Consider the following 55933-nt stretch of genomic DNA (forward strand, 5'->3'; position numbering starts at 1 on the left):
GGCGCTGCGTCATCAGCAGAGAAACGAGATTATGAAGGAGTTTTTTATCTCTGTCAAATCGTGTCGCGCGCTGCTTGCTTGCCACCGACCTGCCAGATCCGCCGCGCAACCCGCACGCCGCGAACCCCTTCTCTTGATGAACCGCCTGCCGCATCCGCTCTTGCGTAACTGCCTGCCAAGCTTCCCATCTCACCCGACCCGTCCACCGCCACGCTGCTTGCGTTGCGTTGTTCGCGTCGAGAAAGAGACTATAGCACGGTTTTTCTCTCGGGTGCAAACGGCCCCCTGGGAGCGATGCAAAGACCGGGCAGCCTTTCGGGACACCGGTCCTTGCGCGCCGTGCCTCAGGCCGGCGCGTGGTCCAGCCCGATATCGAGCACGCCCACGCTGTGCGTGAGCCATCCTATGGAGATCAGGTCCACGCCAGTCTTTGCCACGGCAGGCGCGGTCTGCGGCGTGATGCGGCCCGATGCCTCGGTCACCGCCCGGCCGTCCACGCGCCGCACGGCCTCGGTCATGGTTTCCACGCTCATGTTGTCGAGCAGGATGGCATCCACTTTCAGTTCGAGCGCCTCGTCCAATTGTTCGAGCGTGTCGACCTCCAGCTCGATCTTCACGAGGTGGCCCACTCCCGCGCGCGCCCGCCGCACGGCCTGGGCGACACTGCCGGCGATCGCCACGTGGTTGTCCTTGATCAGGACCGCGTCGTCCAGGCCGAACCGATGATTGGAGCCGCCGCCCACCCGGACCGCGTACTTCTGTATGACGCGCAAGCCAGGCATGGTCTTGCGCGTGCACACCACGCGGGCCCGGGCATCGCCAATGGCGTCCACCACCGCTGCCGTCGAGGAAGCGATACCGCTCATATGGCACAGGAAATTGAGCGCCGTGCGTTCCGCCGTGAGCATGGCGCGCGAATTTCCCTCCACCATGGCAATGACGTCTCCCGGCCGGATGCGGCTGCCGTCCGGCTTGCGAACATCCACACGGATCTCCGGATCGATCAGCCGGAACGCCGCGCGCACCAGGTCCATGCCGGCGACGACGCCCGGCTGCCGCGCCACCAGCGCTGTCCTGCCCCGGTGCCCGGCCGGCACGATGGCGTTCGTGGTCAGGTCGCCCGCGCGGCCGAGGTCTTCCAGCAAGGTGGCCCGCACCAGCGGCTCGATCATGACTTGCGGGAGCGGCGCGATGTCCCACTCCTGACCCGGGATATTTATGCTCATTTTGAGTATTTTCCGTTGAAAAAAATGGCGGCTTTAGCCGTCCTCCTTATGCTAGATATGAGCATAAGGACTGTCAATAGTCCGGGAACCGCATTTCGGGACGGAATGGATGGCTAATTGCCGCGCGCGAGAGGCAGTTTGCTGCCGCTCAGGGCCCGTTCCAGCAGCACGTCGCCGCGGAAGCGGAACAGCTTGGCCGGCCGGCCCGGCGTCTCGGTGGACAGGGCCCCCGTTTCCTCTACCAATTGCTGCTGCTCGATGAAGCGGCGGAAATTCTGTTTGTGCAACGAGCGGCCGGCCAGCGCCTCGACGGCCTGCTGCAATTGCAGCAATGTGAATGCCGGCGGCATCAGCTCGAACACCACCGGCCGGTATTTGATCTTGGCGCGCAACCGGGCGATGCCGGTGGCGAGGATACGCCGGTGGTCGTGCCGCATGGGCTGCCCCAGTTGCGGCAGGCCGGCCCTGCCGGTACGGCGAATGGCCTCGTGCACCAGCCCCGCCTCGAACAGCAACTCGTAGCGCTGCAGGACCAGCTCTTCGTTCCAGGGGCGGTCGCCCAGGCCGAAGCAGACTTCGGCGCGTTGCTGGCGTACGCGCTTCTGGGCCTTGTCGGGCGCGGACTGGGTCCAGTCGCGCAGCGCCGCCGCGATGAGCTGGTCCAGTTCGGCGGACGGTGCGCGCCGGTCTTCCCACGGGAAATAGCGATACCAGCCGTGCCACGCGGCGTCCGCTCCCGACACCGGCCCCTGGCGGGTCAAGGCGAGATAGCTGATGGAGATTACCCGCTGCTCGGTGTTCTGCTCGGTGCGGTCGCGGTCGGCAAAGGTATAGAGCTGCTCGACGTAACCGAGCGGATGGTGGGTCTGTTCTTCGACCCAGGCACGCAGGCCCGCCTGCAGCGAGCGATGCCCCGACTCGAAAGGCCCGGACGGCAGCATGCGCCCGTCGTGGGTCGTCAGGACCAGCGGTTCGGCATCGGTGGCGGCCACGAGGACCGCGACCAGATCCGCCATCAAGGGATGTTGAACAGCTGCAGTCAAGGACGCGGGAAGCAAGGGATGGAAAAAAGCACCACGCGGATGAGCAGGATCAAATGATACATAGGACAGATGACGACGACATGCTCTCATATAAGAAGGAGGCGGAGGAACTCCGCGTTGCAGCCGTCCGGGAACGATACTTGCGACCGTCGACGCTTACACCCGCTGCCTCTCTCATCGCGGAGACGAAAATGACCATCGCATCCAAACCCCCTCCTGTCCGTCCCAACCTTCCGGAACCCGTCATGCTGCCACCGGCCAGCCAGCGCAACTTGCCGCTTTCCGCCCGAAGCGCTCCGAACCGGGCCGAAAGCCGTGGCAAAAGCGAACAGCCGGCTCTGAGTGCCCGCCGGCCCGCGCGCCGGGATTGAGCAGGATCGCTCCCGCCGCGGCAGCCGGCCGTTATTTCCTGCGCAAGTCGCTCCAGTCGGCCGACATGATGGACATGATGGCAGCCAGCCAGGTCACCATCATCGCCAGCCAACCGCTGTAGCTCGGATAGCCCCGGGACAGCACATAGATGCTGCAGCCGAGGGCCACCAGCACCAGCCACGGCGCGCGGCGGCGGTTGTAGCTGCGGCGCGTGTCGTCGGGCTGCCGCCGCGGGTCCATGAAAAGTCCCATTGCATCCTCCATCAAACAGCGCCGCATTGTAGAAGATCCGCGCAAGCCCCTGCGCGGGCAATCCGCCGTCGCGTCATGGGGCGGATGCCTGCCCTAGCGCGCGAGCAGCGACATCCCCAGCTGGGCCCGCCGCTGCAGCCACAGGCTGGGCCGATAGCGCATGTCGCCCGTCACGCGAACGATATTGCGCAGGATCTCGACAATACGGGCCGCGCCCAGCGCGTCGCCCAGGGCGAGGGGCCCCTTGGGATAGCCCAGGCCGAGCGTGACGGCGCGGTCGATGTCCTCCGGCGTCGCGATGCCCTGCTGGGCGATCTCGCATGCGATGTTGACGATGGTGGCGACGATGCGCTGCGCAACGAAACCGGGCGAATCCTGGATCATCGTGACCGGCGCGCCATCGGCAGCGAACTGGGCGGCAGCCGCATCGCGCCACCGGGGCTCGGTCAGCGGCGTCGCCATCAGGGTGCGCCGGCGGCCGGCGGGCAACCCGTGCAGCGTATCCACCGCGATGGTCCGCCGGGCGTCGACCCCCTGGTCGCACGCGGCGGTAGTGGCATCCTCGCCGCAAGGGGTCACCACGATCAAGGCGTCCTCGCCGGGCTGGGCGCCGTCCTGGACGCGCGCCCCCATGCCGAGCAGCAACTCGACGACGACCGCCCTGGCCTCGGGCCGCGCCGGCGACACCCAGACTTCCGGCAGCTCGGCCACCTTGGGCGGCGGCGTTTCGGGCTCTACCTGCTTCTTGCCGTCGACATAGGCATAAAACCCCTGCCCCGTCTTGCGTCCGAGCAGGCCGCCGGCCAGGCGCACCGAGGTCAAAGGCGAGGGGCGAAAGCGCGGCTCGTCGAAGAACTGCCGGTAGATCGACTCCATGACGGGATGGGAGACGTCCAGCCCGGTCAGGTCCATCAGCTCGAACGGCCCCATCCGGAAACCGGCCTGTTCCGTCATGATGGCGTCCACCTGGGCGCAGCTCGCCACGCCTTCCTGCAGGACGCGCAGCCCTTCGGTATTCAGGCCGCGACCGGCATGATTGACGATGAAGCCGGGCATGTCCTTGGCGCGTACCGGCGTATGGCCCATGCGGCGCGCCAGGTCCGCCAGCGCATCGCCGGCAGCCGGATCGCTGCGCAGGCCGTCGATGACCTCGACCACCTTCATCAGCGGAACGGGATTGAAGAAGTGGTAGCCCGCCACGCGCGACGGCCGCCCGCACGCGGAGGCGATCGCCGTAATGGACAGCGAGGAGGTGTTCGAGGCCAGGATGCAATCGGCGGCGACGATGTCCTCCAGTTGGCGGAAGAGGTTCTGCTTGACGTCGAGCCGCTCGACGATGGCCTCGATCACCAGGTCGCACTCGCGCAGTTGCGCCAGGTCTTCGCACAGCACCAGCGCCTCGAGCGCCGCACCGGCCTGGGAAGCCTCCAGCTTGCCCTTCTGCACCAACTTGTCCCAGGTCTGCTGCAACGTGTCGCGCGCCGAGGCGAGCGCGGCCTGCGCGGTGTCGTACAGGTACACGCGCAGCCCCGCCTGGGCGGCGATCTGCGCGATGCCGCGCCCCATGGCGCCCGCCCCGACGATGCCCACGTTGTTGATTTGCTTCATCTATGTCTCCCTTCCCGGCCGTCAGGCCGTATGCGCCTTGATGGTCTCGCGCGCGATGACGAGTTGCTGGATTTGCGACGTGCCCTCGTACAGCCTGAACAAGCGCACGTCGCGGTAGAAACGTTCGACAGCATACTCGGCGATGTAGCCCGAACCGCCGTGGATCTGCACGGCACGATCGGCCACCCGCCCCACCATTTCGGTGGCGAACAGCTTGCAGCACGACGCTTCCAGCGTGGTCGGCTCGCCTCGATCGCGCTTGCGCGCCGCGTCCAGCACCATGGTGCGGGCGGCGTAGGCTTCGGTCTGGCTGTCGGCGATCATGGCCTGGATGAGCTGGAAGTCGGCGATGGGCTGTCCGAACTGCTTGCGTTCCGTAGCATAGCGGACCGACTCGGCGATGAGGCGTTCGGCCATGCCTACGCAGACGGCGGCGATGTGCAAGCGGCCCTTGTCCAGCACCCGCATCGCAGTGCGAAAGCCGTTGCCCTCCTCGCCGCCCAGCAAGGCGCTGGCCGGCACCCGGCAATCGTCGAACACGATATCGCAAGTCAGCGAACCCGCCTGGCCCATCTTGCGGTCGGGCTTGCCGAGCGTGATGCCGGGCGTGCCCGCCTCTACCAGGAAGCACGAAATCGCGCCGGCGCCGCGCCCTTCGCCGGTACGCGCCATGACCGTGTAGAGGCCGGCGATGGGGGCGTTGGTAATGAAGCGCTTGGTGCCGTTGAGGACGTAGTGCTCGCCATCGCGCCGCGCCGAGGTGCGCAGCGACAGCGCGTCGGATCCGGCATCCGGCTCGGTCAGCGCGAAGGATCCGATCAGCTCGCCGCTGGCCAGCCTGGGCAGGTAGTTCTTGCGCTGCTCGTCCGTGCCCGCCAGCACGATGGCTTGCGAGCCTATGCCGATGTTCGTTCCCGCCAGGGAACGGAACGCCGGGGAGGTACGGCCCAGCTCCATCGCGATCAGCACCTCCTCTTCCATGTTCAGGCCCAGGCCGCCGTATTCGGGGGCGATGGACAGGCCGAACAGGCCCAGCGCGCGCATCTCCTCCCGCACCTGCGGCGGGATCATGCCGGTTTCGGCAACTTCGGCCTCCAGCGGAACGAGGCGCTCGGCAACGAAGGTGCGCGTGGCATCGATGAGCATTTGCAAAGTATCGGCGTCTAACGACATGGTTGTCCCCGTGAAGTGTCCGGCTTGATGCACAGGCCGGCGGATAGAAGTTCGAAGTAGTCGAGAGCGATCTGTTCGGCCGTGCTGCCGTGGCCGGGCTTGAACCAGCGCGCCATCCAGTTGAGCAGCGACAGCACGGCGCGGCCCGAGGTCGCCACCTGACCCGCACGGAACACGCCTTCCTTCGCCCCCTGCTCCAGGATCTGGCGCAAGAGCCGTTCGTAGGCGTCGCGCAAGCGCGCGGCATCGTCCCGGTAGCTCGGGCTCATGCCGCTGAATCCCACCAGCATGGCGACGAAGCTCCAATAATTGCGCTCGAGATACGCGGCGTGAACAGTCATGAATACCCGCAGTTTGTCCACGGCGGAGGTTTCCGCCTGTACCGCGGGAAAGACTTCTGCGATCAAGCCCTCCAGCGTACGCAGGATGATGGCGTCGTAGATGTCCTGCTTGGTTGCGAAATAGTGGTAGATGGCCGGTTTGGTCATCCCGATGGCGGCAGCGAGCTCATGAATGGAGCTGTTCTCATACCCGCTTTGCGCGAAGAGCTTGGAAGCCTCGAGCAAGATGCGCTCGCGCGCGTCGGCCACCACCGGCGGGCGTCCGGGGCGGCGCTTTTTGGGAGAGGATGCCGTCGTCATCATGGCTGGGCCCGCGCTATTTATTTACCGATCGTTCGGTAAATAATAACCGCAGCATGCGCCCATGCCAAGCCCGCGCTCCCGGTTCCGCCCCGCTCGCATGGCGGGACGGCAGGCGGCTCAATCCGAAGCCTTGGGCGCTGGCAGGAAATCCTCCAGCGTCATCCCCTTCTCTTTCAACAGTGCCTCGAGCACCGGCACGAGACGCCCGAGGCTTTCCTGGACCGTTTCGCGTACCGTGTCCACCACGACCTGCGTGCTGCGCTCGATTTCGACGTTCAGCCGGTCCCCGACCGTCTTCTCTTCAAAGGTGGTGACGCGACGCGTTTCGGGAATCAGCCAGACCTCGAACCAGCCCTCGGCCCGATTGACCTCGGAAACCGTCAGGCTGGCGCCATTGATGGCGATGTACCCCTTGGCAAAAACGTACTTGCGGAAAGGCTCGGGAATCGCGATGCGCAGGACACGGTTGGTGTCGGAGGAGCGGCTCTCCAGGATGGAAGTGGAAAAATCGATGTGACCGGACAGCGGGTGCCCTCCGATCTCGGCGCCATCCTTGGCCGCCCGCTCCACGTTGACCCGCGCGCCCACGCCATATTCCGACAAGGTGGTGACGTTCAGGCTCTGGAGGATGACGTCGAACGAAGCGACGGTGGGGCTGGCAATGCCGGTTACCGTCAGGCACACACCATCCACCGACACGCTGGCGCCAATGGCCAGGTCCTCGCAGAACCCCGGGGGAAATTCGAGCGTGAACGTGCGCAAGCCCTCACGGTCTTCAATGGCGATGATCTTGGCGGTGCCCTGGACGATTCCGGTAAACACGATATCCCTCTAGCGCTCGAGGACGGCGACCCCATCCTCGCGATTAATCACAGACGAGACTTTAACGCGCCGCCGCGCCGTCCACGAGTGGCCGCCCCGCGGGAGACGCCGTTCCCGATGCGGGGGCACCAAATGTGAACAACTATCCGTCAGGCATTTGCCGACATGGCCGGCGTACCTATGATGACGCCATGGTCCCAGAAGAGCCCCTCGCACCAGGGCTCAGGAGTGCGAAGATGAAATTACCCGCTCCGTTCACCGTCGATCAACTCATAGTATTCGGTCATGCGGCGGCCGCGTTGCTGTTCGCCGGCTTTGCGCTTTGCATCTGGAATCACGCGCGCTCGCGCCGCTACCTCCTACTGTACGCCCTGGCGTTCGGCCTGTATGCCGGCGCGGCATTGCTGGCAGCACCCCAGGCGCCTGTTTTTCCGCTGCGCCTCGCCGCGGCCACCCTCTACGTGGCAAGCGTGCTCGCGCTCACCCGGGGCATGTTGGCGCGCGGCGAGGCGCAAACCGACGCCGCGCCGCTGACCGCGCTCGGCATCGGCTTGTTTGCGCTCCTGGCCTATTTCGACCTCGTCGAACGAGACGCCGCGGCCCTTGCCTACACGCTGGGCATGGGCACCGGTTCGCTGTTGCTCCTGGCCTGGATGCGGTTGAGCGCGACGCGCCCTGCCGGCCTGGAAGACCGTATCGCCCATTGGGGCCTTTTGGTCCTTATCGCGGGACACCTGCTCGGGACCGCCCTGACCGCGCGGACGGCGGGAGGCGTATTCCCCGGCGCCGGCCTCGCCCAATCCCCCGACACGATGTTGGCATCACTGGGCATGCTGGTCTTGCTCGGCGGCACGCAGCTGGCCGCGGCATGGGCTGACGTGGTGACCTCGCTCAAGCGTGAACGGATCACCGACCCCCAGACGCTGTTGCTGAACCGCCGCAACTTCGAGGAGTCCGGCTATAGCGACGTACAGCGCGATGCGGCCCGGCCCTCGGCGCTCATCCTGCTCGACCTGGATCATTTCAAGCAGATCAACGACTCATACGGGCACATGGCCGGCGACGCCGCGCTGGCCGAGGTGGGACGCATCATTCGCCAGTGCGTCCGTCACGGCGACCTGGCCTGGCGCCTCGGGGGAGACGAGTTCGCGGTCTTGATGTCGGGCGCCTCCAGCACCAGCGCCGCCCAGGCTGCCGACCGGATGCGCATGCTTCTTGCGCAGACGCGGGTGATGACTCCCCGCGGCACGTTCACCCTGACGGCGAGCTTCGGCATCGCCCAGTCCCGCATGAAGGAACCGCTCTACGACCTGTTCGCCCGCGCCGACAGGAAGCTTTACGAAGCCAAACGGCAGGGAAAGAACCGGATCGCGGCGGAAAGCACACCGGAAAAAACCTGCAGCGCGCTCGCGGAGGACGAGCGATCCCCCGAAGCCCTCACCTTGTAACGCCCAGGCAAATATCGATTGTTCACCAAAACAAGAAAGTCATTTCAAGTTTTGGAGTATTTAAAGGGATTCTTGCGCACCTATCTTCAAAGCACGGCGGTTGACCCCCAATCGCCCCGTTTCAAACACTTTGGAGAGAATGCCATGAAGACCATTGCCTACACCGCGTTGATTTCGTCTTTCCTGCTGGGTGCCGTCGCGCATGCGGACCAGAACGAGATCGGGAACGACTTTCCGCCCCCGCCCATCTCCACGACGTACGAACTGACGCGCGATCAAGTCCGTGCCGAACTGGAGCAAGCCCGGGCCAATGGCGGAATCGTCTACGCCGACGACGGCTACCCCGAGCGGGTCATCCAGTCCTCGGGGGCGCCCGTCAGCCGCGCGCAAGTACTACGCGAACTCGAGGAATACCGCACCGCCCATCGCGTCGACGGCCCGCTCGAGTATCCCCACAACCTGTAAGACTATCGTGCGAGTTTCGTCGCCGCGGCCGATACGTCCCGCAACCGGGCCGGAAAGTGGCGGCGGCGCTCGCGCGCTTTGCCGCTAGCCGGCCCAACGCTCCGCAGGCGCCCCGAGCAATCTCGACAATTCGCGTCCCTTCTCCCGCAGCGCGCGGATCTGGGCGCTGCCTGGACTCGTGTCCAGCATCGACATCGGGGCCGTAATGGTCAACCCGTACGCCACCTCGCCGTGCGTGTTCCATATCGGCACGCTCACCGCAACATAGGTAGGCAAAGTACGCAGCTCGACCACCGAATATCCTCTATCGATCACCGCCCGGCGTATGCGCCCCAGCCTGGCCTGGGCCTCGGCCTGCGTCACGGCTAGGCCGTCGGTTTCCAGCTCCCGGACCAGGACCGGCAATACCGCCGATGCAGGCAGGTACGCCGCGAAGACATGGCCGGCAGCCGTGTGCAACATTTCTACCGGCCCGTTGCGCAGGTCGAAAATGCGCCCCCTCACCGCCGCTTGATTGATCAGGATGACGGGCCCGTTACTCCAAATGACCACGGCCACGCCCAGCCCGGTTTCTTCGGCCAACTCCACGGCCGCCACGCGGACTAGCTCGAAATGGTCGACATCTCGCGCTGCCGTCATGCCAAGCGCCGCCAGGCTGGGTCCCAGCCTGTACAAGCCTCGGCCATCGCTCTTGACCATCCCGGTTCGCACGAAGCTGACGAGATAGTTATGGGCTGCGCTAGGCGCCACACCGGCCCGGGCGGCGATGTCCTTCAGCGCCACCGCCCCGGGGCCCATCTGGATCGCCACCAGGATCCGGTAACCGATCTCGATGGACTGGATGCCGCGCGGGCCCGAGGCGGGCGGAGTGAGAATGCCTGCCTGATTGGATGCCATGAATTCAAGAACCGATAAGAGGCCGACACAGAAAACGCCCAGCGTATTGCATAGCCGGTTTGACAAGCCTTTGCGGGCCCACCTATCATCAATTAAACATTATCAAATGATTCAATTATATTGAATTCTGGAGACAAGGCATGCCGCCCAGCGCGAACACGTTCAAGGCCGCCATGCGCCGCATCCCGTCCGCCGTCGCCATCGCCAGCACCTCATATGACAGAGAACGCCGGGGGTTGACCGCCACGGCAGTGTGCAGCGTGAGCGCAGAGCCGCCGCAGTTACTCGCCTGCGTCAACAAGCAAGTCCGCGCCCATGGCCACATCTAGCTGGCGGGCGGTTTCGGCGTAAATGACTTGCGTCACGACCAGGCAAGCGTGGCCTAGGCCTTCGCTGCGCCCGCCGCCGCCCCTGAAGAGAGCGGCGCATTCAGTGCCGCCTGACCGCATCACGAACATTCGTCACGACCGCTGCCCCCGCGCGCGGCCATCACCCAGGGAAATGCATGAAATTCGCAGTGTTCGATCACATGGACCGCAGCACGGTCACGCTGGCCCAGCAATATGAAGATAGGCTCGCTCTGGTCGAGGCCTACGACCGCGCCGGGTTTTACGCCTATCACGTGGCGGAACACCATTCCACGCCTCTGGGCATCGCTCCGTCGCCGAGCGTGTACCTGTCGGCAGTCGCGCAGCGTACGCGCCGATTGCGCTTTGGGCCACTGGTCTATACCCTGGGCATGCATCACCCGCTGCGGGTCATGGAAGAAATCTGCATGCTCGACCAGATGAGCGGCGGCCGCCTGGAGGTAGGTTTCGGACGGGGAATATCGCCCTATGAACTTGGCTACTACGGCGTCGACCCGGCCCACGCACAGGGTATTTATCACGAGTCATTCCAGATCATCATGCAAGGGCTCACCCAGGCCACGGTGAACTTCCAGGGCAAGTATTTCGACCTACGGGACGTGCCGGTGGAAATGCAGTGCGTGCAGCGCCCCACCCCGCCCATCTGGTACGGCGCCGGCACGCCGGGCGCCACCCAATGGACGGCGGAAAATGCCGTCAACATCGTGTGCAATGGGATGCCGGCGCAGGTTCGTGCGATCACCGATCAATATCGGGTGCACTGGGAGGCACTGGGCCACCCACCCGAAACCATCCCTTACCTGGGCGTGAGCCGTCACATCGTCGTGGCCGACACCGATGGCGAAGCACTCGAAACTGCGCGGCGCGCCTATCAGCGTTGGTATGCACACCTCATGCACTTGTGGGTCAAACACGGTACCCGGCCCCAAACGCTCTCTTTCCCCGACAATTTCGACGATGCCCAACGTGCGGGCTTGGGCATTGCCGGGTCCCCCGAGACCGTGCGGCGATGGATAGCCGCCGCCGCGGAGGAAACGGGTGTCAATTACTTCGTCTGCCGCATGGCCTTCGGGGACCTGACCCGGGAAGAATCTCTACGATCCACCCAGCTCTTTGCCGAACACATTTTGCCTGCGCTGACCGAACCCGAACCCACCTCCACGCAAGCCTGACACCATGCCCACCCTCAGCTCACAAGACCGCGCCCTGCTCGAAGCGCCCCTGCCACCGCTGCAGCAAATCCGCCTGCCTACCGGCGAGCTCATCGAATACCGGGAAGCGGGCCGGGGCGACGACGCCATCGTCCTGCTGCACGGCATAGGCTCGAGTTCGGCTGGCTACCGTGCGCCGCTAGCCGGGCTCTCGGCCCGCTGGAAAGTCGTCGCCTGGAATGCGCCGGGCTTCGGCGGCAGCACGCCGCCTGCGGCCGCCTCGCCCAGGGTGGACGACTACGTGCAATCCCTTCATGCCTTGCTGGACGCGCTCCGCCTTGCGCCAGTGCACCTAGTAGGAAGCTCATGGGGCTCGCTGATCGCCAATGCGTATGCGGCGAGCCATCCGCAGCGGGTACGGTCCGTCGTACTGTCTGCGCCGACTCGCGGCTACAGCCATCTTGAGCCCGCCGAAAAAGCCGCGCGCATTGCCGCCCGGCTCGATCCGGCCGCACGCGCCGTTGCGCCCCAGACGCGTGCGGCGCGATTCCTCGGCCCAGATCCCGACGCGCTGGTGATCGAGCGTTTCTCCCAATTAGGAGAAGCCGTTCATCCTGACGGCCTGGCCCAAGCCACCCGCATGCTATTCGACTGCGACGGCATCGCCCTGGCGGCGTCGGTCAGCGCTCCCGCCTTAATCCTGGCCGGCACGCACGACACCGTCGCTCCGGTCTCCGAACATGCCGGGCCGCTCTGCGACGCCATGCAAGAAGCCGAACTGAAAACGCTGGACGGCTGCGGCCATATCCTCAAGCTCGAAGCACCGGCGCGCTTTAACCAACACCTTGCCGACTTCTTCCAACAAACTTAGAACGACACGGAGACTACCGATGAAACCGCGCCTGCTTCACTTGGCCTGGGCCTTCGCCATGGCCGTCAGCCCTGCCGCTATCGCCCAGTCCTGGCCCGAAAAGCCCGTGCGCATTATCCTGCCCGGCCCGCCCGGAAGCAGTCCCGACCGCATCACCCGGTTGCTGGCCGAGCAACTGAACAAGAAATGGAAACAACCCGTCGTCGTCGAAAACCGGCCGGGCGGGACGACCCGGATCGGCGCCGAAATCGTGGCGCGCGCGGCACCGGACGGCTACACGCTGCTCTCGACTTTCGTGTCGCACGGGATGGTGAAACTGCTTTACCCCGAAACGCCGTACGACCCCATCACCGACTTTGCACCGGTCGTGCAGCTCGTCGATACAGAAACGACGTTGGTAGTGCGCTCGGACTCCCCGTACAAAACGCTCCAAGAAATGATCGAGGGGGTGAAAAAACGAGGGCGGCCACTGGGGATCGGCAACTTCGGCACGGGCTCCAGCTTCCATTTCTATAGCCTCATCCTCGGCCAAGGCGCAGGCATCGACGTCTTGCCGGTTCCCTACAAGGGAGAAGCGCTGTCGCTCTCGGACATGATCGGCGGGCACGTGGAGGCGAGCTTCAACTCGGTGGGAACAGCCATTCCGCACATCCGAGAGGGCCGTGTCCGGGCGCTCGCCGTGCTGGCACCCAAGCGCTCGCGCGTATTGCCGGACGTGCCGACCTTCCTGGAGCTGGGCTTTCCGCGCCTGCGCGCGGGAGGCTGGTTCGGCGTCCTCGCCCCCGCGGGTACACCCAAGCCGGTCATCGACAAAATCCGGACGGACATCCAGTCCATCCTGCGCGAACCCGATGTCACCAAATGGCTGCGCGACCAGGGGTTGGAACCCACGTTCGAAAGCTCCGAAGCGTTCGGCGAATCGATGAAGCGCGAGGCCGTCGAATGGGAAAAACTGATCAAGGAATTTAAAATCTCGGTCAATTGACGACACGCTTGCCGACCGGCGGCGGGCCGCCTCACCCTCCCGCTGCCGGGGCGCTGCGAACCATCGGGGTAGCGCGCCGCGGCAAGCGCATCGACATCGCCGCCGCCGCAACGAGCAACGCACCTGCGGCACCGAACGAAATCCAGTGCGTCCCGAAGGTTTCGTAGCCCCAGCCACCCAGCCACGAACTGATCATGCCGCCGACTTGATGGCCCAGGTAGGTCAGCCCGTACAACACCCCGACTAGGCGCACGCCATATATGTCGGCGAGGATGGCCGACGACAGCGCAATGCTGCCCGCCCAGACGATCCCGCCGATGGTCGACGCTGCGTACAGTTCCCAATGCGCGCCGACCATCACCAATGCAAAAAATCCCAAGCCCCGCACGAGATAAATCGTGGCGAGCAGATCCCGCCGCGGCAGCACGTCGGCCAAGCGCCCCAACACCAGAGTACTGAACATGGCCACTGCGCCGATGAGCCCTATGCCCAGTGAGCTCGTCATCGCGTCGAAACCATGATCCATCAGCATGGGCACGCCGTGCGAACCAAGCAGATTCATGCTGAAGCCACAAGCGAACAATCCGATCGCCACCTGCCAGAACGGCGCCGTACGCACCGCGTCGGCGACCCGCAGGGCGGGCGCCGCCTGGGTGGCGTGCGATGCCGCCGCCGTGCGCGCCGCGACGTCTTCGGGGCGCAGGTCGGCATGGGCGGGTGCATTGTCGCGGAATACGAACAACGCAGCAGGCAAGGTAAACAACGCAAACGCCCCCGCGTACGCCACTAGGGCCGCGCGCCAGCCCAACCATGCGATCAGCGAAGTGAAAACCGGCGTCATCAGGGCGATGCCAGCCATCGACCCGGTGGAAAGGAAAAATAGCGCCATGCCGCGCTGGCGCGTGAACCAGCGGGTCAGTATGGGCGTGAGCGCGACCGGGCTGGTCAACCCCAACCCCAACGACTGCCCCACCCCGAAAGCCAGGAAAAACGCCAGAGGATCGCGCACCCAAACGGTCGCGAGGGTGGACAACACCACGACTGCCATCCCGAGCAGCAATACGAAACGCGTCCCGCGCGTGCCGACCAAATAGCCGGCGAGCGGCATGGCCAAGCCATAACAGAGCATGCCCACCGCCACGATCCCCGCCAACATGCTCCGGCTGAATCCGAGGTCGTCGATGATGGGTAGGAAAAAGGGCCCGATGCTCATGCGCATGCCGACCGTCAACAAAGTCATCACCGTCGCTGCAGCCACGATGGTCCAACCGAAATACCAATTGCCTATGCGACGCACGGCCAGATCCCCTCTCGTTCCGAAGTTCTTGTAGTTCCGGACGCGCATGGGTGGGCGCCCTTCGGCAAAGAATACCCGATCCTGCCGGCGCTCCCCGTCTCGGCAACCTCTGGCGCCCCGCCCGAAAAGGCCGTGCTGCCGAGGCCGATGATGGGCGCAGACGGAGCGAAGCCAGGGCGTGTCGCGAACACATTTGCTTTTTCAATAAACAGTATTTTCCCCATTGCATTGCGCTATTCGAACCGACTCCCTATCGTGCGGGGCACCCCTAGCAATCCACATCAGGAGACCCCGACAAGCCTTGACCCGAACGTTTTTTCGTATTCGTGCAACGCGTCCACATATGACTAGAGTAGACGGAGACCCCACATGCATCGCCCTTCCCCCAGCTTGACCCATCGCCGCCTTTGGGCGGCCGCCGCCGTTTTACTGGCCGCGCCCGTAGCGGCTCAGCAGGCCTACCCCAACCGCCCCGTCACCATGATCAGCTCATTCTCGGTCGGCAGCGGACCGGATACCGTGCTGCGCCTGGTTGCCGAAAAGCTGGGCGGCATGTGGGGCCAACGCGTCGTCGTCGAGAACAGGCCCGGCGGGGCAGGTTTCATCGCCATCGATGGTTTTCGCCGTGCTGCACCTGACGGCCATACGTTGCTGCAGCTCGACAGCGAACAGCTGGCCGCCCTGCCCTTGCTCTACAAACAGCGCAATTACGACCCCGACGCGATATTCGAATACACCGCCGGCCTTTTCAGAACCTTCTTCATGGTCTCGACCGCATCCGGCAGCCCGTGGCGCAGCGTCGCAGACCTGATCGCCGCGGCGCGCCGGGAACCGGGCTCGGTGACCTATGGATCGTGGGGCATAGGCAGCCCGGGCCACCTGGGCGGCGTGGCCCTGGAATCGGCCACCCAGGTCAAGATGTTGCACGTGCCTTATAAAGAAACACCCCAACTCTTCGCATCGGTCGGCAACGGGGACGTAGCCTGGAGCTTCGCAACCCTGGCATCGAGCCAGGGTGCCTACCAGGCAGGCAAGATACGATATCTCGCGGTGGCTGCGCCCAAGCGCATCTCACAGTTTCCTGACGTTCCCACAGTCTCCGAAAGCGGCGGCCCGGCAGGACTCGAAGTGAGCTCGTTCGCCGCCATACTCGCGCCCAAAGGCACGCCGCAAAGCATCGTTGACAAGATCAATGCCGACATCAACAAGGTGCTGGGCGACCCAGCGATCCAGGCGCGCTTTGCGACCTTCGCGTTCGAGCCTACCCCGTGGACACCCGCCGAAATCAAGAGCGAGGTCAAGAACAAGTTCGACGTGTACCGCCAGTCGATCGAGAAGGCGAACATCCGTCTCGACTGACGCATAGGAAAACGGGCCGCATCGCGGCCCGTTTCAACTCCCCTGACGTCAGCTCAGCTGTTCCCGCCAGATGTCCAGGCTTTGCTGCGCGGGACGATCCGAAAAGCTGAACAATACGACTTCGCTCTCGGCCCGCAACGAATACGGCATCCAGGAGGGACACACGAAAATGTCCTTGGGCCCGAATCTCAAGGTCTTTCCCGCAATCTCGCACACCCCGCGCCCCTCGCGCACGGCGTAGACCGTCGCATCGGTCGACCGGTACGGCCGGCCCTCGAAACCCGCCGGCAAGTACTGCAGGAACGTGCCCATGGTGGGCATGGGCCATCCTCCGGTAGCGGGATTGACGTACTGCATCTTGTGTCCCCAGCAAGGATGTGGTGCGCGCGTGCGGGAGAGTTTTTCCACGGCTTCCCGGCTTCGATCATAGGGAAACCACCACAAGGGCGACGTTTTCGTGGCCGGCCGGTACTCCACCGGCTTCATGGACACGCCGAACTCGGCCAGATTCACCGTCCCATCGGCGCTGGGGTCGGACCGCGGCGCCTCGTCGCCATCTTCGCGAAACTGCGCATCGAACAGCTCGACGATGGGAACGTCCAGGCCGTCGAGCCAGACGACGGGCGAATCCGACGGATTGCCATGCTCGTGGAAAGACCAGGAAGGCGTAATGATGAAATCGCCTTCCGACATCGAGATCCGCCGCCCGTCCACGGCGGTATAGGCGCCATGCCCGTGCATGATGAACCGCATTGCCGACTGGGAGTGACGGTGCGGCGGAGCGACTTCGCCGGGAAGGATCAGTTGCAACCCGGCGTACAGGCTGTGCGTGATCCGGGATTGCCCCCGCAGCCCCGGATTTTCCAGCACCAAGACGCGCCGCTCGGCTTCTTCGGCGCTAATCAGTTCGCCCGAGCGCTGGAGGAAAGGCCACATGGCGTCCCAGCTCCAGAGATGCGGCACGCACGGCGTGGCCGGCGTCTTCGGCACCAACGCGTGCAAGACCTCCCAGAGCGGCGTGCAACTGCTGCCATCGATCAATTCGTAGAAAGCCTGGCGCTGGCTCTTGGAAGCTTCATTCATTGCGGGATTTCCTTCCGGTCGTACATCCACGCCATGCTGTCGGCGGTCTGTTCAATCGTTCGCGACTTCAGGAATGCGTTGCGCAGGTCCCGCGTTGCCCCGGCCGCGTGATAAGCATGGCCATACAGGCGGGCCGTCAACTGCACGCGGGTCGTGCGCAAATAACGCGCCTGCTGGTATTCGAGGAAAGCCCGCGGCAAGTCGTCCGGCTGCGCTGCCACCCGCTTGGCGAGGCACACGGCGTCTTCCATCGCCATACATGCGCCCTGGGCCAAGTACTGCAGCATGGGATGCGCAGCATCGCCCAACAAAGTGGTGCGTCCTTGACTCCAATGGTTGACCGGCTCCCGGTCGCACAACACCCACATGCGCCACGACTCGATCTTGGCGAGCATGTTCAGGACGTGGGGATGCGCCCCCTGGAACCTCAAGTGCAGCTCTTCGGGATCGCCATAGGTATCCCACCCGTCTTCATAACGATCGCTATGGAAGACCGCCACCAAGTTGAACAGCTTGCCGCCGCGCAGCGGGTAATGCACCAAGTGGTACTTGGGCCCCATCCACAAGACCATGGCGTTCAGCCGGTTCTCGAGAGGCACGTCCTCAGTGCGGAGCACGGCGCGGTAGGCGATGTGGCCGGACACCCGGGGCTTGCCGTCTCCCACGATGGATTCTCGGACGGTCGACCAGAGCCCGTCGGCGCCGATCAAGCCGTCGCCCTCGTACGCCTCGCCGCTGGCCGTCGTCACGCGCACCGACCCACGGTTGTCCCCGAAGCCGACGATTTGCGTCGCGGCATGCAGGTGGACCCGGCCCGTCTCCCGGCAGGCGTCCAACAGGACGCGGTGCAGGTCCGCACGGTGAATCAGTCCGTACGGCTTGCCGAACCGCCGCGGGAAAAGCTCGCTCACTGGCAGGTGCACCACCCGCTCACCGGAAACGGCATCCATTGCGATGATGTCGTCGGGGAAGGCCGCAAGCTCATTGACTGCTTCGGTCACACCCAGCTCATCGAAGGTGTAAAACGCGTTCGGCCCCAGCTGTATGCCTGCGCCGATTTCCTTGAACTCGGCAGCCTGCTCGAATACGTGCACCTCGCGGCCCCGCTGAGAGAGCGCCAACGCCGACGCCAAACCGCCAATACCGCCGCCCACCACCAACAACGGCTGTCTGCTATTGCTCATGTCTCCTCCCTCCACTTATGCCGCACGGACCTGCACCCGCATGCCGCCCAGGCCGTCGACCGACACGTCGATGACGTCGCCCGGGTGCACCGGCCCGACACCCTCAGGCGTACCCGTGTAGATCAAGTCTCCGGGATGCAACGTATAGAACGACGATGCCATCTCGATCAATTCCGGTATGCCCAACACCAGGTCGCGGGTGTTGGCCTGCTGGCGAAGCTCGCCGTTCACCGTGAGGCGGAACCCCAGCTCGCCGGGCGAAGACACCGCGTCCGCAGTCGTCAGCCACGGCCCCAGCACGGAATAGGTATCGATGGACTTGCGGAAGCTGCGCTCCTCCGGCCCACGCGTGGTCATGTCGAGCCCGACGCAATAGCCAGCGACGTACTCGTACGCGCGAGCGGCCGGAATGTCCCGCCCTTTCTTTCCGATCACCACGACCACTTCGGCCTCGTGATCGTTACGGCGGTTCAGGTGCTTGAGCGCGACCCCCTCAGACTGGCCGACCAGGGAGCTCGTCGCCTTTAAGAACACGCCCACCCGCTGGATTTCGCCCACCTGGTTGCGGTGGTGGATCTCCGCATCCTCCCGGGCTTCGGCCAGGTGCTTCAGATAATTGACCGGCGCCGCAATGATTTTCCCTGGGCTTGCGACCGGCGCCAGCAAAGAGACCTCCTCCAGCGCGAGCGTCTTCGCGGCCGGCAACAGCTCCGTCGCCCTCGCCACAACCTCCTTCAAGTTCGCAATCAGCGGGTCAAAACACGGAAGCGGGTAGCGATATGCCGGAAGTACGTCCAAAGCTTCGGTCACGTCCTTGACCTGACCGCCTTGGACGATTCCCAGTCGGCCTTCGTTGAAACGGCACAATTGCATCGATGTCTCCCAGAGTGCGTGAAGTACGGGCACTTTAGGGTTGGCATGATATTGCGTCAATTATCAGTGCCATATATAGTCCATTAATAAATACAAATATTGGCCATGAGCAAACTAGACCTAAAAGACTTGGCGCTCCTGGACGAACTCGCGAAGACCGGGGCCGTATCCGCCACCGCCGTCGCACTAGGCCTGAGCCAACCCTCCGTCAGCATCCGCCTGGGGAGGCTGCGCCAGCACTTCCGCGACCCGCTGTTCGTGCGCACGTCCAACGGCATGCAACCCACGCCGCGCGCCGCCGCACTGGTTCCTGCCGTCCAGGCAGCACTCGCGTTATTCAACGGGACTGCAGGCCAAGAGCCGGAGTTCGACCCGGCCACGTCCGACCGGACGTTCAGGATCTGCATGACCAATACCGGTCAAATGGTGGTGCTGCCGAAATTGCTCAACCGCCTCAGCCAGGTTGCCCCCAACATTCGCATCGAAGTCAGGGACCTGGACGACGACACCCCGCGGAAACTCGAAACAGGCGAAGCGTCGCTGGCCATGGGCTTTACGCTCAACATGCAGGCAGGCTTCCACCAGCAGAAACTGTTCAGCGAGCATTACGTTTGCCTGATGCGCAGCGGACATCCGCGCATCCGGAACAAACTCACGCGCGAACAATTCGTCAACGAAAAGCACGTGGCCGTCATAACATCCGGCACCGCGCATTGGATGCTGGACAAAGCCATTGAGGAAGCCGGCGTCACCCGCCAGATTGCGCTATGGGTCCCTTCCTTCCTGGGCCTGGAAGAGATCATTGCCAAGACCGACTTCATCGCCCTCGCCCCCGTCCACCTTGCCCAGATCATCGCCGCGCACGGCACGATCAAGTTCCTGGAAGTGCCCATTGCTTTGCCCTCCTACCTCGTGCGCCAATACTGGCACGACCGCTATCACCGGGATGCCGGGTGCCGCTGGCTGCGGTCGGTAGTGGTGGATCTGTTCAGGAATTGATGGCGCGAGTCCGGCCGTCGATGTGACCGCCTGGAGACAGCCTCCCTCGCGCTTGCCCAACCGTGCCGCGATCCAGTAGCCTGTCCATGGCACTCCCGCCAACCCCAGGAGCGAAGATGGACACGGACAACATCTACGAAGCCCTTCGTGTCAGCCATGACATCCAACGCAAGCTTTGCCGACGCTTGCTCCGTGCATCACCGCAAGGCGGGAAGCGACAGGAAATCTACGCCGAACTCAAGATCGAACTCGCCGCCCATGCGGCTGCCGAAGAGCGCTATTTGTACGCTCCGATCTTGATGGATGACATGGGGCTCAACTCATCGCGCCATGCATTGGCCGAGCACCACGAAATCGATGAGCTCGTCGAAAAACTAGGCAAGGCGGAAGCAACCGGCGGAGAGTGGCTCGCCGCCGCCAAGAAATTGTCCGAAGAGGTTCATCATCACCTGAAGGAGGAAGAAAGAAAGTTTTTCCAAGTCTCGGGGAAGATCCTGACCGAAACCCAAAAATCCCGCCTCGCCCGACAGTACAACAAGGATTATGAACGGATGAAGGTCGTGCTGAGGGGGTGAGCCTTGGCTGGCCTCAACGCCATACCTTAGAAATCCATGGAAAACACAATGGTTCGAAAATCGTCGAGGCGGGGCGCTGCGCGCCTATGCCGAGACGCCATCTGTGCGGTGTTGCTTGCAGGTTCTAATCTCTCCAGTGCAGCCTCCACCGACTCCGCGCCTGTTTACGACCCGGAGTACCAGCAGGTCATCCTCAAGCACCAGGCCAAGAAATTCTCCGACCAACAGCTGCGCGATTTATGGGCAAAGGCAGGAGCGGAACGGGAAGCCTTGTTGAAGGAATCCCAGAGGGAGCACGACGAGTATTGGGCAACGCGAAAGAAAACCCTCAGCCTCTGCAAAGACGTCGCCTTCGAGACCAAAAACCCAGGGACGTGCAAACGCGCGACCATCACCCCGATCGGAATCAGCCTAGGCCCCACCGCTCCTCCTCAGCAACTCCTGTATGAGCGCTATGTCATGGGTGAATGCGGACGGGTGGGCATCGCGAGAGCAAAAGAGCTAGGCTGCTTTCCGGCCGGGTATGAGCCCAGGATAGTTAAACCGTAACCATCATCCACCTGACCCCTTCCCCTAGGTTGTTGGGGTTTCGCCACCGCCACAATCACCGGAACGGTACGACTGCTCATTCAGGCCACAAGCGCCGCGCAGGTCGTGCCGACCGATGGAGTGTGCGCCACTCGCCCTACGTTTACCTCGAACCGCCTCGGTAGGTCGCTACTTGCGCGTGGATTTTCTGCACATCCTCGCCCGCCTTGTCGCGTGCCTTTTTCATGCCATCGAGGGCGCCCCCGAGCACAAGACCTTCTCGTTCGTCGCCCTCGTTCAGTTGAGAAATCGCCTCTAAGAACTGAAGCGACTGTTGCAACCTATGAAGAAAATTCAACGCCGGACGGGCAATCACTGCATACGGAAGCTCATGAAAAGGAATGCGCATCATCGTTTCTTCTGCAACACGCATGGGCCGCACCCTGAGATGAGCTTCATGAATGCGATTAGCTAGCGACTCCTCGCCCTCTATTGCGTCGACCGCCTTGCAAATAGCTCCATGGAAAACATCAATCATTTCCCCTGCGGCGCGAAGTTGCATCACGCGTTCTTCAGCGGCCTGCTTCCGTCGCGCTTCAGTTTGCTGACGAGCTATTCTTCCGGCCCAATATATTGCAGCAATGGAGCCAACGGCCTGAATCCAGGCAGCCGCGGTGTTTGCCGCTTCCCTATGCCACCCAAACACAGCCGACCAAACGGCGACCAGCGCCGCTCCCCCGACGACATAGGCCATGCCGATAATGAAACGATCCATACGCCACCCCCGGCGGGGATCGTATTTCATGGTCGGTGCCCTGTCATGAGGGAACACCCCATCCTGCTCAGCGCCGGATGGGCTGAGCGATCCTCGACGGCAGGCGGGGGGCGAGGACTTCAGGGTGCACGGCCGGCGCCACACGCGGGCGAGCTGGCGCGTGGATGCTGGAACTCCCCCTGGTGAGGCTGAAGGAAGCGGAGGGTGGGAGACGATAGAGATGGTGCGGAAGTATGCCCATCTCGCGAGAGAGTTACCTGGCCACGCACGCAAACGTGGTCACGTCTCGTCCACGGCAGGCCAGATCAATGGCAGTGGAAACAAAAACGCCGCCTGGCCGGGCGGCGTAATTGCCTGATTTTTTTAGTAAAACTGGCGGAGAGGGTGGGATTCGAACCCACGGTACGGGGAAACCGTACGCCTGATTTCGAGTCAGGTACATTCGACCACTCTGCCACCTCTCCGTGCACCTTAGGGCGCTTGCCTGGGTCGTGGCGAACCAGACAACAGCCCTAAACTATAGCACGAAACAGGGTGGTTTGTCTCCGCAAGGCTAATCCGTGATCTTTTTGTATACCGTCAGCCCCAAGACCAGGAAGATCACGAAAAGGATGAGGAACAAGAAGAACAGGAACTTGGCGATGGCGGCCGCGCCCGCGGCGATGCCGGTGAATCCGAACAGCGCCGCAATGATCGAAATGACGAAAAATATCAATGCCCACTTCAGCATGGCTAGCTCCTCCCGGGGGTGAACATGCATCTACCCTAGCCTAGGCGTTAGCGGGCCGCGCGCCGCGATTGTTACGGAGTGAGTCGCTCCAAGCCGCCCATGTACGGCCGCAGTGCCTGGGGCACGACGATGCTGCCGTCGGCCTGTTGATAGTTTTCCAGCACGGCCACCAAGGCTCTCCCTACTGCGAGGCCCGAACCGTTGAGCGTATGCACGAGTTCCGGTTTGCCCTGGGCGTTGCGGAAGCGCGCCTGCAGGCGCCGAGCCTGGAAGGCTTCACAATTGGACACTGAGGAAATCTCGCGATACGTGCCCTGGGCCGGGAGCCAGACTTCGAGGTCGTACGTCTTGGCGGCGCCGAATCCCATGTCGCCAGTGCACAGCAGCACCACGCGATACGGAAGTTCCAGTTTGCGCAAGACGTTCTCCGCGTGGCCAACCATTTCTTCCAGCGCCTCGTAAGAGCGCTCGGGATGAACGATTTGCACCATCTCGACTTTGTCGAACTGGTGCTGGCGAATCATGCCCCGCGTATCGCGACCGGCGCTACCCGCCTCCGAGCGGAAGCACGGCGTATGGGCGGTCAGTTTGATGGGTAGCGCATCGGCGCTGAGAATCTCGCCGCGGACCGTGTTGGTGAGCGTGATCTCGGACGTCGAGATGAGATAAAGCTCTTCCCGAGGTACCGGATTGCCGTTTTCGTCGACCGACTCGCCGCCTTTCGTGACCCAGAACATGTCGTCCTTGAATTTGGGCAGTTGGCCGGTGCCCACCAAAGTTGCCGTATTAACGATGTACGGCGTATAGCATTCGGTGTAGCCGTGCTCGCCCGTCTGGACGTCCAGCATGAACTGCGCAAGCGCGCGATGCAGCCGTGCGATGGGGCCGCGCATGAGCGTGAAACGCGAGCCGGACAATTTGACCGCGGTTTCGAAATCCAAGCCCAATGGTTCGCCCAGCGCCACGTGATCCTTGGGTTCGAAGGGCAACGGCGCCGGATCGGCACCGGTGGGGCTCCAGCGACGCACTTCGACGTTGTCGTCGCTGGATGCGCCGTTCGGGACGCTGGCGTGTGGCAGGTTGGGAACGGCGAGCAGCAGCGCCTGCATGTGGCGCTGGATGTTCGCGAGCTCTTCCTCCAGCGCTTTCAGGCGGGCCGGAATGGCCTGCGATTCGGCCAGCACGGCGGACGCGTCCTCGCCCTTGGCCTTGAGCATGCCGATCTGCTTGGCGAGCATATTGCGCCGTGCCTGCAGGTTTTCCGTCTCCGTCTGCACCGACTTGCGCCGCGACTCGAGCGAGTTGAAACCATCGAGGTCTAGCGTGTAGCCCCGGTCTTTGAGCCGGGCGGCCACTGCCTGGATGTCTTTGCGCAGCAGAGCGATATCGAGCATGGGAAAAGCCGTGGTGAGAAAATAAGGGGGATGACGCCGCCTGGGGGCGCAGCCCCCGGCGATGAATCTTTCATTTTAGCCTCCCCGGAAACGCTCAGCCCATGGACGCCAAGGCCGCAGGCTGGGACCCAGTGCCGGAGCCCTTTCCGAACGCGTCAACCCTTCTTCGCTTCCTTGTCCAGTTCGCGCAGGAAAGCGAGCTTCTGGGCGATCTTGGCTTCCAGCCCGCGGTCGGTCGGTTGATAGAACGTGGCCCGCACGCCCTCGGGGAAGTAGTCGACGCCCGCCGCATAGGCATGTGGCTCGTCGTGCGGATAGCGGTACTGCTTGCCGTGGCCCAATTGCTTGAGCAGTTTGGTGGGCGCGTTGCGCAGGTGGATGGGAACCGGCGCGGTACCGTGCTCGGCCACGAAACGCCGCGCTGCGTTGTAGGCGGTATAGACCGCGTTGGATTTCGCCGCGCATGCCAGGTAGACGACGGCCTGCGCGAGCGCCAGTTCGCCTTCAGGCGACCCTAGGCGCTCATAGACTTCGGCCCCTGCCCTGGCGATGTCCAGCGCACGCGGATCGGCCAAGCCCACGTCTTCGACGGCCATGCGGATGATGCGGCGGGCGAGGTAGCGGGGATCCGCGCCCCCGTCGAGCATGCGGCAGAACCAGTACAGCGCTGCATCGGGGTCCGAACCGCGCACGGATTTGTGCAAGGCGCTGATCTGGTCGTAGAACGCGTCGCCGCCTTTGTCGAAGCGGCGCAGGTTTTGCGAAAGCGCCGTCTCCAGCCATTCCGTGTCGACCTTGGTGCGTCCTGCCCCACGCGCCGACTCTGCCACCACTTCGACGGCATTGATGGCGCGGCGCGCATCGCCGTCGGCCCACGCCGCCAGCTGCTGCTGCGACGCTTCGTCGAACTCGACGTCGCCCAGCATGGCGATGGCTTTGGCGATCAGCAGCCTAAGCTCGTCGGCACTGAGCGACTGCAGCACGTAGACCCGCGCCCGCGACAGCAGGGCCGAATTGACCTCGAACGAGGGATTCTCCGTCGTCGCACCGATGAAGGTGAAAAGCCCGCTCTCCACGTATGGCAGGAAAGCGTCCTGCTGGGCCTTGTTGAAGCGGTGGACCTCGTCGACGAACAGGATGGTGCGGCGCCCCTTCTGCTGGGCCGCCTGCGCCGCGACGACCGCATCGCGGATGTCTTTGACACCGCCCAGGACCGCGGATATGGCGATGAACTGGGCATCGAAGGCATGGGCCATCAAGCGCGCGAGCGTGGTCTTGCCCACGCCCGGCGGCCCCCAAAATATCATCGAATGCGGCCGCCCCGACTGGAAAGCCACGCGCAGCGGCTTGCCAGGCCCCAGAAGATGGCTCTGCCCGACCACCTCGTCCAGGGAACGCGGCCGCAAGCGCTCGGCCAACGGCGCGGATGCGCCGGGGGCCGATGCGGAAGAAGCGTCGTCTGGAAAAAGATCGGACATGCGCCGCTCCGATCAGCGTTGGCCGGCTGGCTGTCCGTCCATGCGCACTACGTCCGCGCCGGGCGGCGGCGTGAAACGGAAGGCGTCTTGCGGCAAGGGAGGATTGCGCTCAATGCCGCTGAAGGTGATGGCCGTAGTTTGGCCGAATGCGTCATGCAGTTCCAGCCGCACGGGCAGGCCGCCCTGGAAGGCGATGTCCATGCGCGAGAAGCCGGCGTCCGGACTTTTCGGGGTGGCGCGCAACCATTGCAGTCCATCGCGCTCGGGCTGCTCGACGAGCTCGAAGGATTGCTCGAGCGAGCCCGAGCCGAACAGGATCTGCGCGGGCGATGACCCGATGACCTCGCCAACCGGGCGCACGGTGACCTGGTTCAGGTCCGGATCGTATTGATACAACTGCTTGCCGTCCGAGACGATTAACTGTTCATAGGGCTTGGCGACTTCCCAGCGGAAGCGCCCGGGGCGCTGGAAGGAAAACACGCCGGACTGCACGGGCGCGGCCTGACCGGATGCCCCGCGCGTGACTTGGGAAAACTGGCCGCGAGCGGCCTGGGTGTTGCCCGCGAACGCCCGCAGCTGGTCGATGGCCCCCGCGCAGGCGAGTGTCGGGGCGGCCAGCAGTACAGCCAAGCCCGCCCCCGCGAAGAAACGCGCGAACCGGACGGCGGTATGGGGAAAAGGTGTCATGTAGGATTCTCCGTAGCGCAGCGCGGCGGGCATGACCGCTATTCGCCCTGGCTGGCGGGCACGAGGATCTCGCGGTTGCCGTTGGACTGCATCGCCGACACCATGCCCGAACGCTCCATTTGCTCGAGTAAGCGGGCGGCACGGTTGTAACCGATGCGCAAATGGCGCTGCACCAGCGAAATGGAAGCACGGCGATGCTTGAGCACCACCTCCACCGCCTGGTCATACATGGGGTCGGATTCGGAGTCCCCCATGCCGGTCACGCTGCCGAGCCCATCGCCGGTCTCGCCCTCGATGGCGCCCTCCAGGATGCCGTCCTCGTAGTTGGGTTCGCCCTGGGCCTTCAACTGCTCGACCACCCGATGGACTTCGTCGTCGGTCACGAAGGCGCCGTGGACCCGCGCCGGCAGCCCGGACCCCGGCGGCATGTAGAGCATGTCGCCCTGCCCCAGCAGCGCCTCGGCGCCCATCTGGTCCAGGATGGTGCGCGAATCCACCTTGGAGGACACCTGGAACGAGATGCGGGTGGGGATGTTGGCCTTGATCAGGCCGGTGATCACGTCCACGCTGGGCCGCTGGGTCGCCAGGATCAGGTGGATGCCGGCCGCGCGGGCCTTCTGCGCAAGCCGGGCAATGAGTTCTTCGATCTTCTTGCCCACCACCATCATCAGGTCGGCCAGCTCGTCGATGATGACCACCACCATGGGCAGCGGCTGCAGCGGCTCGGGGGAGTCGGGCGTGAGCGAGAACGGGTTCGGTATGGGCTCCTCGCGCTTGATGGCGTCGTGGATCTTGGCGTTGTAGCCGGCCAGGTTGCGCACGCCCAGCTTGCTCATCAGCCGGTAGCGCTTGTCCATTTCCGCCACGCACCAGTTCAGCGCGTTCGCCGCCTGCCGCATGTCGGTGACGACCGGCGCCAGCAGGTGCGGGATGCCCTCGTAGACGCTCATCTCGAGCATCTTCGGGTCGATCAGGATCAGCCGCACCTGGGACGGATCCGCCTTGTACAGCAGCGACAGGATCATCGCGTTGATGCCGACCGACTTGCCCGAACCCGTGGTGCCCGCGACCAGCAGGTGCGGCATCTTGGCGAGGTCAGCCACGACCGGCTTGCCGGCGATGTCCTTGCCCAGCGCCATGGTGAGCACCGACGAACTGCCGTGATAGGTCTGCGACCCCAGAATTTCTGACAGCTTCACGGTCTGGCGCCGCATGTTGGGCAGCTCCAGGCCCATCAGATTCTTGCCCGGTATGGTTTCCACCACCCGGATGCTGACCAGGCTGAGCGCCCGCGCGAGGTCTTTCGCGAGATTCACGATCTGGCTGCCCTTGACGCCGACGGCGGGCTCGATCTCGTAGCGCGTGACCACCGGCCCGGGCTGCGCGGTGACTACCGACACCTGGACGCCGAAATCCGCGAGCTTCTTCTCGATCAGGCGCGACGTGAATTCCAGGGTCTCGGTGGAGACGGTCTCCTGGCTGGCCGGCGGCGGGTCGAGCAGGCTCAGGGGAGGCAGCTGGCCGTCGCTCATTTCGGCGAACAGGATCTGCTGCTTTTCCTTCTCCACCCGCTCGGACTTGGGCACGACGGTGACCGCCGGCTCGATCCGCACCGGCTGCTCGTGAACCAGCTTCTCCTGCTTGGCGACCACGACCTCGGCCCGCGCCTGCACCGCGACCTCCCCCACCCGGCGGTCTTCGCGCGCCTGCCAGGCGTTCTTCAGGCGGCGGATGCTCCATTCCAGCCACGAGCCGACCCGCTCGGCCACCACCAGCCACGAAAACCCGAAGAACAGGCTGGCGCCGATGGCGAACAGCACGAGCAGCAGCAGCGTACCGCCGGTGTAGCCGAACGCGGAGGCGGCATACTTGGCGATGGTTTCGCCTATCATGCCGCCGCTGCCATGCGGCAAGGATTCGCCCAGCGAGCGCAGGCGCAGCGCCTCCAGGCCCACCGAACCGATCATCAGGGCGCCGAATCCCAGCCCCTGTTCCCAGCGCACGCGCTGCGGCACATCGGCTTCGGTGCCGCCGCGCAGGAATTGATTGGCCAGGCGCAGGTAGCTGGCATACACCCGCTGCAGCAGCAAGACCACCAGCCACCAGGCCGACGCGCCGATCAGGAACAGGATCAGGTCGGCCAGCCAGGCGCCGAAACGACCGCCGCTGTTGTGGACGCGGTCGATCTGCACCGCATGCGACCAGCCTGGATCGCCCGAGTTGTAGGTAGCCAGCACCAGGGTCAGGTAAACGGCCAGTGCGGCGAACAGGATCCAGCGCGCCTCGCGGAAAAGGCGCGACAGGCGGCCGGGCAAGGCGCTGGCGGAATTGCCGGCGGGTTGCGAATTGCGGGTATTCCCCGCGGTAGCGGTACGTGCCATAGGCTGATTATAAGTGTGCCGCGTCCGGTCCTGCCCCGCTACCCTATCGTTACGATAGAAAAACTCAAGCACATTGCAACAAGCCGAAAAATATAATGGCCTCCCTACGCGCCGACGCGCGCCCAGCATGGTGAGCCCCAGCCGCTGCGCGGCAGCCGCCCGAGGGGGCCTGGGCCCGCCTTGGGGCGGCCCGGCGCCGGGCCCCCGGGGTTGAAAACGGGGAATACCGGGATCACCTATGATGATGGTTGCGAATCGGCGCTGGGCGCCATGAACATGTTGAAACTATGAGCCAAGACAAACACGCGAAAGTCCTCATCCTCGGATCGGGGCCGGCCGGCTACACCGCCGCCGTCTACGCCGCCCGGGCCAATCTGTCGCCCATGCTGATCACGGGAGTGGAGCAAGGCGGCCAGCTCATGACCACCACCGAGGTGGACAACTGGCCCGCCGACGTCAACGGCGTGCAAGGCCCGGAACTGATGCAGCGCTTCCAGCAGCATGCCGAGCGCTTCAATACCGAGATCGTCTTCGACCACATCCATACCGCCCACCTCGGCCAGCGCCCGTTCAAGCTCGAAGGCGACTCCGGCACCTACACCTGCGACGCCCTCATCATCGCGACCGGCGCGTCGGCCAAGTACCTGGGCCTGCCCTCGGAAGAAAGCTACAAGGGCCGGGGCGTGTCCGGCTGCGCCACGTGCGACGGTTTCTTCTACAAGAACCAGGATGTCGCCGTGGTGGGCGGCGGCAACACGGCCGTCGAAGAAGCCCTGTACCTGGCCAATATCTGCAAGACGGTCACGCTCATCCATCGCCGCGATAAATTCCGCGCCGAACCCATCATGGTCGACAAGCTGAACGAGAAGGTCCAGGAAGGCAAGATCGTCCTGAAGCTCTTCAACGAGCTGCAGGAAGTCCTGGGCGACGACTCCGGCGTCACCGGCGCGCGCATCCGCAACAACCAGACGGGCGAAACCGAAGACCTCGCCGTCACCGGCGTCTTCATCGCCATCGGCCACCAGCCCAACACCGGGATCTTCAAGGGCCAGGTGGAGATGAAGGACGACTACATCATTACCCGCAGCGGCCTGAACGGCCTGGCAACCATGACCTCGGTGCCCGGCGTGTTCGCCGCCGGCGACGTGCAGGACCACGTCTACCGGCAGGCCATCACCAGCGCCGGCACGGGCTGCATGGCGGCCCTGGACGCGCAGCGGTGGCTGGACGGCGAAGCTGTGTAACACTCCCCCTACGCGCTTGCGCGCGCCCCCCAGGGGGCGATGCGGGTGGACCGGCGGAGCCGGATCCACCGCATCCTGGGTCTAGTATCGCTTTCTTGGATTGGTGCGCTGGGCTTTGTTGATTGCCGGCGTAGCTACGGGGCCGGCGCTCCTCCTCGAGGGCGGCGGCGGAAGGCCACAAGGGATGGGGTTCTACGGCTTCCGATCAGGACTTGGACATGAGTGGCAAATCCGGGCGGACCGGCTTGGCCGGCCTCAAGGCACTTCACCGCGAGTTGCAGGAACGCCAGCAGGCCGACGAGGCAGCCGAGCGGGAGATGCGGCGCAAGGCGGACGAAGCGCGGCGCGCGGCGGCCGAGTTCCGGGCGCTGGTGGGCGAGGTCGTGCCGCTCAAGCCCGATGGCCGGGTCGATCCGGCGCCGATCCGGCCCGCGCCCCTGCCCTACCAGCGCTGGGCGGACGATTCCGAGGTGCTGCGGGAGTCCATTTCCGACGACTACGGCGCCGACTGGCTGATAGATACCGACGACACGCTCTCCTACCGCCGCACCGGGCTTGGGCATGACGTCGTGCGCAAGCTGCGCCGCGGCCAGTGGACGGTCCAGGCCCAGCTCGACCTGCATGGCCATCGCGTCGACGAAGCGCGCGAGGCGCTGGGCGAATTCCTGCGCGCCTGCGTGCGGCAGGAGATGCGCTGCGTGCGCATCATCCATGGCAAGGGCCTGGGATCGAAGAACCGCACGCCCATCCTGAAGGAAAAGGTGCGGCGCTGGCTGGTGCAGAAGGACGAGGTGCTCGCCTTCGTGGAAGCGCGGGCCAACGACGGCGGCTCGGGCGTGGTGCTGGTGCTGCTCAAGGGCGCCGCCCGCCCCGCCTGAACCTACCCCTCGGTCAGGGCTTGGCGATGGTCTCGGGCGAGAAATGCGCGGGCGTGTCGTCGCGCCGCTTCTGGCGCCACTCCATCACGGTCTTCAACAGCAGCGTCAGCATCGCCATGCAGGCCAGCAAGGCGGCGGCGGTGAAAGCGGCGGCGGTCTTGTAGTCGTTGTTGAGCTGCTCCACCAGCAGCGGCAGCGTCAAGGTCTGGTTCATGATGGTGCCCGAGACCACCGAGACCGCGCCGAACTCGCCGACGGCCCGGGCATTGGTGATCACGATGCCGTACAAGAGCGCCCACTTGATGTTGGGCAGCGTCACCCGGCGGAAGATCTGCCAGCCCGATGCGCCCAGCGACAATGCGGCGATTTCCTCGTCCGCGCCCTGGGCCTGCATCAGCGGGATCAGGATGCGCGCCACGTAGGGCGAGGTCACGAACACCGTCACCATGATGATGCCGGGCCAGGCGAACATCAGCTGGATGTCGTGCCCGTAGAGCCACTTGCCCAGGGTGCTTTCCAACCCGTACACCACCAGGTAGCAGAGGCCGGCCACGACCGGCGAGGTCGCATAGGGAATATCGACCAGCGTCGTCAGGAGCCGCCTGCCGAAGAAGTCGTAGTGGGTCACGCACCAGGCCAGCAGGATGCCGAACACCAGGTTGATGGGCACGGTGGCCAGCGTCGTCAGCACCGTCAGTCCGATCGCGTGCTTCATGAAATCTTCGTTCAGGTTCTGCGCCAGCAGACTCCAGCCGCCCGACAGCGCCTGGGAGAAGATCAGCACCAGCGGCACGACCAGCATCAGCACGGCAAGCACGATGCCGAGAGCGATCAACAACCATTGGTGGACGAGCGTGGGCCGTTTGATGGTCATGGCGATACCGGATCAGGTTCGGCGCAGCAGCCGTCCTTGGACGACCTGCAGCAGGAAAAGCAGCGCCAGCGATGCGATCAGCACCACGGAGGCGATGGCCGCGGCGGCGGGATAATTGAACTCCTGCAGGCGCACGAAGATCATCAGCGAGGTGATTTCGGTCTGGAACGGGATGTTGCCGGCAATCATGATGACGGCGCCGAACTCCCCCAGGCTGCGGATGAAGGCCTGCGAGGCGCCGGAGATCAGGGCCGGCACCAGGCTGGGCAGGAGGACGCGCCAGAAGGTCTGCCAGCGAGTGGCCCCCAGCGTGGCGGCGGCCTCTTCGAATTCCGGCTCCAGGTCTTCCAGTACCGGCTGCAGCGAGCGCACGATGAACGGCAGGCTGGTGAAGATCATGGCCAGCACGAGCCCCGGATAGGCGTATGAAATCTTGATGCCCAAGGGCTCGAACCAGCGGCCGAGCCAGCCGGTGGGCACGAACAGCGCCGACAGCGTGATCCCCGCCACCGCGGTGGGCAGGGCGAAGGGCAGGTCCACCAGCGCATCGATCAGGCGCCGGCCGGGGAAGTCGTAGCGCGAGATGATCCAGGCCAGGACGAAGCCGATGCCGGCGACGATGATGGTCGAATAGAACGCCCCCGAGACGGTGACCTTGTAGCTCTGCACCACGCGAGGATCGGAAATGGCCTGCCAGTATTCGCCCCACGTCATGTCGCTGACGTACAGGAGCAGCGCCGACAGCGGGATGAGGATGACCAGGCTGAGGAACAGCACCGAGAAGCCGAAGCTCGGCGTAAAGCCGGGCAGCACCGGCGGGCGTCGGAAAAAGCGGAAGGACGGGTTCACGGCGTGGATAGCGCGGGCAGGCGCAGGCGCCGGCCTCGAGATAGGCGATTCTGGAAACGACCCCGGGTATTCTGTACTGGCAACGAAACGCGATCACCCCGCATGGAAGAGGTGATCGCGCCTGCGAAGAACGAGATTGTACGGCACCGGCTCGAACCGGCGCCCGCCGCGCTCAGCGCTTGGCCAGCAATTGGTCGAGCACGCCGTTGGAACCGAAGTGGGTCTTGGTGATGTCGTCCCACGAGCCCAGCACCTTGGTCGGATCGATCAGGCGTACCTTGGGATAGCGGTCGGCCACGACCTTGGCGACGTCGGGATGGTTCACGCGATAGTTGAACGTGGTCAGCAGCAGCTGGATTTCGCGCGTGTATTGGTAGTTCAGGTATTCGGTGGCGAGCTGGCGGGTGCCCTTCTCGTCCACGACCCGGTCCACCACGGCCACCGGGAACTCGGCCAGCACCGAGACCGGGGGCACCACGACTTCGTAGCCGCCGGCCTTGAATTCCTCGCCCTTGGCGATGTTGATGACTTCCGATTCGAAGGTCAGCAGCACGTCGCCCTGCCCGTTCTGGGCGAACGCCACGGTCGCGCCGCGGCCGCCGGTGGGGAAGTTGACGACGTTGTGCAGCAGCTTGCCGACGAATTGCCTGGTTTTCTCCTGGTCGCCGCCGAACTTCTCGTTGGCGTACAGCCAGGCGCCCAGGTAGGTGTAGCGCGCATTGCCCGAAGTCTTGGGATTGGGGAACACGAGCTTCACGTCGTCGCGCACCAGGTCGTCCCAGCTCTTGATGTTCTTGGGATTGCCCTTGCGCACCAGGAAGGCGATGGTGCTGTAGTACGGCGAGCTGTTATTGGGGAAGGCCTTCTGCCAATCCTTGCGCAGCAGGCCGCGCTGGGCCAGGATGTCCACGTCGGGCACCTGGTTGAAGGTCACGACGTCGACCTTCTTGCCCTGGATGATGTCCTGGGCCTGGCGCGAGGTGCCGGCGAACGACTGGTCGATCTTGACGTCGTGGCCGGACTTGGACTTCCAGTACGCCTGGAACTTGGGATTGATGGCGGCAAACACCTCGCGGGCGACGTCGTACGAGGCGTTGAGCAACGGTTTGTCCTGGGCTTGCGCCGTCCCCGTCGCCGCGGCGAGCACCGCGACCGAGGTGGCCGCGAGCACGATGATCTTCTTGAACATGAAACGGCGTCCTTTTTGTCGTGTGGATAGTTAAGCCGTAAACGTAACAAATCCACATATGCCATCAAACCATATATTCATCATTTCTTTATTCTTATGAGAAATATATGGCGGACGCCGGAGGCGGGCCGTGCCCGCCTTCTCCGCTCGGGGCCTAGACGGCGGCTTCGCCCGTCTCGCCCGTGCGGATGCGAATGACCTGTTCGACCGGGGTGACGAAAATCTTGCCGTCGCCGATCTTGCCGGTACGCGCCACGCGGATGATGGCCTCCACCGCCTGGTCGACCAGCGCGTCGGCGATGACCAGTTCGATGCGTATCTTCGGCAGGAAATCGACCACGTACTCGGCGCCGCGATAGAGCTCGGTGTGCCCCTTCTGCCGGCCGAAGCCCTTGACTTCCGTCACGGTCAACCCATTGACGCCGACCTGGGCCAGCGCTTCGCGGACCTCGTCGAGTTTGAACGGCTTGATGATGGCGGTGACTTGCTTCATGGCTGGACCTTTGCGGGAATGCTTGGCGAAATGTCGAAGATTGAAGGGATTGTAGCCTCGGCGGACGCCCGTCCCGTCAGGCGTCCGGCCCGGCGTCGGGAATGGTCGCGAGGTCGGCCATCCAGACCGCCTCTTCCGAATCGCTGGGCGCGCGCCAGTCGCCGCGCGGCGACAGCGAGCCGCCGGACCCGACCTTGGGCGCGTTGGGCACGCACGAACGCTTGAACTGGCTGGTCTTGAAGAACCTGTGCACGAAAATGCCCAGGTTGCGCTTGATGGCGGCCAGGTCGTACTGGTTGCGCGGCACGTGGGCCTCCTCAGGCCACTCGCCCCGCGCCCTGTCCTGCCAGGCGGTCAGCGACAGGAACGCGACCTTCGACGGCGCGAAGCCATAGCGCAGGATGTAGTACAGGTTGAAATCCTGCAGCTCGTAGGGCCCGATGAACTGTTCGGTCCGCTGCGCAGGCGCGCCGTCGGACTTGCCGGGCACCAGCTCGGGGCTGATCTCGGTGCCGAGGATGTCGAGCAATACCTGGCTGCCGGCGCCGCCCACGGTGCCCGTTTCGGCCACCCACCGCACCAGGTGGGCGATCAGGGTCTTGGGCACGCTCGCGTTGACGCTGTAGTGCGACATGTGGTCGCCCACGCCGTAGGTGCACCAGCCCAGCGCGAGCTCGCTCAGGTCCCCGGTGCCGATCACGATCGCGTTGTGGAAATTGGCCAGCCGGAACAGATGGCTGGTGCGCTCGCCGGCCTGCACGTTCTCGAACGTGACGTCGTAGACTTCCTTCCCGGCGGCATAGGGATGCCCGATGTCCTTGAGCATCTGCTCGCAACTGGGCCGGATATCGATTTCCAGGACGGTGCAGCCCACCACGCGCATCAGCGCGCGGGCCTGCTGCAAGGTCCGCTCGCTGGTGGCAAAGCCCGGCATGGTGACGCCGATGATGTTGGTGCGGGGCAGGTTCAGCCGGTCCATGGCCTTGGCGCAGACGAGCAGCGCGTGGGTCGAATCCAGGCCTCCGGAGACCCCGATCACCACTTTGCTGGACCCGATGGCCGACAGCCGCTGCAACAGCGCCTGGACCTGGATGTTGTAGACCTCGTCGCAGCGCTCGTCGCGCCGGCGGCGATCGGCCGGCACATACGGAAAGCGCTCGACCCGGCGGCGCAACGGCAAGGGCTGGTCGGCGGCGATGCCGAGCTCGAAGGCGATGGTCTGGAAACGCTCGGTCTCGGCCTTGTGGCGCAATACCGACTGCCCGAAGGTGGTCTGCCGCATGCGCTCATGGGACAGGCGCTCGAGGTCGACGTCGGCCAGGATGAGGTGGGAATCGTCGAGGAAGCGCCCGGATTCGGCCAGCAGCTCGCCGTTCTCGTAGATGATAGCCTGGCCGTCCCAGGCCAGGTCGGTGGACGATTCGCCCCGCCCCGCCGAGGTATACAGATAGGCGGCCAGGCAGCGCGCCGATTGCTGGCTGACCAGCTGGTGGCGATAGCCCGACTTGCCGACGACGATATTCGAGGCCGAGAGGTTCACCAGCACGCTGGCGCCCGCCAGCGCCGCAAAGGACGATGGCGGAATCGGCACCCAGACGTCTTCGCAGATCTCGACGTGGAAGCGCAGCCCGGGCACGTCGGCCACCTCGAACAGCAACGACGGTCCGAATGGCGCCCGCTGCCCGGCCAGCTCGACGTGGCTGGCGACGGTGTAGTCGCCCGGCGTGAACTGGCGCGCCTCGTAGAACTCGCCGTAGTTGGGCAGGTAGGTCTTGGGCACCACGCCCAGGATCTTCCCCCGCGCCACCACCACGGCGCAATTGAACAGGGAATGATTCACGCGCAGCGGCAGCCCGACCACCAGCGCGGCGGGCAGCGAGGCGGACTCGGCCACGATGGTGGCCAGCGCCAGCTCGCAGGCTTGCAGCAACGCCCCCTGGTGAAACAGGTCGTCGCAGGTATAGGAGGAAATACCCAGCTCGGGAAACGCCACCAGCGCTGCGCCCTGCGCGGCGGCCTGCCGCGCGAGGTCCAGCGTCTGCGCCGCGTTGAACACGGGATCGGCCACCCGGCAACGGGGCACGCCGACTGCAACGCGCGCGAACTGGTGCGAATAGAGATTGAAGAAATTGCCTTGCATGGTGGTAGTCCTTCACGCGCAAGAAACCGCGCGGCGCCATGGAGTAACCGACATGATAAGGCTGATGGCCGTCGGCGTCCCGGCATGCCCTTCGCCGCCGGTCACCCGGCGGGCGCCTTGAAGGGCGTGTGCGACTCCAGTTCGTCCAGGTATTGGTTCATGCCGCGCGTCTCGCGTTCCAGGAAATCGGCGATGGCGGTGGCGAAGCGCTCGTCGGCGATCCAGTGCGCCGACCAGGTCGGCACGGGCAGGAGGCCGCGCGACATCTTGTGTATGCCCTGTGCGCCCCCCTCGAAGGCCGACAGGCCCTGGGAGATGCAATAGTCGATGGCCTGCATGTAGCAGGTCTCGAAATGCAGGCCCGACACGAAATCGACGCAGCCCCAGTAGCGCCCGTACAAGGTATCGCCGCCCACCACGTTGAGCGCGCAGGCAACCGGCTCGCCATCGCGTTCCGCCATGACCAGCAGCAGGGCATCGGGCATGGCGGCATGCCACGCCTCGAAAAAAGCCGGCTTCAGGTAGGGCGAGGACCAATGATTGGCGTAGGTGGAGGCGTAGCAACGGTAGAAGAACGACAGGTCGCCGGCGGTGATGGCATCGCCGCGCAAGTGCCGGAAGCTGACGCCGGCCTGGACGACCTTCTTGCGGTCCTGGCGGATCTTCTTGCGCTTGTCGTGGTTCATCGCGGCCAGGAAGGCTTCGAAACTGGCGTAGCCCTCATTGCGCCAATGAAACTGGACGCCCTCGCGCATCATGTAGCCCGCCTCGCGCAAGGCCCGCATGTCTTCGTCGCGGGGAAACAGCACGTGCAAAGAGGAAACGCCCGCCTGCCGGGCGACCTCGATCGCCGCCCGGGCCAGCAATACGCGGTCGTCGTGGGCGGTCGCCAGCAGGCGAGGCCCGCCCACGGGGGTGAAAGGCACGGCGCAGAGCAGCTTGGGATAGTAGGCCAGGCCATGGCGCTCGAAGGCTTCCGCCCAGGCCTGGTCGAATACGTACTCGCCCCGGGAATGCGCCTTCACATAGAGCGGCATGGCGCCGGCGAGCCGGCCGCCGCGGCGCAGGACGAGATAAGTGGGCTGCCAGCCGGTGCGCCGCACGGCACAGCCGGTCGCATGCAGTCCGTGAAGAAAGGCATGGGTGACGAATGGATTGCCGGCGGCCAGGCCGTCCCAGTCGGCCGGATCGATGGCGCCGAGATCGTCGATCAGTTCGACGGCGGTTTCGGTCAAGTCGCCTCCGTGAGCGAGGAGTGGGGGAACCCGGTGGGCATGCAACTGCGCACCAGGGGCCAGCGCCGCCGGGCTACCGAGATACGCTCGGGCACCCCGTGCAGCAGGAGCTCCCAATAGGGATCGGCGTCCCCTCCGCTGAGTTCCGGCGTGACCAGGTTCGCGCCCGCGATGGCCGCGCGCGCCACCAGGGCGTTGCGATGGGCCTGGATGAACCGGTCCGGGTAGGCGCGCGCCAGATCGGCCAGCGGACGGTCGGTCAGGAACTCCCCATCTCGGGTGCGCAGGAGGACATACTTGCCGTCTGCCCGCAAGTAGACGATTTCGCCTACCGGCACCGCCACCGCGCCGGCCGTGCTCCACGCTGCCAGCGGCGGCTCGGACCGGTCCAGGCCGCCGGCGCCCATTGCCCGCCGCAGGGCCTGCTCCAGCCGATCGATGCGTATCGGCGGCAGCAGCAGGTCGACCGCGCGCAGCCGCTCGGCCTGGGAACGGCTATCCAGCGAAGGCAGGATCAGCACCAATTGCAAGCCGGGCTGCCCTTCCCATCGCCGGGCCAAGGCATAGCCCGAGGCATCCGGCAGGCCAAGGTCGAGCAACACGACCCCGGGGCGCCCTTGCGCCCGCAATGCCTGGTCGGCCCCGACAGCGGGCGGCAGCAAGTTCAGGGGCATGCGCCGACAAAGCATCTTCACCTGCGAGGACAAGCGACGGCAGAACGACGCATCGCGCCCCACGATAAGCACCCCGGGGGAGCCCGGTCCCGATTCAGTACCCGCCATAACCCGCTTTATAATCCGCGCCATGTCTAAACCGACCGACTCCCGCCCCCAAGACCAGTTCGCCAAGAAGGCCGAAGCCTGGTCGGCCCGGTTCTCCGAACCGGTCTCCGACCTCGTCAAACGGTACACCGCTTCGGTGGACTTCGACAAACGCCTGGCCAAGTTCGACATCCAGGGCTCGCTGGCGCATGCCGACATGCTCCAGTCCGTGGGTATCCTGACCCAGGCCGACCTCGACGACATCCGCCGCGGCATGGCGGCCATCGAGGCCGAGATCGACGCCGGCCGCTTCGAATGGCTGCTCGACCTGGAAGACGTGCACCTGAACATCGAGCGGCGCCTGACCGAGCTGGTCGGCGACGCCGGCAAGCGCCTGCATACCGGCCGGTCGCGCAACGACCAGGTGGCCACCGACATCCGGCTGTGGCTGCGCGCCGAAATCGACACCATCGTCGACTTGCTTCGCCAGTTGCGCCACGCCCTGGCCACCCTGGCGCTTCAGCATGCCGACACCATCCTGCCCGGCTTCACCCACCTGCAGGTGGCGCAACCCGTCACCTTCGGCCACCATCTGCTGGCCTATGCCGAGATGTTCGGCCGCGACGCCGAGCGCCTGGCCGATTGCCGCAAGCGGGTCAACCGCCTGCCCCTGGGCGCGGCCGCGCTGGCGGGCACCTCCTACCCCATCGACCGCGAACGCGTGGCACGCACGCTTGGCTTCGACGGCGTGTGCCGCAACTCGCTGGACGCGGTGTCCGACCGCGATTTCGCCATCGAGTTCTGCGCCGCGGGCGCGCTCGTCATGACGCACGTCTCGCGCCTGTCCGAGGAACTGGTGCTGTGGATGAGCCCGCGCGTGGGCTTCATCGACCTGGCCGACCGCTTCTGCACCGGCAGTTCCATCATGCCGCAGAAGAAGAATCCCGACGTTCCCGAACTGGCCCGCGGCAAGACCGGCCGGGTGAACGGCCACCTGGTGGCGCTGCTGACCCTGATGAAAGGCCAGCCGCTCGCCTACAACAAGGACAACCAGGAAGACAAGGAAGGCCTGTTCGACACGGCCGACACCGTGCGCGACACGCTGCGCATCTTCGTCGACATGGCCGGCGGCATCCAGGTCAAGCCGGACGCCATGCGTGCCGCCGCGCTGCAGGGCTTTTCCACCGCCACCGACCTGGCCGACTACCTCGTCAAGAAAGGCGTGCCCTTCCGCGACGCGCACGAGGCGGTGGCGCTGGCGGTGCGCAAATGCGTGGAGCGCGGCTGCGACCTGGCCGACCTCTCGGTGGAGGAACTTCGCGCCTTCCACCCCGCCGTCGGCGAAGATGTGCACGCGGTACTGACGCTCGAAGGCTCGGTGGCCTCGCGCTCGCACGTGGGCGGCACCGCGCCGGCCCGTGTCCGCGAGGAGGCGCAGCGCGTGCTGGACGAAACGCGGGCCTAAGCGGGGCCGCAACCTTCCCCGCTAGCTCCTTCGCCTGGCTGGGTGCCCTTGCCCGGCACGCAGCCAGGCGCCACCGGCATCCCCACTTCCCATCCCAGGCGTGCCGCTTCGCCCTGCGCCAGTTCGATCACCGCGCATGCCCGCCGGCACCATGCCAGGCGGCCGGGCGACAGCCCTGGCACGATGCGCAGCACCCTGCCTTCTTTGCCCACGAAGACGACGTCGATGGCATATGCCATGCCGACCGTGTGCACGGCGCGGCAGGGCGCGATCCACAAGGCCTCGCCACGCCCTGGCGGCGGCCGGCCGAGAAGTCCGCGCAGCCGTTCGAAGAAACCCGTTGCCAGGCGCCAGCGCACGGCTACCAGCCCGGATCCATGAGCTTGACCACGATCGGAAACGCAATCACCACGAAGGAGCACGGGAAAATGCAGGCGATCAGCGGCAGCAGCATTTTCACCGGCGCCTCCATCGCCAGTTGCTCGGCCCGCAGGAAGCGCTCGGTGCGGCGCTGGTCGGACTGCGCCCGCAGGATGGGCGCCAGGTTCATGCCGAGCGTATCGGCCTGCGCCAGCGTGCCTACCCAGGCGCGCACTTCCGCGATATCCAGGCGCTCGGCCATGTCCCGCAGGGCCTGCGCGCGGGGAACGCCCGTGCGCACATCGCCCAGTACCCGGCGCAGTTCGTCCCGCAATGGGCCCGCCGGCCCCTTCTGGGCCGCCTGCTGCAAGGCCGCTCCCACATGCAGCCCGGCTTCCACGCACAGGGTGGTCATGTCGAGCACGAACGGCAATGCCCGCAGTATCGCCGCCTTCCTCCGGCGTATGCGGTCGCGCAGCCATAGCCGCGGATACAGGGCTCCGGTGGCGGCGCCGGATGCCATCGCGGCAAGGGCGGCCGGCATTCCGGCGGCGGCCGCGGCGACAAGCGCCGTGCCGGCAGCCGCGCCGCCCGCGCACAGCAGCTGCGCCCCCACGATGTGCGCCGGGGCCAGGGCATGGCGCAAGCCCGCCTGGACCAGCATGGCCTCGATCCGGCGCCGCCGCTGCCACGACAGCCAGGGCCTGCCATAGTAGGCCGCCGCCACGATCAGGCGCCAGGCCAGGCGGAAGGCTCGCGGCGGCGCTTCGACCGTCTGTCCCGGACCGGACGGGGAATCGGCGACCAGGAAATAGAGCAGCGCGGCAAACGCGGCCACCGCCACGCCCGCCAGCAGTGCGGTCATGAGCATGGCAATTGCGCGCGGCATGACCCCGGCGGTAATGGATCGCGGCCTTCATCGCGCGGGCGGACATCCGCCTGTCGCAGGCGAACCGTTTTCATACGTCTATCCTCACGATGCGCGCGATCATCCATAGCCCGAGCACGTCCAGCGACGCCACCAGCATCAGCACCGCCCAGCCTTCCAGTGTCGTCCACAGCTGTCGCATGGCTTCGGGCTCGAGCCGGTCCAATGCCGCGATCAGCAGCCAGGGCAACGCTGCCACCACTCTCGACTGCAGCCGGCCCTGTGCCGTCAAGGCCCGGATCCTCCCCTCCATGTAAAGCCGGGCGCGCACGGTCCCGCCTATCCGCTCCAGGGTTTCCGCCAGGTTGCCGCCGGTATCGGCCGCGATCCTGAGCGCGGCCACCACCAGGCTGGCCGCCTCGGTCGGCACGCGGGTGTGGAGATTGGCCAGCGACTGGTCCATGCCGAGACCGAAACGTTGCTCGCGCAGCATCAGCGAAAACTCCTGGGCCAACGGCGCCTGGCTCTCGGCAACGATCTGGCGCAGGCCGGCCTGCAGGCTGGCTCCCGCGCGCAGTGCGCTGCCCAGGGCCAGCAGCGCATCGGGCAATTGCGCATCGAACCGGCGCAGGCGGCGCGCGCGCAGATGCCGGGCGAGGTATCGCGGCAGCCACGCCCCTGCCACGGCGCCCAAGGCCGCGAAGGTCCAGCTTTGCGCAAATAGTCCGAAAGCGGCGGCCAGCAGGCCGATCACGACGACGTGCGCACACCACAGCTGATGCGCATCGACGAAGAAAAAGAACTCGCTCATGCGCACTCGCGCGGTCTCGGTGAACACGGCGCGATAGCGCGACAGGCTGTCGCGCGCCAGGCCATGGGCCACCCATACCAGCAGCGACACGCACACCAGCACCGCGAGGGCGACGATCCAGCGCGCAAGCCCGCTCATGCGAGGCTCCGCGGCTGGAGCGGCGCAGGCGTACGTTCGCAGAACCATTCCGGGGAAATGGCGATGCCGCCCGCGCGCCACTCATCGAGAAAACCGGGCATGAGCTCGCATCCCTGGAAATAGCCCGGCCCCTCGGGTTCGGCCGGTCTCGGCCGCTCGAATCGAAACAGTTCCTGCAATTGGATGCGGCCGCTTTCGATGCCGGTCACCTCGACGATGGCCGTCACGCGGCGGTGTCCCGCCGCGCTTCGGCTCTGCTGCACCACGATGTCGACCGCCGAGGCAATCTGCTCCCGTATCGCGGCAAGCGGCAGATCCATGCCGGCCATCAGCACCATGGTCTCCAGCCGCGACATCGCATCGCGCGGCGTATTGGCATGCAAGGTGGTGAGCGAACCTTCGTGTCCGGTGTTCATGGCCTGCAGCATGTCCAGCGCTTCGGCGCCGCGGCACTCGCCCACGACGATGCGGTCGGGCCGCATGCGCAGGGCATTGCGCACCAGATCGCGGATGGATATCGCGCCCCGCCCTTCCAGGTTGGGCGGGCGCGCCTCCAGCGCGACCAGGTGCTCGTGCGCCAGCCTGAGCTCGGCGGCATCCTCGATGGTAATGACGCGCTCGGCCGCGGGGATGAAATTCGACAGGATGTTGAGCAAGGTCGTCTTGCCCGAGCCCGTGCCGCCCGAGACGATGAGGTTCTTGCGCTGTTCCACGCACAGGCGGAGGAATCGCGCCATGTGCAGGTCAAGCGACCCGCCCTCGACCAGGTCCTCGATCCGCAGGCGGCGGCTGGGAAACTTGCGTATGGTCAGCGCCGGCCCCTTGAGCGCGAGCGGAGCGATGATTGCGTTGACCCGCGAGCCGTCGCGCAGCCTGGCATCGACCATGGGGGAACTTTCGTCGATCCGGCGGCCGAGCGGGGAGACGATGCGTTCGATCACCCCCAGCACCGACTGGTCGCTGCTGAATACCGCCGGATGCCGGCACAGTACGCCCCCGCGCTCGACGTACAGTTCGTCGTGCCGGTTGACCATGATCTCGGAGATTTCCGGATCGGCCAGCAAAGACTCGAGCGGCCCCAGGCCCACCGCTTCGTCCACGACTTGCCGGCGCAGCGCATCGCGATCCAGCCGGACGGGAATTTCGGCATCGGCCTCGGCGATGAGCCCTTGCAGCAGCCGATCGGCCTCCATCCTCAGCGCGGCATCGCTCATGGCCGAGACATCGCGGCGGCGCAGGTCGAGTGCGTCGAGCAGGCGCACATGCAGCCTGCGCCGCCACTCCACGATTACTGCCTCGTGAGCGTGGCCATCGGACGCATCCGGCCGAACGGGTTCCGCGGCCCCCGGGAAGTCCGCAGACGCCGCGGCGACGCCGCCCGAAGCAGCCGCCGGGTCCGGTCCCTGCGCCGGCCGGACCCGCAGCATTGCCACGCCGACGACGATTTCGTCCTCGGGCAGCAGCGGCCCGTATTGCACGATGCGGCGGCCATTGACATGGGTTCCCGACAGCGAGCCGAGATCCTCCACGAACACGCCTTCCGTGCGCTGCGCCAGCCGCGCGTGCTGGCGCGCCACGCGCCAGTGACGCAACCGGACCTGGCACTCTTCGCCGCGCCCTATCAGCGCCGGCGTGGCCACCGTATGGGAAGCGCCATGGCCTCCATCGACAAGGATCTGCACTTCCAGCATCAGCGCTCCATGAAAGATGCGTCGGGTCGCACCGGCACGTTCAGCCGCTCGGGACCGAAGGTTTCCCGCAGCACTCGTTCACCCCGTCCGATGCGCTCGAGCAGGTCGGGATTGCGTTGCGTGACCACCGTGGGCGTCACGAAAATGGCCAGTTCGGTCTCGCGCCGCTGGAAACGGCGGGACCCAAACAGCGGTCCGAGGATGGGCAGGCGGGACAACCCGGGCAGTCCATCCAGGTCCTCGGATTGTTCGCGGGAAAGAAACCCGCTCAGCACCAGCGTCTCGCCCGACCGGACGTTGAATTCAGTGGAGGTGCGCCGCACCTTGAGCGCCGGGCCGCCGGTGGCGGCGACGGAAGGATCGACAGCGCTCACTTCGACGTCGATGACGGAACGCACCGTTCCGCCGGCATCGACCCGGGGCGCGATCTCGAGCGTGACGCCGTAGGGCTTGAAGGTCGTGTTCGTCGCCCCGTTCTTGTCCACGGTGGCGTAGGGCACCTCGCCGCCGGCGAGAAACCTGGCGGTGGAACCGCTGCGCGCCGACAGTTGCGGCTGGGCGAGGATCACCGCCTCGCCGCTCTGGGCGAGGGCCTGGATGCGTGCCGACAACAAGGCATTCATGCCCAGGTATCCCGCCGGCGAGGTCGAGGGAAAAGGCAGCGCAACGGGGCCGCCCCCCGGGCGTTGCGCGGCATCGCCTGCCGCCGCGCGCAAGGGCCGCCCCACCGCGGCGTCCCAGGCCAGTCCCGCATTCAGCCCGCCGGTGCTCGCGCCGTCCCAGCGCACTCCCAGTTCACGCAGGCGCGAGCGCGGCATCTCGACCACCTTGACGTCCATCATGACCATGCGCTCCCAGCCCAGCTGGCCGGTGAAATCGACCACCTGCGGATAACGGCGGGCCAGCAGGGCCACCTTGGCCTGATCGGCCTCGCCCAGGTCATCGCCTTCGATGATGATCTTGTCGCCCACGGCGCGGCTGCGCACGGACGGGATCGACGCGAGAAAGGCCTCGATCTCCCGCTGCGCCCGCGATGACTGGCCCGGCACCACCGTAATCCGCATGCGCCGCATGGACCCGTCGCGATCCCAGATGACCAGCGACGACGTGCCCGCCGCGTTGGCGAATACCACCACTTCGCGGTCGTCCGCTGTGGCGGCGCTGATGACGCGTCCGTTGCCCACGGCGATCCGGCCCACACCGGGTGCGGGGAACACCTGGGTTTCGCCGACGAACATCTCGACGTCGGGCAGGTCCTGGCCGATCGGCGAATTCCCGGCCGCGGTCGCCTCGGACTCGTCCTCCAGCCATGGCGGCCATGCGGGGGCCCGCTGCGCGGCAGCCACCGCGGCCGGCCACGCACCGGCAAGCAGGCACGCCGCCATCACGGTCGCGCCAGCCCTTGTTGCGGGGCGCCTCATGGCTGGCGCTCCACCGCGGCCGTGCTGGCCGCATCGCCCGCGTCCGAGGACGGCTCGGGCGCCGGACCGCCGCGGGCCTGCGCTCCCGGAAACCAGGCCGACCACTTGGACCGGTCCACCGGCATTCCCGAGTCATCCGGCGTGGCGGGCTCGCCGGCAGCGTCCTCTCCCAATCCCGGGATACGGCGGGGCGCCCGGTCGCCATAGATCACCGCCACCTTGGCCGACCGGCGTGGCGCCGGCGGCTCGGGCTCCTTGAGCCCCAGCAACGCAGGCAGGTCGCCGGCGGGACGGGCCGGCGCCGGGCTGCCGTCCCCCGGGCGTCGCAGCATCGCGGTCAGCACGCCGCCGTCGCGCGCGGTAATGAGCTTGATGGCTTCGTCCGGCGTCGCATCCAGCGTGACGGTGGAAAAGCCGCCACGGCCGGTCTCGCCTTCGGTTCCCGGCGACTCGGTCTGGCGACCGGTCGCCAGGACGCGCATTTTCTGCAGCAGCGGCATGGTGACACGCTTGCCTCGATGATCGAAGGACACGTACAGGTCGATCAAATCGCCGGGCTGTAGCAGACCGGAGACGGAACTGATCTCGTCGACGGGTATGGTGACGGCCCGGCGCCCTTCGCCGAGGCGCTCGGCGAGCGCGGCGGGACGTTCGGTCTCCAGGTGCATCCACAGGATGGGTTCGCCGGCGCGCACCGGATGCGCCAGCACGCTGCCCTCGACCTCGGCGAAGCGCTCGGGCGCGATGAAGCCGGAGGGCAGCCATTCGCCGGGGATGTCCCGCACGGCTGCCATCTCGGCCGACAAATGCTGCCCGCGCCGCAGATCGGCCGACGCCACGACCGCGGGAGCTCGCGCCGCACGCGCCTCGGCCTCGATGGCATCGATGCGCTCCTGGATATGGCGCTGGCTGAGCCATGCCGCCGCGCCGCCCGCCGCCAGCGCCACGGCGAGCATCCACCACTTCCTGTCGATGCGCAGACGGATGGCGTCCAGCTTCATAGCGGCAACGCCAGCGACGCGGCAAAGCGGTAATGAAAGCCACGCAGGGCATCGAGCAGCCACCCCAGCAGGCCGCCGCCTTCGCCCAGCCATCCGACCCCGGCCAACCCGATGACGAGCGTCACGACCACGAGATATTCGACGGCCGACTGGCCGCGCTGTGTCCGGGCAGCCCCATCGATGCGAACCACGTTCATGGTCTTCTCCGCGAGGCCGGGTCCGCGTCGGTTTCGACCGCGACAAGACCGCTGCCGACCTCTCGCTCGACAACCAGCAGCCGTAGCAGGCGACCGGCGCGCCGCCATTCGCTCGCCGCGTGCGCGCCGGCCGCCCGCCTCCACCCCAGTGCCCGCAGCCGCGGGGCCAGGAACCGCGTCAACGCCGCGGCGGTGTCCGGATAACCATAGACCTGGTGCACCACTTTCCCTCCTTCATCCTCGGACTCGAGATCCAGCAGCAGCGCCCCGCCGTCCGGCAGCCACGGTGCCGGTGCCGGCATCGCGGGCCGGCCGCCGCGTGCGACGGCGAGCATCCCCTCGGAAGCCTCCGGGCCGGCCTGCCGCAACTGCACCAGCCACGGGCGGCCCCGATCGGCCCCGCTCAGCATGACGCCATCCGGCATGGGCAGCAGCCACGCATCCAGCCCAGGCTGCCGCACCAGTTCCGCGGCGAGCGCCAGAGGCGCCTTCCGCATGCCGAACAGCTGGACCTCCACGTCGATGCCGTTCACTCTCATGCGCCCACCCCAGCCCAGGTCGACCGCATCGGAAGGCAAGCGGGGCGCGGCCGCCCGAGTCCACGCCGGTGCGGCCGCCAGCACCGCCATGACGGCGATACGGGCGAGCGCGGCGCGTCCGGCGGAGATCCTCGCCCATCGATGCCTCATCATCAGGGAGCCTCGCGCAGGCGATCGGCAGGCACCAGGCCGGCCCATGCGGAGAGCCAGTCGAACTGCGGCAGAGGCCGCCGCCATCCGGCGTCGATCCTTCCCAGCGAGGACACTCCCCGTCCTGCATGTACCGTGGCTTGCGCTGCCGTGCCCCAGGCGGACGGCGCGTTGCCGATGCGTGCCTGTGCGTCGCGGTCGTCACGGGCATGGCCGGCATCGGCCAGTATGGCGAACCGGCTCGACAATGCCGGACTCGTGGCCAGCCATGGCGCAAGCCCGGACGCGAGCCGCGGCGTCACGGAGACATCTCCGGACACGATGTCCTGGTAGGCCGGCAGCAACTCTGTCCGCAACGCTTCCGCGACCCCGCCCGGCCCTCCGACTTGTGCCTGGCCCGACAAGAGGCCGGGACCACGCGCCACGCGCAGACGCGGCCCGCCGGTTTCGGGCCGCAACAATGCCGAACCGTCGTGATTGCGCCAATGGTGCAGGCCGGCGCCGAAAAAATAATCCTGCGCGCGTGCGCGCTCCTGTGGCGACACGTCTTGCGCCACCGCGAACGCGAGATGCCGGCTGGCGAATCCGGTTTGCAGGGCGAGATCCTGCAGCCGCCCCACGGCCGCTCCCAGCACCCAGACCAGTCCGATCACGCCCAGGGCGAGCACCGCTTCGGCCGCGGCCTGGCCGGCGTGGCCGCGCCCGTTCACTTTGTGCCTCCCTGCCGACGCCAGGCCAGGGCGCGCTCGTCGGGAGCGACGGGGCTCAGGCGTGCTTGCCAATACGGCATGAACAGGCTGGCCCGCTCTTCACGGCCGTCGGTACGCGCATAGGGCCGCCGATAATAGGTTTCCGCTGCGCTGACGGCGGCCATCTCCGCCCCCGGCAGGCGCGTCTCGAACAGCAGCCTTCCCGCCCCGACCTTGGGCCCGCGGGCATCGCCGGTGGCCAGGGCGATGGCCGGCCTTGCGGCCCGGACGGCGAAGCGCAGGCGGCGCGTCCCGTCGTCCGCCCTGCCGGCCTGCGCGATCTCGGCGAACGAAGGCAGCCCCCTGCCTGGCCAGACGACGGCCTGCGACAGGGCATAGGAATTCGCGAGCGGGTTGGCCGCGCCATCGAGCAGATTCCAGTCCGTATGTCCGCGCACCCATCGCCAGAAATCCTCATCCGCGAAATCCGGTGGTGGGTCGGCAACGTGCGGCAGGTCGTCGTCCGGCCGCAAGGCGTCATTCTTTGCGCCTCCCCAGCCCATGGGGTATTCGCGGTAGTAGCAGCCTATCCATTTGTTGGAACGCAGCGCGTGGAACGACTGGGTATCGACGGACCGCCAGGTATCCAGGTCCAGCAGCGACGTCGCGCCGCGCCGCCGCAGTTCGTGCCGCAGCCACGGGCAGCGCCATTCGGAGGGCAGCATGCTGTGGCGATTGCCGTCGCGGGGCGCCAGGAACCCGTAGTGCGCACCGGCCTCTTCCACCATGGACTTGAGCCTGACTCTTGCGGCGCCGCCATACCGGACGACGAAGCCGGGCAGCGTATCGGCCAAGGGAATCGCGTCCAGCCGCGCGCCGTGATCGCCATAGTGGGCGGCGAACACGTCCCGCATAGCCTGCATGCGCGATTCGCCAAGCGTCCTTTGGACAGTCGCCTGCGCCCGGACCAGGACATCGTGCACGACCCGGTCATGCTCGGCAAAGGCACGGGCCAGTGCGCCGCTCTGCCAGTCCGCGTGCCGGCCCGCGCCGGCCGCCGCCGCGGCGCTTCGATAGGCCTGCCCATGGGCCGCGCCGAACAGGCCGCCGATCAGCGTGGCCGGCGGATTGGATCGCGCAAGCTGGCGCGATTCGGCATCGCCGAACTTTGCCCACGAGGCCAGCGTAATGGCGTGCGCCATCGCGACCTGGTGCGCGACGAGCGCGCGGTTGGCATAGGCGAGGAAATTGAGGCCACGGGCCTGGACCAATGCGCCGCTGTAGGCCGCGGCATCGAGCGCACTCGACAGCCGGACCTTTTCGCGCAGCAATTGTCCTCCGTTGAACAGCTGGATCAGCCCGGCGCCCGCCACCGCGAGGAGCACAAGCGCCAGGGCCAAGGATTGTCCCGTTTGCGATCGCGCCATGACGCCGCTCGATCAATGAGCGCCCGCCTGCGCGGCGTTGCCGGTGAAGGACTTGAGCGAACGGGCCGCCGTCTGCGACTTGGCGCTCTTGGCGGCGCTCTGCGCGGCACGCGACTCGGCCGAGCCGTCCTCGCCCGCGATCTCGCGCGCCATCGCCGCCGTTTGCGAGCGCACGACCTGGCCGAACAATTGGTAGACGGCAATCGCGGCAACGGCCACCAGCGCGACGATGATCACGTACTCCACCATCGACTGGCCAAGTTGCCGGATACGAGAAGCGGAATGGACACGAACAGGCATGACGAGGCTCCGGTCCCGCGCGCCAGGCGCATGCCTGGCCGTCCGCGGAACACCCCGTCAGTTTCCCGGGAGGCCCCCGCACCCGCAATGCGAGGATCCCGTGACGGACAGAGATGTCATCCCTGTCCGCCGCAGGCAGAACGCCGCCGCAGCGGCGGCCGGGCCTGCCCCTACAGGTTCAGCTTGGTGATCTTGGTGCCTTCCACGGACAGGTTGGCCATGAGCCCCGCGTTGGTGATCGCGAAGGCCACGACCGGCGCGCGCGCCGTGTTGGTATCGATCGCGGCGTTGACGCCGGCCTTGACGACGGCAACCGATCCGTCCACGCCCGCCGTCCAGCCATTGCTGCTCTTGAAGCGGTCGAGCTCGGCCTGGTTCATGAACATGAAGACGAGCGCTTTCGATTGCGCGCCGGCCTGGAAGCCGAACGAACCGCTGGCGGTACTGTAGTACCCGGTGGTGCGTCCGCCTTCGCGCAGCGAGCCCTCGCCATATTCGCCGCCGACGATGAAGCCGGCCGCGACCACGTTGGGAAATACCAGTATGCCCCTGGCCTTGGCCCCGAGTTCGCGCGAACCCTCGACCGTGGAGTAGAGCCGATTGAGCGCTTCGTTCACGCCGGAGTCGATCCGGGCTCGTTTGGCAGCGGGCGAGCCGTCCCCGTTTTCGGGATTCGTGGTGGTGCATCCCGCCGCGGCCAGCAGGCTCGCGGTGACACCGGCATAGAGGAACTGACGACGTTTCATGCTCTCTCTCCTTGAGTGATCCTGCCGTGAAGGCGGCGCATCGACCGGCCGCGGCAAGCACTGAAATTCTGCCGGATATACGTCAAAACGGAGAATACAAACGTAACCGGGTTGTTGCATCCGGTGAGCCCCGCCACCCGGCCCCGGTCTTGCGCGGCAGGCACGGTACCAGCATTTGTGCGAAGATCGGGACACAGCGATCAAACGCCCTCACCCGTCTCTCTCGCGAGCCGCCGCCATGCCCGGATTTGACGTAGAAGACATCGAGTTCCCCGCCGCCGACGGGCAACCGCTGCTGGGCCGCCTGTATCGCCCTCGCCGCAACGGCGTCGTACCCCTCCTGGTCGACGTGCACGGCGGGGCCTGGGTTCGCGGCAATCGCCTGAACAACGCCTCCATGCACGAAACCCTGGCCGAGGAAGGCATCGCCGTCTTCGCGCTGGACTTCCGCATGCCGCCGCAAGTGGATTTTCCCGGCAGCATTGCCGACGTCAACGCCGGCCTGCGCTGGGCGCAGCGCCATGCCGGGGAGTTGGGCAGCCGGCCCGAATGGACGGGCGGCCTGGGGACGTCCAGCGGGGGCCACTTGCTGATGCTCAACGCGCTGTGTCCGCACGACGCGCGCTATGCGGCCGCGCCCGAAGATGGCACGCCGCTCGTCCATTACGCGGTGGCATGCTGGCCCATCCTGGACCCGTTGGCGCGCTACCGCATGGCCCAGGCGCGCCAGCTCGCCCAGCTGGTCGAGGCACACCAGGCGTTCTGGCCGGACGAGGCAGCAATGGAGCGGGACAACCCTCATCGCCTCGTCGAGCGCGGGGAAGCGCGCTACCTGCCGCCGGTGCTCCTGATACAGGGCACCGCCGACGCCAACGTCGACCATCTGGGCGCCGATGCCTTCGGCGAGCAATACCGGGCGGCCGGCGGCGCGATCGAGGTGCTGAAATACGACGACGAGGTACACATGTTCATGACCGTGGAACCGGCCTCGCCCGCCTCGCTCCACGCGATGGACCGCATCAGGCATTTCGTCCGGAGCCAGACCCGGCCAGTCTGACGGGACCGCGAACTGTAAACGATCTGCAAAACGTACAAAATGTTGCCATTCCAGGCGGGGAGTAGAGGCTAAGATCAGCCAGGCTTAAGTGCTGTCGATACGTAACGACGCCTTATGCCCAGTCCAAACCAGGAGGTCAACATGAAAACCAACACTCTCTCCAAACTTGCTCTGGTTGCGGCGCTTGGCGTTTTCGTCGCCGGCTGCGCCAACCAGCAGCACACCAATACGGCCATCGGCGCCGGGGGCGGGGCCGCGGTCGGGGCCGGCCTGGGGGCACTGCTGGGCAACTCCAAGGGCGCGGCCATCGGCGCCGGCCTGGGAGCCGTGGCGGGCGGGCTGATCGGCTACAACTGGAAGACGGTCAAGCAGGATGTCGAAAAATCGGGATCCAAAGACCTCGGCATCGACATGACCGAGCAGCCTGACGGTTCGCTCAAGGTCAATGTGCCGAGCAACGTCTCCTTCGACACCGGCAGCTATGCGCTGAAGCCGGCGCTGCTGCCCGTGCTCGACACCGTTGCCAAGACGCTGAACGAGCACCCCGAACTGCGCGCCAAGGCCGTCGGCCATACCGACAACACCGGCCAGATGTCGCTGAACCAGACGTTGTCGCAGAACCGGGCTCTGGCTGTCACCAACTACCTGATCAGCAAGGGCGTCTCGCCGACGCGCCTCAGCACCGAAGGCCGTGGGCCGAACGACCCCATCGCCAGCAACGACACGGTGGAAGGACGCGCCGCCAACCGCCGCACCGAGGTTTACCTGTACGCGGTGAAGGGTTGACCGCCAGGAGGCCGCCCGCCTTCGCGCGGCGGCCTCCCGTCCCGGCCAGGCGGACGTCTTCCGCGAAGCCGGGACGGCTCCTCCCGGGACGCCGCCCGCAAGGCTTGAACGGGCGCGTTCTTGGGTAAAGTAATGGTAATGTCACACCCGGCCGCCGCCGGGCTACCTGAACGTACATTGCCATGTCCAGCCCCGCCATTGCCCTCTCCGCCTCGACGCTCACCATCCGCGACGCCACCGAGGCCGACATGCCGGCCATCCAGGCGATCTACGCCTTCCACGTCCTGCATGGCGTCGCCAGCTTCGAGGAAATCCCCCCTTCCGTGGAAGAAATGCGAGCCCGGCGCGCTACCGTGCTCGGCCTGGGCCTGCCCTACCTGGTGGCGGAGGCGGACGGCGCCGTGGTCGGCTACAGCTACGCCGGCAGCTATCGCGCTCGCCCGGCCTATCGCCACACCGTGGAAAACTCGGTCTACGTGGCCGACGGCGCGGGCGGACAAGGCATCGGCGAGGCGCTGATGAAAGCCCTGATCGCCCGGTGCCACGGCGGACCGTGGCGGCAGATGATCGCCGTCATCGGCGACAGCGGCAACACCGCGTCCATCGCCTTGCACAGGAAAGTCGGCTTCGAACACGCGGGTGTGCTCCGCAGCGTCGGCTTCAAGCACGGCCGCTGGGTCGATACCGTACTGATGCAGCTGCCGCTCGGCGACGGCGACCGGACCCTGCCCCACCACGCATCATGACGCCATGAACGACATCCGCGTAGGCATCTCCGGCTGGCGCTACGCTCCCTGGCGCGGCGTGTTCTACCCCGAGGGGCTGCCCCAGAGGCTGGAGCTGGCCTACGCGTCGCGCGAGTTCTCCACCATCGAGCTCAACGGCTCGTTCTATTCGCTACAGACCCCGGAACGCTACGCCAGCTGGTATGCCGATACGCCGCGCGGCTTCCTGTTCAGCATCAAGGGGCCGCGCTACATGACCCACATCCTGCGGCTCAAGGAAATCGACCGGCCCCTGGCCAACTTCCTGTCCTCCGGGCTATTCGAACTGAAGGAGAAGCTGGGCCCTATCCTGTGGCAATTCCCTCCCAGCATGCGCTTCGACCAGGAACGCTTCGAAACCTTCTTCAGGGCCTTGCCGCACGATACGGACCGCGCCCGCGTCCTGGCCAGAAAGCACGAGGCACGCATGCGAGGGCGCGCGAGCCTGGCAACGTTTCCCGACCAGCCCATGCGCCATGCCATAGAGATCCGGCACGACAGCTTCTTGGATACGGCCTTCACCGACATGCTGCGCCACTACGGCGTCGCCCTGGTGGTGGCCGACACGGCGGGCAAATGGCCTTACGAGGAAGACGTCACGGCCGACTTCGTCTACATCCGGCTGCACGGCGATCAGGAACTCTACGTCAGCGGCTATACCGACCCGGCGCTGGACCGCTGGGGCGAGCGCATCGCCGCCTGGGCCCGTGGGACCGAACCGCGCGACGCCCGCCGCATCGACGGCAAGGCGCCGCACCGGCCGGGCCGCGACGTGTTCTGCTACTTCGACAACGACGCCAAGGTCGAGGCCCCCCGCAATGCCAAGACGCTGATGGGCAAGCTGGGGCTGCCCATGCAGGCCGTCTGACGGACATCCAACCCCGGCATGAATCCGTGACATCCCGCTTTGCCGGCCAAGCCACCGCAAGGCCTGGCCCCTTCACCCCTTCGGAAACGGCCGGCTCAGGAAGCGCGAACCCGCCAGCCCGAAGCGCCATGGCACGTCGCGCGCCTTCGATATGCCTATCCTCGGCCCTGCGACAACGGGGGGTTCTTCCTCCCTGGGCTGCAGCGCGAACGGCGGCCGGTCCAGCGCCAGGCCGTCGAAGCTGCGGTCGATGCCCAGCGCCTGGCCGACCCGGCCCGGACCCGAGCAAAGCAGTCGCGCATCCTCCACGCCTCGCCGTGCCCGCATGACGTCTATCCCATGAGTGGGCTCCAGCGCGCGTATCAGCACGCCGGCGCCATGGCCGGATTCGCGGCACACCAGGTTCAGGCACCAGTGGATCCCGTAAGACCGATACACATAAGCCCGGCCGGGCGTGCCGAACATCGATGCGTTGCGCGGCGTCGGCCCGGAGAAACTGTGGGAAGCGGGATCTTCCCTGTCGTAGGCTTCTGCTTCCACGATGCGGCCGCCCACGCCGTCCACCAGCAGCGTCACCCCGATAAGCAGGCGTGCGACCTCGGACGAAGGCGCATGGAAGTCGATGTTGGCGAGCCGGTGAGTCGAACGCATGGAAATCCTCGAAAAATCACAGCAGGCGGTTTTTCATGGAGAAGTCGATGGCCTGCCGCGCGATGGCCAGCATTCCCGGAACGACCGGGCGAGTGTCGTCCCGCCGCCAGCGGAACGAATACGGTAGCGGCCTGAGCGCCGGCGTGCTCTTGAGGACGCGCAATCGGCCGCGCTTGGCGAGCGCCGCTGCCCAGCCGGCAGGCAGTATCCCTACGCCGACGCCTTCGCTCACCAGGCCGGCGATGGCCCCCCAATTGTTGCAGATCAGCCGCTGATGGATGTCCAGCCCGCTGGCATTGAGCCAGTCGTCGAGCACACGGGTCGTCCCGGCCCCCAAGGGCAACGTGACGAGCGGATAGGTGGCCAGCAGGCGCGCGGTCATGGCGGTGGACGAAGCTTCGGCGTCCACGCTGGTCACCCAGGAAAACCGCGCTTCGCCGATCCGCTCGGAGCAAATGTCGGGGCGCGGAGACCGGCCGGCGATGACGGCGCAATCCAGCTGGCCGCTTTCCAGCCCGTGCTCCAGCGCCGCCCCTACGTCCACCGTGGGTTCCACGACCAGTTCCGGGTGCTCCCTCTTGGCGAGCGTGAGCAGGCGCGGCAGCCACGTGAGGGCCGTCAACTCGCCCACGCCGATCCTGCAGCGTCCCGCCAAGCCGGTGTCCACGGCCACGCAGCGGCGTACCGACTCGGCTTCCTGCAGCAAGCCCCAGGCGCGCGGCACCAGCCGCTTTCCAGCCTCGCTGAGCTCCGCCTTGTGCCCGGACCGGTCGAACAGCGCGACGCCCAGCGACTGTTCCAGTTCGCTGACGCGCTTGGACAGCGACGAAACGGACAGGTGCAGCCTTTCAGCAGCGATCGCGAAGCTTGCGCACGTCGCCGCCCAATAGAAAGCCTCCAGTTGCTTCAGCGTCATGGCCATGCATCCCGCGCTTTCATTCGAATAAATCGAAATAGTTTTTTTGAATTTTATCGCTTTCTTAACACAAACCGGATCGCTAGAGTGTGCTCGTCCCGAACTTCGGCAGATTTCGACTCGATGGCTGCGAACGCTGAACACTCCGTCCCGTCTTCCCCGTCCAGCCTGCCGGGCACGCAGGTCCTGCCCGCCCTCCGGCCGGACCGGCGCCTGCGCGACGTGCTGTGTCTCGACGATTTCGAGCCGTTGGCCCGTAGGCGGCTGCCGCGCCCCATCTTCGGCTACGTGGCGGGAGCCGCCGAACGCAACAGCTCGCTGCGCGACAATGCCGAGGCATTCGAAGGCTACGGCTTCGTCCCTCGCACGCTGGTGGACGTATCCCGGCGAACGCAGGCCGTCACGCTGTTCGGCACGCGCTACGCGCACGCCTTCGGCATCGCCCCCATGGGAATCAACGCCCTCTCGGCCTACCGCGGGGACATCGTGCTCGCCAGCGAGGCTGCCGCGGCAGGCATGCCTTCGATCATGAGCGGCAGCTCGTTGATTCCCCTGGAGGACGTCGCGCGCCAGGCGCCGGGGACCTGGTTCCAGGCCTATCTTCCCGGCGACGTCGCGCGCATCGATCCGCTGATCGAACGCGTCGCCAAGGCAGGTTACCGGACGCTGGTGCTTACCGTGGACATTCCCGTATCGGCCAATCGCGAGAACAACATCCGCACGGGTTTCTCCACCCCGCTTCGGCCCAGCCTGCGGC

Annotated in this window: 57 protein-coding genes and 1 tRNA gene (1 of these 58 cut by a window edge); 18 read left to right on the forward strand and 40 right to left on the reverse strand. The window is 65.9% G+C overall.

Annotated features, from left to right (window positions below; translation table 11 throughout):
- Positions 1-344: 344 nt before the first annotated feature.
- The 7 genes from nadC to CDO44_RS26240 form a co-directional block, all read right to left on the reverse strand.
- A complete protein-coding gene (gene nadC / locus CDO44_RS26210; RefSeq protein ID WP_087783223.1) occupies positions 345-1226 on the reverse strand; it encodes a carboxylating nicotinate-nucleotide diphosphorylase in 882 nt (293 codons plus the stop codon).
- 113 nt (positions 1227-1339) lie between these two features.
- The gene (locus tag CDO44_RS26215) at positions 1340-2242 is read right to left on the reverse strand and encodes a hypothetical protein (protein WP_233146374.1); all 903 of its coding nucleotides are present in this window, start codon (positions 2240-2242) and stop codon (positions 1340-1342) included.
- A 429-nt stretch (positions 2243-2671) separates the two neighbouring features.
- Positions 2672-2893, reverse strand: a complete 222-nt coding sequence (locus CDO44_RS26220; protein ID WP_087783224.1) for a hypothetical protein — start codon at positions 2891-2893, stop codon at positions 2672-2674.
- A gap of 93 nt (positions 2894-2986) precedes the next feature.
- Positions 2987-4501 (reverse strand): 3-hydroxyacyl-CoA dehydrogenase, encoded by a 1515-nt coding sequence (locus CDO44_RS26225; RefSeq protein ID WP_087783225.1) that lies wholly within the window; start codon positions 4499-4501, stop codon positions 2987-2989.
- 21 nt (positions 4502-4522) lie between these two features.
- Positions 4523-5674 carry an acyl-CoA dehydrogenase family protein gene (locus CDO44_RS26230; protein ID WP_087783226.1) on the reverse strand — a complete coding sequence of 384 codons (1152 nt, stop codon included), beginning with the start codon at positions 5672-5674 and terminating at the stop codon, positions 4523-4525.
- The gene (locus tag CDO44_RS26235) at positions 5665-6315 is read right to left on the reverse strand and encodes a TetR/AcrR family transcriptional regulator (protein WP_087783352.1); all 651 of its coding nucleotides are present in this window, start codon (positions 6313-6315) and stop codon (positions 5665-5667) included. Before CDO44_RS26235 ends, CDO44_RS26230 begins: the two co-directional genes overlap by 10 nt.
- 120 nt (positions 6316-6435) lie before the next feature.
- Entirely contained in the window at positions 6436-7140 is a 705-nt protein-coding gene (locus tag CDO44_RS26240; RefSeq protein WP_087783227.1) for a riboflavin synthase subunit alpha, read from the reverse strand.
- A 191-nt stretch (positions 7141-7331) separates the two neighbouring features.
- Here CDO44_RS26240 and CDO44_RS26245 point away from each other — a divergent pair, with 191 nt between their 5' ends.
- The gene (locus tag CDO44_RS26245) at positions 7332-8588 is read left to right on the forward strand and encodes a GGDEF domain-containing protein (protein ID WP_087783228.1); all 1257 of its coding nucleotides are present in this window, start codon (positions 7332-7334) and stop codon (positions 8586-8588) included.
- 144 nt (positions 8589-8732) lie between these two features.
- The gene (locus tag CDO44_RS26250) at positions 8733-9053 is read left to right on the forward strand and encodes a DUF4148 domain-containing protein (RefSeq protein ID WP_087783229.1); all 321 of its coding nucleotides are present in this window, start codon (positions 8733-8735) and stop codon (positions 9051-9053) included.
- A gap of 84 nt (positions 9054-9137) precedes the next feature.
- Here the strand turns inward: CDO44_RS26250 and CDO44_RS26255 are convergent, their stop codons facing one another.
- Positions 9138-9950, reverse strand: a complete 813-nt coding sequence (locus tag CDO44_RS26255) for an IclR family transcriptional regulator (protein WP_087783230.1) — start codon at positions 9948-9950, stop codon at positions 9138-9140.
- 173 nt (positions 9951-10123) lie between these two features.
- On the opposite strand from CDO44_RS26255, the gene CDO44_RS28440 reads away from it, so the two are divergent.
- From CDO44_RS28440 to CDO44_RS26275, 4 genes are all read left to right on the forward strand, one after another.
- Entirely contained in the window at positions 10124-10279 is a 156-nt protein-coding gene (locus tag CDO44_RS28440) for a flavin reductase family protein (RefSeq protein ID WP_299452255.1), read from the forward strand.
- A gap of 176 nt (positions 10280-10455) precedes the next feature.
- Entirely contained in the window at positions 10456-11490 is a 1035-nt protein-coding gene (locus CDO44_RS26265) for an LLM class flavin-dependent oxidoreductase (RefSeq protein ID WP_087783232.1), read from the forward strand.
- A 4-nt stretch (positions 11491-11494) separates the two neighbouring features.
- Positions 11495-12340 carry an alpha/beta fold hydrolase gene (locus CDO44_RS26270; RefSeq protein ID WP_087783233.1) on the forward strand — a complete coding sequence of 282 codons (846 nt, stop codon included), beginning with the start codon at positions 11495-11497 and terminating at the stop codon, positions 12338-12340.
- 106 nt (positions 12341-12446) lie between these two features.
- Positions 12447-13325, forward strand: a complete 879-nt coding sequence (locus CDO44_RS26275) for a tripartite tricarboxylate transporter substrate binding protein (protein ID WP_233146375.1) — start codon at positions 12447-12449, stop codon at positions 13323-13325.
- Between the two features lie 31 nt (positions 13326-13356).
- Here CDO44_RS26275 and CDO44_RS26280 read toward each other — a convergent pair whose 3' ends face one another.
- Positions 13357-14670, reverse strand: a complete 1314-nt coding sequence (locus CDO44_RS26280) for an MFS transporter (protein WP_087783235.1) — start codon at positions 14668-14670, stop codon at positions 13357-13359.
- A gap of 321 nt (positions 14671-14991) precedes the next feature.
- On the opposite strand from CDO44_RS26280, the gene CDO44_RS26285 reads away from it, so the two are divergent.
- On the forward strand, positions 14992-15981 hold the full coding sequence (locus CDO44_RS26285; RefSeq protein ID WP_087783236.1) for a tripartite tricarboxylate transporter substrate binding protein: 990 nt from the start codon (positions 14992-14994) through the stop codon (positions 15979-15981).
- A gap of 48 nt (positions 15982-16029) precedes the next feature.
- On the opposite strand, the gene gtdA is transcribed toward CDO44_RS26285, so the two are convergent.
- Genes gtdA through CDO44_RS26300 form a run of 3 tightly spaced genes read right to left on the reverse strand, consistent with a single transcriptional unit; the run spans position 16030 to position 19121 of the window.
- A complete protein-coding gene (gene gtdA, locus CDO44_RS26290) occupies positions 16030-17064 on the reverse strand; it encodes a gentisate 1,2-dioxygenase (RefSeq protein ID WP_087783237.1) in 1035 nt (344 codons plus the stop codon).
- The gene (locus CDO44_RS26295) at positions 17061-18248 is read right to left on the reverse strand and encodes a 3-hydroxybenzoate 6-monooxygenase (RefSeq protein ID WP_087783238.1); all 1188 of its coding nucleotides are present in this window, start codon (positions 18246-18248) and stop codon (positions 17061-17063) included. Before CDO44_RS26295 ends, gtdA begins: the two co-directional genes overlap by 4 nt.
- 15 nt (positions 18249-18263) lie before the next feature.
- On the reverse strand, positions 18264-19121 hold the full coding sequence (locus CDO44_RS26300) for a fumarylacetoacetate hydrolase family protein (protein WP_087783239.1): 858 nt from the start codon (positions 19119-19121) through the stop codon (positions 18264-18266).
- A gap of 105 nt (positions 19122-19226) precedes the next feature.
- Here CDO44_RS26300 and CDO44_RS26305 point away from each other — a divergent pair, with 105 nt between their 5' ends.
- The 3 genes from CDO44_RS26305 (at position 19227) to CDO44_RS26315 (ending at position 21244) form a co-directional block, all read left to right on the forward strand.
- The gene (locus CDO44_RS26305) at positions 19227-20120 is read left to right on the forward strand and encodes a LysR family transcriptional regulator (RefSeq protein WP_087783240.1); all 894 of its coding nucleotides are present in this window, start codon (positions 19227-19229) and stop codon (positions 20118-20120) included.
- Positions 20121-20236: 116 nt separating this feature from the next.
- Positions 20237-20695 (forward strand): hemerythrin domain-containing protein, encoded by a 459-nt coding sequence (locus tag CDO44_RS26310; RefSeq protein WP_087783241.1) that lies wholly within the window; start codon positions 20237-20239, stop codon positions 20693-20695.
- A 48-nt stretch (positions 20696-20743) separates the two neighbouring features.
- A complete protein-coding gene (locus CDO44_RS26315; RefSeq protein ID WP_087783242.1) occupies positions 20744-21244 on the forward strand; it encodes a hypothetical protein in 501 nt (166 codons plus the stop codon).
- Positions 21245-21386: 142 nt separating this feature from the next.
- Here the strand turns inward: CDO44_RS26315 and CDO44_RS26320 are convergent, their stop codons facing one another.
- The 7 genes from CDO44_RS26320 to CDO44_RS26350 form a co-directional block, all read right to left on the reverse strand.
- Entirely contained in the window at positions 21387-22028 is a 642-nt protein-coding gene (locus tag CDO44_RS26320; protein ID WP_144389601.1) for a hypothetical protein, read from the reverse strand.
- Positions 22029-22371: 343 nt separating this feature from the next.
- Positions 22372-22462: transfer RNA gene (locus tag CDO44_RS26325), tRNA-Ser, on the reverse strand.
- Between the two features lie 89 nt (positions 22463-22551).
- The gene (locus CDO44_RS26330; RefSeq protein WP_087783244.1) at positions 22552-22728 is read right to left on the reverse strand and encodes a DUF1328 family protein; all 177 of its coding nucleotides are present in this window, start codon (positions 22726-22728) and stop codon (positions 22552-22554) included.
- Positions 22729-22799: 71 nt separating this feature from the next.
- Entirely contained in the window at positions 22800-24122 is a 1323-nt protein-coding gene (serS, locus tag CDO44_RS26335; protein ID WP_087783245.1) for a serine--tRNA ligase, read from the reverse strand.
- 155 nt (positions 24123-24277) lie between these two features.
- Complete coding sequence (locus CDO44_RS26340; RefSeq protein ID WP_087783246.1) at positions 24278-25600, reverse strand: replication-associated recombination protein A; 1323 nt, start codon at positions 25598-25600, stop codon at positions 24278-24280.
- Positions 25601-25612: 12 nt separating this feature from the next.
- Positions 25613-26287, reverse strand: a complete 675-nt coding sequence (gene lolA, locus CDO44_RS26345; RefSeq protein ID WP_087783353.1) for an outer membrane lipoprotein chaperone LolA — start codon at positions 26285-26287, stop codon at positions 25613-25615.
- A 38-nt stretch (positions 26288-26325) separates the two neighbouring features.
- On the reverse strand, positions 26326-28668 hold the full coding sequence (locus CDO44_RS26350) for a DNA translocase FtsK (protein ID WP_087783247.1): 2343 nt from the start codon (positions 28666-28668) through the stop codon (positions 26326-26328).
- Between the two features lie 287 nt (positions 28669-28955).
- Here CDO44_RS26350 and trxB point away from each other — a divergent pair, with 287 nt between their 5' ends.
- Both trxB and CDO44_RS26360 read left to right on the forward strand, forming a co-directional pair.
- Positions 28956-29912, forward strand: a complete 957-nt coding sequence (gene trxB / locus CDO44_RS26355) for a thioredoxin-disulfide reductase (RefSeq protein ID WP_087783248.1) — start codon at positions 28956-28958, stop codon at positions 29910-29912.
- A gap of 218 nt (positions 29913-30130) precedes the next feature.
- Positions 30131-30790, forward strand: a complete 660-nt coding sequence (locus tag CDO44_RS26360; protein ID WP_087783249.1) for a Smr/MutS family protein — start codon at positions 30131-30133, stop codon at positions 30788-30790.
- A 13-nt stretch (positions 30791-30803) separates the two neighbouring features.
- On the opposite strand, the gene cysW is transcribed toward CDO44_RS26360, so the two are convergent.
- From cysW to CDO44_RS26395, 7 genes are all read right to left on the reverse strand, one after another.
- On the reverse strand, positions 30804-31664 hold the full coding sequence (gene cysW, locus CDO44_RS26365) for a sulfate ABC transporter permease subunit CysW (protein ID WP_198951458.1): 861 nt from the start codon (positions 31662-31664) through the stop codon (positions 30804-30806).
- 12 nt (positions 31665-31676) lie between these two features.
- Entirely contained in the window at positions 31677-32513 is an 837-nt protein-coding gene (gene cysT, locus CDO44_RS26370; RefSeq protein ID WP_087783250.1) for a sulfate ABC transporter permease subunit CysT, read from the reverse strand.
- A 172-nt stretch (positions 32514-32685) separates the two neighbouring features.
- Positions 32686-33702 (reverse strand): thiosulfate ABC transporter substrate-binding protein CysP, encoded by a 1017-nt coding sequence (cysP, locus tag CDO44_RS26375; protein ID WP_087783251.1) that lies wholly within the window; start codon positions 33700-33702, stop codon positions 32686-32688.
- A gap of 154 nt (positions 33703-33856) precedes the next feature.
- The gene (locus tag CDO44_RS26380) at positions 33857-34195 is read right to left on the reverse strand and encodes a P-II family nitrogen regulator (RefSeq protein WP_087783252.1); all 339 of its coding nucleotides are present in this window, start codon (positions 34193-34195) and stop codon (positions 33857-33859) included.
- Between the two features lie 76 nt (positions 34196-34271).
- Complete coding sequence (locus tag CDO44_RS26385) at positions 34272-36335, reverse strand: NAD(+) synthase (protein ID WP_087783253.1); 2064 nt, start codon at positions 36333-36335, stop codon at positions 34272-34274.
- A 101-nt stretch (positions 36336-36436) separates the two neighbouring features.
- Positions 36437-37570, reverse strand: coding sequence for a GNAT family N-acetyltransferase (locus CDO44_RS26390; protein ID WP_087783254.1), 1134 nt, complete (start codon positions 37568-37570; stop codon positions 36437-36439).
- Positions 37567-38244 (reverse strand): LytTR family DNA-binding domain-containing protein, encoded by a 678-nt coding sequence (locus CDO44_RS26395; RefSeq protein ID WP_158213447.1) that lies wholly within the window; start codon positions 38242-38244, stop codon positions 37567-37569. The genes CDO44_RS26390 and CDO44_RS26395 overlap by 4 nt, the downstream gene beginning before the upstream one ends.
- A gap of 130 nt (positions 38245-38374) precedes the next feature.
- On the opposite strand from CDO44_RS26395, the gene argH reads away from it, so the two are divergent.
- Positions 38375-39796: an argininosuccinate lyase gene (gene argH, locus CDO44_RS26400; protein WP_087783256.1), complete on the forward strand. Its 1422-nt coding sequence runs from the start codon at positions 38375-38377 to the stop codon at positions 39794-39796.
- Here argH and CDO44_RS26405 read toward each other — a convergent pair.
- The 12 genes from CDO44_RS26405 to CDO44_RS26455 all read right to left on the reverse strand — a co-directional run bounded on the left by CDO44_RS26405 (position 39793) and on the right by CDO44_RS26455 (position 50134).
- Positions 39793-40155 (reverse strand): DUF192 domain-containing protein, encoded by a 363-nt coding sequence (locus tag CDO44_RS26405; RefSeq protein WP_233146376.1) that lies wholly within the window; start codon positions 40153-40155, stop codon positions 39793-39795. The two genes, argH and CDO44_RS26405, sit on opposite strands and share 4 nt — an antisense overlap.
- Positions 40156-40157: 2 nt before the next feature.
- Positions 40158-41027, reverse strand: coding sequence for a type II secretion system F family protein (locus CDO44_RS26410; protein ID WP_087783356.1), 870 nt, complete (start codon positions 41025-41027; stop codon positions 40158-40160).
- 88 nt (positions 41028-41115) lie between these two features.
- A complete protein-coding gene (locus CDO44_RS26415; RefSeq protein ID WP_087783257.1) occupies positions 41116-41973 on the reverse strand; it encodes a type II secretion system F family protein in 858 nt (285 codons plus the stop codon).
- Entirely contained in the window at positions 41970-43664 is a 1695-nt protein-coding gene (locus CDO44_RS26420; RefSeq protein WP_087783258.1) for an ATPase, T2SS/T4P/T4SS family, read from the reverse strand. Before CDO44_RS26420 ends, CDO44_RS26415 begins: the two co-directional genes overlap by 4 nt.
- Positions 43664-45085, reverse strand: a complete 1422-nt coding sequence (locus tag CDO44_RS26425) for a type II and III secretion system protein family protein (protein ID WP_233146377.1) — start codon at positions 45083-45085, stop codon at positions 43664-43666. Before CDO44_RS26425 ends, CDO44_RS26420 begins: the two co-directional genes overlap by 1 nt.
- A complete protein-coding gene (gene cpaB / locus CDO44_RS26430) occupies positions 45082-46086 on the reverse strand; it encodes a Flp pilus assembly protein CpaB (RefSeq protein WP_158213448.1) in 1005 nt (334 codons plus the stop codon). The genes CDO44_RS26425 and cpaB overlap by 4 nt, the downstream gene beginning before the upstream one ends.
- Positions 46083-46283, reverse strand: coding sequence for a hypothetical protein (locus CDO44_RS27750; RefSeq protein WP_158213449.1), 201 nt, complete (start codon positions 46281-46283; stop codon positions 46083-46085). The genes cpaB and CDO44_RS27750 overlap by 4 nt, the downstream gene beginning before the upstream one ends.
- Positions 46280-46975 (reverse strand): hypothetical protein, encoded by a 696-nt coding sequence (locus tag CDO44_RS26435; RefSeq protein WP_087783261.1) that lies wholly within the window; start codon positions 46973-46975, stop codon positions 46280-46282. Before CDO44_RS26435 ends, CDO44_RS27750 begins: the two co-directional genes overlap by 4 nt.
- Complete coding sequence (locus tag CDO44_RS26440) at positions 46975-47682, reverse strand: hypothetical protein (protein ID WP_087783262.1); 708 nt, start codon at positions 47680-47682, stop codon at positions 46975-46977. The genes CDO44_RS26435 and CDO44_RS26440 overlap by 1 nt, the downstream gene beginning before the upstream one ends.
- A complete protein-coding gene (locus tag CDO44_RS26445; protein ID WP_233146378.1) occupies positions 47679-49061 on the reverse strand; it encodes a hypothetical protein in 1383 nt (460 codons plus the stop codon). Before CDO44_RS26445 ends, CDO44_RS26440 begins: the two co-directional genes overlap by 4 nt.
- Positions 49062-49100: 39 nt before the next feature.
- The gene (locus CDO44_RS26450) at positions 49101-49388 is read right to left on the reverse strand and encodes a hypothetical protein (protein WP_087783264.1); all 288 of its coding nucleotides are present in this window, start codon (positions 49386-49388) and stop codon (positions 49101-49103) included.
- A 170-nt stretch (positions 49389-49558) separates the two neighbouring features.
- A complete protein-coding gene (locus CDO44_RS26455) occupies positions 49559-50134 on the reverse strand; it encodes a YSC84-related protein (protein WP_087783265.1) in 576 nt (191 codons plus the stop codon).
- A 238-nt stretch (positions 50135-50372) separates the two neighbouring features.
- Between CDO44_RS26455 and CDO44_RS26460 the strand changes: the two genes are divergently transcribed.
- The 4 genes from CDO44_RS26460 to CDO44_RS26475 all read left to right on the forward strand — a co-directional run bounded on the left by CDO44_RS26460 (position 50373) and on the right by CDO44_RS26475 (position 53609).
- Positions 50373-51191, forward strand: coding sequence for an alpha/beta hydrolase (locus tag CDO44_RS26460; RefSeq protein ID WP_087783266.1), 819 nt, complete (start codon positions 50373-50375; stop codon positions 51189-51191).
- 141 nt (positions 51192-51332) lie between these two features.
- Entirely contained in the window at positions 51333-51977 is a 645-nt protein-coding gene (locus tag CDO44_RS26465; protein WP_087783267.1) for an OmpA family protein, read from the forward strand.
- A gap of 182 nt (positions 51978-52159) precedes the next feature.
- On the forward strand, positions 52160-52723 hold the full coding sequence (locus CDO44_RS26470) for a GNAT family N-acetyltransferase (protein WP_087783268.1): 564 nt from the start codon (positions 52160-52162) through the stop codon (positions 52721-52723).
- A 4-nt stretch (positions 52724-52727) separates the two neighbouring features.
- Complete coding sequence (locus tag CDO44_RS26475; RefSeq protein WP_087783269.1) at positions 52728-53609, forward strand: DUF72 domain-containing protein; 882 nt, start codon at positions 52728-52730, stop codon at positions 53607-53609.
- Positions 53610-53681: 72 nt separating this feature from the next.
- Here the strand turns inward: CDO44_RS26475 and CDO44_RS26480 are convergent, their stop codons facing one another.
- The gene (locus CDO44_RS26480; protein WP_087783270.1) at positions 53682-54260 is read right to left on the reverse strand and encodes a DNA-3-methyladenine glycosylase; all 579 of its coding nucleotides are present in this window, start codon (positions 54258-54260) and stop codon (positions 53682-53684) included.
- 16 nt (positions 54261-54276) lie between these two features.
- A complete protein-coding gene (locus CDO44_RS26485; RefSeq protein ID WP_087783357.1) occupies positions 54277-55176 on the reverse strand; it encodes a LysR family transcriptional regulator in 900 nt (299 codons plus the stop codon).
- 123 nt (positions 55177-55299) lie between these two features.
- Here CDO44_RS26485 and CDO44_RS26490 point away from each other — a divergent pair, with 123 nt between their 5' ends.
- Positions 55300-55933 carry the 5' portion of an alpha-hydroxy acid oxidase gene (locus CDO44_RS26490; RefSeq protein ID WP_087783271.1) on the forward strand. It continues 629 nt past the right edge of the window, so only the first 634 of its 1263 coding nucleotides appear in the window; the start codon lies at positions 55300-55302; its stop codon lies off the right edge, out of view.

This window comes from Pigmentiphaga sp. NML080357 (genome assembly GCF_002188465.1).
GTDB lineage: Bacteria > Pseudomonadota > Gammaproteobacteria > Burkholderiales > Burkholderiaceae_B > Pigmentiphaga.

Bases quoted from the DNA above. Each gene is read 5' to 3' on its own strand.
- CDO44_RS27750 (WP_158213449.1), bottom strand. From the start codon at position 46,283: ATGAACGTGGTTCGCATCGATGGGGCTGCCCGGACACAGCGCGGCCAG.
- CDO44_RS26265 (WP_087783232.1), top strand. From the start codon at position 10,456: ATGAAATTCGCAGTGTTCGATCACATGGACCGCAGCACGGTCACGCTG.
- CDO44_RS26340 (WP_087783246.1), bottom strand. From the start codon at position 25,600: ATGTCCGATCTTTTTCCAGACGACGCTTCTTCCGCATCGGCCCCCGGC.
- CDO44_RS26255 (WP_087783230.1), bottom strand. From the start codon at position 9,950: ATGGCATCCAATCAGGCAGGCATTCTCACTCCGCCCGCCTCGGGCCCG.
- CDO44_RS26215 (WP_233146374.1), bottom strand. From the start codon at position 2,242: ATGGCGGATCTGGTCGCGGTCCTCGTGGCCGCCACCGATGCCGAACCG.
- CDO44_RS26245 (WP_087783228.1), top strand. From the start codon at position 7,332: ATGGTCCCAGAAGAGCCCCTCGCACCAGGGCTCAGGAGTGCGAAGATG.
- CDO44_RS26300 (WP_087783239.1), bottom strand. From the start codon at position 19,121: ATGCAATTGTGCCGTTTCAACGAAGGCCGACTGGGAATCGTCCAAGGC.
- CDO44_RS26380 (WP_087783252.1), bottom strand. From the start codon at position 34,195: ATGAAGCAAGTCACCGCCATCATCAAGCCGTTCAAACTCGACGAGGTC.
- CDO44_RS26280 (WP_087783235.1), bottom strand. From the start codon at position 14,670: ATGCGCGTCCGGAACTACAAGAACTTCGGAACGAGAGGGGATCTGGCC.
- CDO44_RS26470 (WP_087783268.1), top strand. From the start codon at position 52,160: ATGTCCAGCCCCGCCATTGCCCTCTCCGCCTCGACGCTCACCATCCGC.
- CDO44_RS26435 (WP_087783261.1), bottom strand. From the start codon at position 46,975: ATGATGAGGCATCGATGGGCGAGGATCTCCGCCGGACGCGCCGCGCTC.
- CDO44_RS26415 (WP_087783257.1), bottom strand. From the start codon at position 41,973: ATGAGCGGGCTTGCGCGCTGGATCGTCGCCCTCGCGGTGCTGGTGTGC.
- CDO44_RS26225 (WP_087783225.1), bottom strand. From the start codon at position 4,501: ATGAAGCAAATCAACAACGTGGGCATCGTCGGGGCGGGCGCCATGGGG.
- CDO44_RS26455 (WP_087783265.1), bottom strand. From the start codon at position 50,134: ATGAAACGTCGTCAGTTCCTCTATGCCGGTGTCACCGCGAGCCTGCTG.
- CDO44_RS26410 (WP_087783356.1), bottom strand. From the start codon at position 41,027: ATGCTCATGACCGCACTGCTGGCGGGCGTGGCGGTGGCCGCGTTTGCC.
- argH (WP_087783256.1), top strand. From the start codon at position 38,375: ATGTCTAAACCGACCGACTCCCGCCCCCAAGACCAGTTCGCCAAGAAG.
- gtdA (WP_087783237.1), bottom strand. From the start codon at position 17,064: ATGAATGAAGCTTCCAAGAGCCAGCGCCAGGCTTTCTACGAATTGATC.
- CDO44_RS26315 (WP_087783242.1), top strand. From the start codon at position 20,744: ATGGTTCGAAAATCGTCGAGGCGGGGCGCTGCGCGCCTATGCCGAGAC.
- CDO44_RS26305 (WP_087783240.1), top strand. From the start codon at position 19,227: ATGAGCAAACTAGACCTAAAAGACTTGGCGCTCCTGGACGAACTCGCG.
- CDO44_RS28440 (WP_299452255.1), top strand. From the start codon at position 10,124: ATGCGCCGCATCCCGTCCGCCGTCGCCATCGCCAGCACCTCATATGAC.
- CDO44_RS26385 (WP_087783253.1), bottom strand. From the start codon at position 36,335: ATGCAAGGCAATTTCTTCAATCTCTATTCGCACCAGTTCGCGCGCGTT.
- CDO44_RS26250 (WP_087783229.1), top strand. From the start codon at position 8,733: ATGAAGACCATTGCCTACACCGCGTTGATTTCGTCTTTCCTGCTGGGT.
- CDO44_RS26425 (WP_233146377.1), bottom strand. From the start codon at position 45,085: ATGAGGCGCCCCGCAACAAGGGCTGGCGCGACCGTGATGGCGGCGTGC.
- CDO44_RS26480 (WP_087783270.1), bottom strand. From the start codon at position 54,260: ATGCGTTCGACTCACCGGCTCGCCAACATCGACTTCCATGCGCCTTCG.
- cpaB (WP_158213448.1), bottom strand. From the start codon at position 46,086: ATGAAGCTGGACGCCATCCGTCTGCGCATCGACAGGAAGTGGTGGATG.
- CDO44_RS26320 (WP_144389601.1), bottom strand. From the start codon at position 22,028: ATGAAATACGATCCCCGCCGGGGGTGGCGTATGGATCGTTTCATTATC.
- CDO44_RS26220 (WP_087783224.1), bottom strand. From the start codon at position 2,893: ATGGGACTTTTCATGGACCCGCGGCGGCAGCCCGACGACACGCGCCGC.
- CDO44_RS26465 (WP_087783267.1), top strand. From the start codon at position 51,333: ATGAAAACCAACACTCTCTCCAAACTTGCTCTGGTTGCGGCGCTTGGC.
- CDO44_RS26330 (WP_087783244.1), bottom strand. From the start codon at position 22,728: ATGCTGAAGTGGGCATTGATATTTTTCGTCATTTCGATCATTGCGGCG.
- CDO44_RS26230 (WP_087783226.1), bottom strand. From the start codon at position 5,674: ATGTCGTTAGACGCCGATACTTTGCAAATGCTCATCGATGCCACGCGC.
- lolA (WP_087783353.1), bottom strand. From the start codon at position 26,287: ATGACACCTTTTCCCCATACCGCCGTCCGGTTCGCGCGTTTCTTCGCG.
- CDO44_RS26235 (WP_087783352.1), bottom strand. From the start codon at position 6,315: ATGACGACGGCATCCTCTCCCAAAAAGCGCCGCCCCGGACGCCCGCCG.
- CDO44_RS26460 (WP_087783266.1), top strand. From the start codon at position 50,373: ATGCCCGGATTTGACGTAGAAGACATCGAGTTCCCCGCCGCCGACGGG.
- CDO44_RS26485 (WP_087783357.1), bottom strand. From the start codon at position 55,176: ATGACGCTGAAGCAACTGGAGGCTTTCTATTGGGCGGCGACGTGCGCA.
- CDO44_RS26420 (WP_087783258.1), bottom strand. From the start codon at position 43,664: ATGCTGGAAGTGCAGATCCTTGTCGATGGAGGCCATGGCGCTTCCCAT.
- CDO44_RS26450 (WP_087783264.1), bottom strand. From the start codon at position 49,388: ATGCCTGTTCGTGTCCATTCCGCTTCTCGTATCCGGCAACTTGGCCAG.
- CDO44_RS26285 (WP_087783236.1), top strand. From the start codon at position 14,992: ATGCATCGCCCTTCCCCCAGCTTGACCCATCGCCGCCTTTGGGCGGCC.
- CDO44_RS26475 (WP_087783269.1), top strand. From the start codon at position 52,728: ATGAACGACATCCGCGTAGGCATCTCCGGCTGGCGCTACGCTCCCTGG.
- CDO44_RS26395 (WP_158213447.1), bottom strand. From the start codon at position 38,244: ATGCCCCTGAACTTGCTGCCGCCCGCTGTCGGGGCCGACCAGGCATTG.
- CDO44_RS26360 (WP_087783249.1), top strand. From the start codon at position 30,131: ATGAGTGGCAAATCCGGGCGGACCGGCTTGGCCGGCCTCAAGGCACTT.
- cysP (WP_087783251.1), bottom strand. From the start codon at position 33,702: ATGTTCAAGAAGATCATCGTGCTCGCGGCCACCTCGGTCGCGGTGCTC.
- nadC (WP_087783223.1), bottom strand. From the start codon at position 1,226: ATGAGCATAAATATCCCGGGTCAGGAGTGGGACATCGCGCCGCTCCCG.
- serS (WP_087783245.1), bottom strand. From the start codon at position 24,122: ATGCTCGATATCGCTCTGCTGCGCAAAGACATCCAGGCAGTGGCCGCC.
- CDO44_RS26270 (WP_087783233.1), top strand. From the start codon at position 11,495: ATGCCCACCCTCAGCTCACAAGACCGCGCCCTGCTCGAAGCGCCCCTG.
- CDO44_RS26350 (WP_087783247.1), bottom strand. From the start codon at position 28,668: ATGGCACGTACCGCTACCGCGGGGAATACCCGCAATTCGCAACCCGCC.
- trxB (WP_087783248.1), top strand. From the start codon at position 28,956: ATGAGCCAAGACAAACACGCGAAAGTCCTCATCCTCGGATCGGGGCCG.
- CDO44_RS26310 (WP_087783241.1), top strand. From the start codon at position 20,237: ATGGACACGGACAACATCTACGAAGCCCTTCGTGTCAGCCATGACATC.
- cysW (WP_198951458.1), bottom strand. From the start codon at position 31,664: ATGACCATCAAACGGCCCACGCTCGTCCACCAATGGTTGTTGATCGCT.
- CDO44_RS26295 (WP_087783238.1), bottom strand. From the start codon at position 18,248: ATGAGCAATAGCAGACAGCCGTTGTTGGTGGTGGGCGGCGGTATTGGC.